The organism is Streptomyces sp. NPDC054786, assembly GCF_053611685.1.
Genome location: NZ_JBSHAW010000003.1, coordinates 1 through 56248 on the forward strand (window position 1 = coordinate 1; position 56248 = coordinate 56248).

Annotated in this window: 51 protein-coding genes and 1 pseudogene (1 of these 52 cut by a window edge); 22 read left to right on the forward strand and 30 right to left on the reverse strand. The window is 71.8% G+C overall.

The genetic code is table 11. The annotated features are described in order from the left end of the window. Window positions 1-86: 86 nt before the first annotated feature. From ACWGI6_RS03635 to ACWGI6_RS03680, 10 genes and pseudogenes are all read right to left on the reverse strand, one after another. Complete coding sequence (locus ACWGI6_RS03635) at window positions 87-377, reverse strand: hypothetical protein (protein WP_393904887.1); 291 nt, start codon at window positions 375-377, stop codon at window positions 87-89. A gap of 1239 nt (window positions 378-1616) precedes the next feature. Continuing rightward, a complete protein-coding gene (locus ACWGI6_RS03640) occupies window positions 1617-1802 on the reverse strand; it encodes a hypothetical protein (RefSeq protein ID WP_393904885.1) in 186 nt (61 codons plus the stop codon). Window positions 1803-2007: 205 nt separating this feature from the next. Next, entirely contained in the window at window positions 2008-2328 is a 321-nt protein-coding gene (locus ACWGI6_RS03645; protein ID WP_453265937.1) for a dihydrofolate reductase family protein, read from the reverse strand. 42 nt (window positions 2329-2370) lie between these two features. Beyond that, entirely contained in the window at window positions 2371-3495 is a 1125-nt protein-coding gene (locus tag ACWGI6_RS03650) for a PP2C family protein-serine/threonine phosphatase (protein ID WP_453265938.1), read from the reverse strand. Window positions 3496-3660: 165 nt separating this feature from the next. Continuing rightward, entirely contained in the window at window positions 3661-6420 is a 2760-nt protein-coding gene (locus ACWGI6_RS03655) for a fumarate reductase/succinate dehydrogenase flavoprotein subunit (protein WP_453266124.1), read from the reverse strand. A gap of 125 nt (window positions 6421-6545) precedes the next feature. Then, complete coding sequence (locus ACWGI6_RS03660; protein ID WP_453265939.1) at window positions 6546-7328, reverse strand: ABC transporter ATP-binding protein; 783 nt, start codon at window positions 7326-7328, stop codon at window positions 6546-6548. Then, window positions 7325-8217: pseudogene (locus ACWGI6_RS03665) on the reverse strand (ABC transporter permease). Before ACWGI6_RS03665 ends, ACWGI6_RS03660 begins: the two are co-directional and overlap by 4 nt. Next, window positions 8214-9659, reverse strand: coding sequence for an ABC transporter substrate-binding protein (locus ACWGI6_RS03670; RefSeq protein WP_453265940.1), 1446 nt, complete (start codon window positions 9657-9659; stop codon window positions 8214-8216). Before ACWGI6_RS03670 ends, ACWGI6_RS03665 begins: the two are co-directional and overlap by 4 nt. A gap of 13 nt (window positions 9660-9672) precedes the next feature. Beyond that, window positions 9673-9900 (reverse strand): 4Fe-4S dicluster domain-containing protein, encoded by a 228-nt coding sequence (locus tag ACWGI6_RS03675; protein WP_393904879.1) that lies wholly within the window; start codon window positions 9898-9900, stop codon window positions 9673-9675. Between the two features lie 65 nt (window positions 9901-9965). Continuing rightward, window positions 9966-10736, reverse strand: a complete 771-nt coding sequence (locus tag ACWGI6_RS03680; protein WP_453265941.1) for a GntR family transcriptional regulator — start codon at window positions 10734-10736, stop codon at window positions 9966-9968. 357 nt (window positions 10737-11093) lie between these two features. On the opposite strand from ACWGI6_RS03680, the gene ACWGI6_RS03685 reads away from it, so the two are divergent. Next, window positions 11094-12020 carry a DMT family transporter gene (locus tag ACWGI6_RS03685; RefSeq protein WP_453265942.1) on the forward strand — a complete coding sequence of 309 codons (927 nt, stop codon included), beginning with the start codon at window positions 11094-11096 and terminating at the stop codon, window positions 12018-12020. 57 nt (window positions 12021-12077) lie between these two features. Here ACWGI6_RS03685 and ACWGI6_RS03690 read toward each other — a convergent pair whose 3' ends face one another. The 7 genes from ACWGI6_RS03690 to ACWGI6_RS03720 form a co-directional block, all read right to left on the reverse strand. Next, on the reverse strand, window positions 12078-13511 hold the full coding sequence (locus ACWGI6_RS03690; protein WP_453265943.1) for an aminobutyraldehyde dehydrogenase: 1434 nt from the start codon (window positions 13509-13511) through the stop codon (window positions 12078-12080). Beyond that, entirely contained in the window at window positions 13504-14817 is a 1314-nt protein-coding gene (locus ACWGI6_RS03695) for a flavin monoamine oxidase family protein (RefSeq protein WP_453265944.1), read from the reverse strand. Before ACWGI6_RS03695 ends, ACWGI6_RS03690 begins: the two co-directional genes overlap by 8 nt. A gap of 107 nt (window positions 14818-14924) precedes the next feature. After that, window positions 14925-16040, reverse strand: a complete 1116-nt coding sequence (locus ACWGI6_RS03700; RefSeq protein ID WP_453265945.1) for an ABC transporter ATP-binding protein — start codon at window positions 16038-16040, stop codon at window positions 14925-14927. A gap of 5 nt (window positions 16041-16045) precedes the next feature. After that, the gene (locus ACWGI6_RS03705; protein ID WP_453265946.1) at window positions 16046-16891 is read right to left on the reverse strand and encodes an ABC transporter permease; all 846 of its coding nucleotides are present in this window, start codon (window positions 16889-16891) and stop codon (window positions 16046-16048) included. After that, a complete protein-coding gene (locus ACWGI6_RS03710; RefSeq protein WP_393904872.1) occupies window positions 16888-17790 on the reverse strand; it encodes an ABC transporter permease in 903 nt (300 codons plus the stop codon). Before ACWGI6_RS03710 ends, ACWGI6_RS03705 begins: the two co-directional genes overlap by 4 nt. Before the next feature lies 1 nt (window position 17791). Further along, window positions 17792-18925 (reverse strand): polyamine ABC transporter substrate-binding protein, encoded by a 1134-nt coding sequence (locus ACWGI6_RS03715; RefSeq protein WP_453265947.1) that lies wholly within the window; start codon window positions 18923-18925, stop codon window positions 17792-17794. A 148-nt stretch (window positions 18926-19073) separates the two neighbouring features. Continuing rightward, window positions 19074-20225 (reverse strand): aromatic ring-hydroxylating oxygenase subunit alpha, encoded by a 1152-nt coding sequence (locus ACWGI6_RS03720; RefSeq protein WP_453265948.1) that lies wholly within the window; start codon window positions 20223-20225, stop codon window positions 19074-19076. A 353-nt stretch (window positions 20226-20578) separates the two neighbouring features. Between ACWGI6_RS03720 and ACWGI6_RS03725 the strand changes: the two genes are divergently transcribed. The 8 genes from ACWGI6_RS03725 to ACWGI6_RS03760 all read left to right on the forward strand — a co-directional run bounded on the left by ACWGI6_RS03725 (window position 20579) and on the right by ACWGI6_RS03760 (window position 28785). Then, entirely contained in the window at window positions 20579-20989 is a 411-nt protein-coding gene (locus tag ACWGI6_RS03725; protein WP_453265949.1) for a hypothetical protein, read from the forward strand. Continuing rightward, the gene (locus tag ACWGI6_RS03730; protein ID WP_453265950.1) at window positions 20986-22263 is read left to right on the forward strand and encodes an NADH-ubiquinone oxidoreductase-F iron-sulfur binding region domain-containing protein; all 1278 of its coding nucleotides are present in this window, start codon (window positions 20986-20988) and stop codon (window positions 22261-22263) included. The genes ACWGI6_RS03725 and ACWGI6_RS03730 overlap by 4 nt, the downstream gene beginning before the upstream one ends. 13 nt (window positions 22264-22276) lie before the next feature. Continuing rightward, window positions 22277-22468 carry a ferredoxin gene (locus ACWGI6_RS03735; protein ID WP_453265951.1) on the forward strand — a complete coding sequence of 64 codons (192 nt, stop codon included), beginning with the start codon at window positions 22277-22279 and terminating at the stop codon, window positions 22466-22468. Between the two features lie 2 nt (window positions 22469-22470). Next, window positions 22471-24558, forward strand: a complete 2088-nt coding sequence (locus tag ACWGI6_RS03740) for an acetate--CoA ligase family protein (protein ID WP_453265952.1) — start codon at window positions 22471-22473, stop codon at window positions 24556-24558. Between the two features lie 35 nt (window positions 24559-24593). Beyond that, window positions 24594-25766, forward strand: coding sequence for an acyl-CoA dehydrogenase family protein (locus ACWGI6_RS03745; protein WP_453265953.1), 1173 nt, complete (start codon window positions 24594-24596; stop codon window positions 25764-25766). Window positions 25767-25816: 50 nt separating this feature from the next. Further along, the gene (locus ACWGI6_RS03750) at window positions 25817-26989 is read left to right on the forward strand and encodes an acyl-CoA dehydrogenase family protein (RefSeq protein WP_453265954.1); all 1173 of its coding nucleotides are present in this window, start codon (window positions 25817-25819) and stop codon (window positions 26987-26989) included. A 201-nt stretch (window positions 26990-27190) separates the two neighbouring features. Beyond that, window positions 27191-28069: a 3-hydroxybutyryl-CoA dehydrogenase gene (locus ACWGI6_RS03755; RefSeq protein WP_453265955.1), complete on the forward strand. Its 879-nt coding sequence runs from the start codon at window positions 27191-27193 to the stop codon at window positions 28067-28069. A gap of 104 nt (window positions 28070-28173) precedes the next feature. Then, a complete protein-coding gene (locus ACWGI6_RS03760; protein ID WP_393904862.1) occupies window positions 28174-28785 on the forward strand; it encodes a TetR/AcrR family transcriptional regulator in 612 nt (203 codons plus the stop codon). A 76-nt stretch (window positions 28786-28861) separates the two neighbouring features. Here ACWGI6_RS03760 and ACWGI6_RS03765 read toward each other — a convergent pair whose 3' ends face one another. Both ACWGI6_RS03765 and ACWGI6_RS03770 read right to left on the reverse strand, forming a co-directional pair. Next, on the reverse strand, window positions 28862-29851 hold the full coding sequence (locus ACWGI6_RS03765) for a D-cysteine desulfhydrase family protein (RefSeq protein WP_453265956.1): 990 nt from the start codon (window positions 29849-29851) through the stop codon (window positions 28862-28864). Between the two features lie 82 nt (window positions 29852-29933). Next, on the reverse strand, window positions 29934-30710 hold the full coding sequence (locus ACWGI6_RS03770; RefSeq protein WP_453265957.1) for a FadR/GntR family transcriptional regulator: 777 nt from the start codon (window positions 30708-30710) through the stop codon (window positions 29934-29936). A 164-nt stretch (window positions 30711-30874) separates the two neighbouring features. Here ACWGI6_RS03770 and ACWGI6_RS03775 point away from each other — a divergent pair, with 164 nt between their 5' ends. From ACWGI6_RS03775 to ACWGI6_RS03790, 4 genes are all read left to right on the forward strand, one after another. Further along, window positions 30875-31774 carry a carbon-nitrogen hydrolase family protein gene (locus tag ACWGI6_RS03775; RefSeq protein WP_453265958.1) on the forward strand — a complete coding sequence of 300 codons (900 nt, stop codon included), beginning with the start codon at window positions 30875-30877 and terminating at the stop codon, window positions 31772-31774. Between the two features lie 50 nt (window positions 31775-31824). Beyond that, window positions 31825-33183: an APC family permease gene (locus ACWGI6_RS03780; RefSeq protein ID WP_453265959.1), complete on the forward strand. Its 1359-nt coding sequence runs from the start codon at window positions 31825-31827 to the stop codon at window positions 33181-33183. 138 nt (window positions 33184-33321) lie between these two features. After that, window positions 33322-33960 carry a hypothetical protein gene (locus ACWGI6_RS03785; protein WP_453265960.1) on the forward strand — a complete coding sequence of 213 codons (639 nt, stop codon included), beginning with the start codon at window positions 33322-33324 and terminating at the stop codon, window positions 33958-33960. Further along, the gene (locus ACWGI6_RS03790) at window positions 33957-35333 is read left to right on the forward strand and encodes a nucleotidyl transferase AbiEii/AbiGii toxin family protein (protein ID WP_453265961.1); all 1377 of its coding nucleotides are present in this window, start codon (window positions 33957-33959) and stop codon (window positions 35331-35333) included. Before ACWGI6_RS03785 ends, ACWGI6_RS03790 begins: the two co-directional genes overlap by 4 nt. Window positions 35334-35387: 54 nt before the next feature. Here ACWGI6_RS03790 and ACWGI6_RS03795 read toward each other — a convergent pair whose 3' ends face one another. Continuing rightward, complete coding sequence (locus ACWGI6_RS03795; protein WP_453265962.1) at window positions 35388-35780, reverse strand: PPOX class F420-dependent oxidoreductase; 393 nt, start codon at window positions 35778-35780, stop codon at window positions 35388-35390. A gap of 391 nt (window positions 35781-36171) precedes the next feature. Here ACWGI6_RS03795 and ACWGI6_RS03800 point away from each other — a divergent pair, with 391 nt between their 5' ends. From ACWGI6_RS03800 to ACWGI6_RS03810, 3 genes are all read left to right on the forward strand, one after another. Continuing rightward, window positions 36172-36723 carry a MarR family winged helix-turn-helix transcriptional regulator gene (locus ACWGI6_RS03800; RefSeq protein ID WP_453265963.1) on the forward strand — a complete coding sequence of 184 codons (552 nt, stop codon included), beginning with the start codon at window positions 36172-36174 and terminating at the stop codon, window positions 36721-36723. Continuing rightward, entirely contained in the window at window positions 36720-39338 is a 2619-nt protein-coding gene (locus ACWGI6_RS03805) for an MFS transporter (protein ID WP_453265964.1), read from the forward strand. The genes ACWGI6_RS03800 and ACWGI6_RS03805 overlap by 4 nt, the downstream gene beginning before the upstream one ends. 230 nt (window positions 39339-39568) lie before the next feature. Beyond that, the gene (locus ACWGI6_RS03810; RefSeq protein ID WP_453265965.1) at window positions 39569-41029 is read left to right on the forward strand and encodes an SDR family NAD(P)-dependent oxidoreductase; all 1461 of its coding nucleotides are present in this window, start codon (window positions 39569-39571) and stop codon (window positions 41027-41029) included. Here the strand turns inward: ACWGI6_RS03810 and ACWGI6_RS03815 are convergent. Beyond that, window positions 41008-42009: a LysR family transcriptional regulator gene (locus ACWGI6_RS03815; protein WP_453265966.1), complete on the reverse strand. Its 1002-nt coding sequence runs from the start codon at window positions 42007-42009 to the stop codon at window positions 41008-41010. The two genes, ACWGI6_RS03810 and ACWGI6_RS03815, sit on opposite strands and share 22 nt — an antisense overlap. 159 nt (window positions 42010-42168) lie before the next feature. Between ACWGI6_RS03815 and ACWGI6_RS03820 the strand changes: the two genes are divergently transcribed. Continuing rightward, window positions 42169-42786 (forward strand): maleylpyruvate isomerase family mycothiol-dependent enzyme, encoded by a 618-nt coding sequence (locus ACWGI6_RS03820; protein ID WP_453265967.1) that lies wholly within the window; start codon window positions 42169-42171, stop codon window positions 42784-42786. Window positions 42787-42886: 100 nt separating this feature from the next. On the opposite strand, the gene ACWGI6_RS03825 is transcribed toward ACWGI6_RS03820, so the two are convergent. After that, entirely contained in the window at window positions 42887-44917 is a 2031-nt protein-coding gene (locus tag ACWGI6_RS03825) for a M3 family metallopeptidase (RefSeq protein ID WP_453265968.1), read from the reverse strand. Window positions 44918-45178: 261 nt separating this feature from the next. Here ACWGI6_RS03825 and ACWGI6_RS03830 point away from each other — a divergent pair, with 261 nt between their 5' ends. Beyond that, a complete protein-coding gene (locus ACWGI6_RS03830; protein WP_453265969.1) occupies window positions 45179-45616 on the forward strand; it encodes a CBS domain-containing protein in 438 nt (145 codons plus the stop codon). Between the two features lie 177 nt (window positions 45617-45793). Here ACWGI6_RS03830 and ACWGI6_RS03835 read toward each other — a convergent pair whose 3' ends face one another. From ACWGI6_RS03835 to ACWGI6_RS03845, 3 genes are all read right to left on the reverse strand, one after another. Continuing rightward, complete coding sequence (locus tag ACWGI6_RS03835; RefSeq protein ID WP_453265970.1) at window positions 45794-46486, reverse strand: transglycosylase family protein; 693 nt, start codon at window positions 46484-46486, stop codon at window positions 45794-45796. A 682-nt stretch (window positions 46487-47168) separates the two neighbouring features. Then, on the reverse strand, window positions 47169-47471 hold the full coding sequence (locus ACWGI6_RS03840) for a hypothetical protein (protein ID WP_453265971.1): 303 nt from the start codon (window positions 47469-47471) through the stop codon (window positions 47169-47171). A 231-nt stretch (window positions 47472-47702) separates the two neighbouring features. After that, a complete protein-coding gene (locus ACWGI6_RS03845) occupies window positions 47703-48182 on the reverse strand; it encodes an EF-hand domain-containing protein (RefSeq protein ID WP_453265972.1) in 480 nt (159 codons plus the stop codon). Between the two features lie 330 nt (window positions 48183-48512). Between ACWGI6_RS03845 and ACWGI6_RS03850 the strand changes: the two genes are divergently transcribed. Next, on the forward strand, window positions 48513-49244 hold the full coding sequence (locus tag ACWGI6_RS03850) for a L,D-transpeptidase family protein (RefSeq protein WP_453265973.1): 732 nt from the start codon (window positions 48513-48515) through the stop codon (window positions 49242-49244). 112 nt (window positions 49245-49356) lie between these two features. Here ACWGI6_RS03850 and ACWGI6_RS03855 read toward each other — a convergent pair whose 3' ends face one another. Beyond that, window positions 49357-49752 (reverse strand): thiol-disulfide oxidoreductase DCC family protein, encoded by a 396-nt coding sequence (locus ACWGI6_RS03855; RefSeq protein WP_453265974.1) that lies wholly within the window; start codon window positions 49750-49752, stop codon window positions 49357-49359. Window positions 49753-49853: 101 nt separating this feature from the next. Between ACWGI6_RS03855 and ACWGI6_RS03860 the strand changes: the two genes are divergently transcribed. Then, on the forward strand, window positions 49854-50396 hold the full coding sequence (locus ACWGI6_RS03860; protein WP_453265975.1) for a GNAT family N-acetyltransferase: 543 nt from the start codon (window positions 49854-49856) through the stop codon (window positions 50394-50396). 177 nt (window positions 50397-50573) lie between these two features. On the opposite strand, the gene ACWGI6_RS03865 is transcribed toward ACWGI6_RS03860, so the two are convergent. Then, a complete protein-coding gene (locus ACWGI6_RS03865) occupies window positions 50574-51077 on the reverse strand; it encodes a hypothetical protein (protein ID WP_453265976.1) in 504 nt (167 codons plus the stop codon). A 213-nt stretch (window positions 51078-51290) separates the two neighbouring features. Between ACWGI6_RS03865 and ACWGI6_RS03870 the strand changes: the two genes are divergently transcribed. Further along, window positions 51291-52112, forward strand: a complete 822-nt coding sequence (locus tag ACWGI6_RS03870) for an SDR family oxidoreductase (RefSeq protein WP_453265977.1) — start codon at window positions 51291-51293, stop codon at window positions 52110-52112. Between the two features lie 62 nt (window positions 52113-52174). Continuing rightward, the gene (locus ACWGI6_RS03875; RefSeq protein ID WP_453265978.1) at window positions 52175-52678 is read left to right on the forward strand and encodes a metallophosphoesterase family protein; all 504 of its coding nucleotides are present in this window, start codon (window positions 52175-52177) and stop codon (window positions 52676-52678) included. 35 nt (window positions 52679-52713) lie between these two features. Here ACWGI6_RS03875 and ACWGI6_RS03880 read toward each other — a convergent pair whose 3' ends face one another. From ACWGI6_RS03880 to ACWGI6_RS03890, 3 genes are all read right to left on the reverse strand, one after another. After that, the gene (locus ACWGI6_RS03880; RefSeq protein ID WP_453265979.1) at window positions 52714-53220 is read right to left on the reverse strand and encodes a mycothiol transferase; all 507 of its coding nucleotides are present in this window, start codon (window positions 53218-53220) and stop codon (window positions 52714-52716) included. Window positions 53221-53637: 417 nt separating this feature from the next. Beyond that, the gene (locus tag ACWGI6_RS03885) at window positions 53638-54876 is read right to left on the reverse strand and encodes a cytochrome P450 (protein ID WP_453265980.1); all 1239 of its coding nucleotides are present in this window, start codon (window positions 54874-54876) and stop codon (window positions 53638-53640) included. A gap of 382 nt (window positions 54877-55258) precedes the next feature. Then, window positions 55259-56248, reverse strand: the end of a protein-coding gene (locus ACWGI6_RS03890; RefSeq protein WP_453265981.1) for a condensation domain-containing protein. 1866 nt of this gene lie beyond the right edge of the window; the window shows 990 of its 2856 coding nt (coding positions 1867-2856); its start codon lies off the right edge, out of view; its stop codon occupies window positions 55259-55261.

Consider the following 56248-nt stretch of genomic DNA (forward strand, 5'->3'; position numbering starts at 1 on the left):
TCGACGCGGAGCGTCGGCGAGTGACGACAACGCGGCGAGCGTGCGTGCCAGACCCCGCGAGCCCGCCATGATCCAAACGACACGCCCTAGGTGTGGAAGAGTTCTTCCAGGGAGGCTTCGGCCCGGTCTCCGCCGCGTGCGGCTTCGACGACGGCCTGGTGGAAGGAACGGCTGGCTTCTTCGGAATGGCACGGGACGGGGCTGCCGGCCATGGTGTACCAGTCCGTGGCTCCGGTGTACTGCACAGCTACATGAGCCAGGTCGTCCGACCAGGTCGTATGGATGGTCAGGTCGCCGTTGATCACGCCGATCTCCGCGGTGCGAACGGCGCCGGGTAGGGCGTGGATCCCGACAGTGGTCCAAGATGCCCAGGTCATGATGTTCCCCTCGGCGACAAGGGCCCCGGCCGGCGGCCGGGCGCGGTGACTCAAGTTTGGCACTTGAGGTGCGGGAGCGCACCGCATGCGGTGGCGCAGATTCCGCAAGGGGTGCGGTGGCCTGCGGCCCGGCCCCCGCAGCCGGCGGGTCGTGCGCGTCGGCGCCTGGCCCCGTCGGGCCGGTGTGGCGGCTTCTCGGGCCGCGGTGGCCGGCTCGTCCCCGGTGGGGCAGGCGTGCGGGGCGCCGTCCCGCTGAGGGCGTCGCCGTCGCTCGCTGGGCGAGCTCCGCCCGGCGTTGGGTGAGCCCCGTGCGCAGGGCGTCGCCGCTTCCGGAGTGGTGCAGGTTGCCGAGGACCGGCCGCACCCCGGGCGGCAGACAGCGGCTCTGCCGGAGCGTGTGGATCAGTCGCGCGTCCCGGACGTCGGTGGCGCCGTAGCTGCGGTACCGGGTCCTGCAGTGCCGCATCTCTGCGGTTGCTCTGGGCGCGCATCGGTCACCGTCCGTGCCCGGCCTGCGGGCAGGCCCGCCCTCGTACCGCGTGAGTGGCGCGTCCGAGGGCGGCATGTCCGAGGACGACGCGTCCGGGGCCGGCCCAGCTGCCCTGCCCGCACGGCGCCACCCCCGTCCCCGAGCGCATCGACGCCGCCCATCGTGAAAAGTGACGAGCAGCCGCTGATCAAGAAGACCTGCCCGGACGGCCGGGGTACGCGGGTGCAGCACGAGGGGCAGGCAGTCGTCGTCGCCGGTCTCACCACCGTCGTCGCCGCCCGTCTCCCACCTCCTGCCTCCCTCCCATCTCCCTCCTCCCGCTCGACGAATCGCCGCCTGGATCGACGGGCTCCAGGTGCAGCCAAGTGCGGTGTCCGCTCCGGGACTTGGGCAACCGCGGCCACGACATCGCGCAGCTCCTCGACACGACGGTGGACGAGGCGCCGGCCCTTTTTGAGGGGGTGCCAGCGGTGGCGACGCGGCTGCGGCGCATGGCCGACATCGGGCCCGGCCATCTGCGGCCGGGACAGCCGGCGGCGCCGCGGGTGGGAAGGGGATGGCCGAAAGCACGTCGAAGGACATTGCGCAGTCGGCCTACTCGCTCACCGGGGCGTTCCTGGACGCACCGCACCGGTAGGGGAGTGGTCCCGGTCCGCACAGGGGTGGCGGAGCGGACCGGGTCCGTACCGGCCGTCCATGCCTCGATGAGCCGCCGGGCCGGGCCGGGGGCGGAGTGCCCAAGCGGAATCTCAGTCGATGACCGTATGGAAGAAGGTGACGGCTGCGCCGAACGCGGCGCCGCCGACGAGGGTTGCGGAAGCCGGGGTGCCGCCGTTGAAGAAGGTGAGCACACCGGCGCCGATAGCGGTGAGGGCGCCAAGCAGAAAAATGACGGCGGCGCGCTGACTCAGCAGGGTTGATCTGTTGTGGGACACATCAACTCCCATCTGCGCGGGAGCGACGAATCGCTCGGTGCGGATGCTGATGCTCTGATTGATCTTCTCATCTCACCCCCCGGATTTTCGGCAGCACACGAGGAAATTCCGAAAGGGTCCCGGAAAGAATCAACGTGGCCGTCGGGGCCGAGTGATGGCGCGGATTTCCGGCGGGCGCCGAACTCCCCGTGGGAACCGGGTTTCGCTATGCGGTCCGATAGCGCAACAGGACGACGCCCGAGCTGAAGGGCCGGGTCTCGGCGAGGTGCAGACTCCGTACGCCGGTCGCGTCCGCGAACAGTCGACGGCCGGGCCCCAGGGCGACCGGGTGGACGAACAGCCGGTATGCGTCGACCAGTCCGGCGGTGATGAGGGCATGGACGGGTGTGATGCTGCCCGTCGTGACGATGTCGGTTCCCGGCGCGGATTTCAGTTTCCGCACCACATCTCCCAGGTCGCCCCGCAGGACCGTGGTGGGCTCCCATCCGGGATCGTCCAGCGTCGCGGACACCACGTACTTCGACACGCTGTTGAGGTGACGATCAGGTCCCGCATCCCGGCCTCCAAGTCAGCGTTCGACGCTGCTCTCACTATGGCTGAGCCTTCTGCGGCCCTCCGCCTGCCGGGTGACGGCGAGGACCGCCATATCGTCGTCGCGCGGCCCGCCGGTCCAGCGCTCGACGTCCCCCACCAGGCGGTCGATCACCTCCCGGGGCCCTCGGAACGGGCCGTGGCCTGCCAGTTGGGTCGCGGGGTCGTAGAAGGTTCCGGTACGGTCCCGGGCCTCCGTCACCCCGTCGGTGACCAGCAACAGGGTGCTGCCCGCCGGGAACGGCCAGTCGGTGGGCGCGGTCCGGGCCGTGCCCAGGGCACCCATCCCCAGGGGAAGGCCCGGATCGTCGACCTCCAGCGCGCGCACCTCGTCGTCGTGGCAGAGGTAAGGCGCGGGGTGGCCGCAGTTCAGCAGCCGAAGGCCCGCGGCCCGCGGGAGGATTTCGCAGATCAGGGCCGTGATGAAGCCTTCGAGCCGGTTTTCCTCGGAGGTGTGCTCGCTCTCCCGCAGCAGCGCGTGCTCCATCCGGCCGGCCAGCGCCGCCAGGTCGGGCTCCTGCTCGGAGGCCTCACGGAACGCGCCGAGCAGCACCGATACCGCGCTCACCGCCCCGAGTCCCTTGCCCCGCACATCGGCGATCATCAGCCGGACACCGAACGGGGTTCGCTGGACGGCATAGGCGTCCCCGCCGATCCGGGCCTCGCTCTGCGCGGCCTGGTAGCGGGCGGCGATGGTCAGCCGGCCGATACGTTCCGGCGGCGCGGGCAGCACGGCACGCTGGGCGGCCTCCGCCACCGAACGGACGACGTCCAGATGGCGTCCGTGACGGGCGATCACCCTATTGACCCCGATGCCCATGAACGCGGCGAAGAGGGTGTTGATGAGCTCCAGATGGCCCTCGAGGTGGTCGGCGGTGCCGTCCTTCACCGTCAGCGCGAAGACGCCCACGACGATGGCGGCGCCGATCGCCAGGGTGTGCCGCAGGGAGAGCAGTGCGCCGGCCGTCACGCTGGCCGCCGTCAGCATCGGGTCTCCCCAGTAGTCCGCCGGCGAGAACGCGTCCCAGACGAGCCCTCCGGCGACCAGGACGCTCGGGGCGAACTCGACGTATCGGGGCCATCGCGGGGAGAAAGAGGGCATAGGGGTTCCTGACCAGCCGTCCATGTCGGGTAGCAGGAATATGCCTGTTTCAGGGAGATTTATACAGTGGGCTTCGGTGGTCGGGCGATGCGGGCGGGTCGCCCGCAGGGCGTCCTCGGCCCGCAGCCCACGGCCGGCGGCATCCCCGGGCGGCCCGAAGGTGTGTCACTCCTTCGATGCGAGCCGGGCGTACGCGCGGACATCGGCGTCCGGGTCGTCGGCGACCGCGGCCCAGGCCTGGCGGGCATCCGCGCGGCCGGAGTGCGCGCGCAGCGCCAGGACCCCTGCCTTGCGCACATCCGCGTGCCCGTCGGCGAGCGCCGAGCGCAGCGCGGACACGGCGCGTTCGGGGTCGGCGGCCGCCAGGGCCGTGGCGGCACCGGCCCGGACCTGCCAGGCCGGGTCGTCGAGCGCCGCGACGGCCGCCGTGTCGTACGGCGGCGGGCAGCCGGTGGTGGCCAGCGCCGCGAGCGCCGCGGCCCGTACGAGGAGGTCCTCGTCGCGCAGCAGCACCGCCAGGTCGTCGGGGCCGCCGACCGTGCCGAGGCCGTGCGCGGCAGCCACCCTGACCTCGCGGGAGGGATCCGCGGTGGCATGTTGCAGGGCGTCGGGGGCGTCGACGGAGACCAGGGCGCGGACGGCCTGGACGCGTACCTCCACGGCGGGGTCGGTGAGTGCGGTGGCGAAGAGGGCCCGGTCACCGAGGCGGAGCGCGCGCAGCACCTCCACGGCCGCCGAGCGGACGACGGCGTCGGGTCCGTCAAGGGCGGCGGCCAGCGGCGTACGCAGGTCGGGTTCCGGTGTCAGGACCTCGATCAGCTCCCGCAGCGAGGCGCCGGCGGCGGCTCGTACGGCCGGGTCGGGGTCGGCGAGGGTGGCGGCGAGGGCCGGGCCCGTTCCGGGCGGGACGCTTTCGGTGAGCGCATCGACGGCGGCGCGACGGACGGCCGGGTCGGGGTCGGAGAGGTAGGGGCGCAGCGTGGGGAGGTCCGGCTGGTCCTCGGTGAGGGCGAGGAGTTCGAGGATGCGGGGGGAGGGGCCGGGCGCGGAAGCGGTCCCCGGCGGGGGCGTGGCCGGGGTGCCCGCGCCGGGCAACGCGTCGTTCGTCACCCCGGCACCTTCCCCTTCCGCCCCGCCCGCGGACCCTACCGGCGGCGTATCCGTCCGCCCCGCCGTGGCGACCTGCTCCGGGTGGACCTCGCCGAGGAACCGGGGGATGCCGCCCACGGGGGCGTACTCGTCGACCGGGACGAGATACGGCGCCACCGGGCGGGCCGTGAACTCCATCGCGCCGGTGGCTGATTTGCGCAGATCGAGATGGTGCAGCCAGTCGTCGTCATTGCTCTTCGGGTGGTCCGTGCGCTCGTGGTAGAGGCCCCAGCGGGACTCGGTGCGGGCCAGCGACGAGCGGGCGGCCATCTCGGCGCAGTCGCGGATGAAGCTGACCTCGGCGCAGCGCATCAGCTCGTGCGGGGTGCGGGCGCCCATGCCGGCGATATCGGCGTGCATCCGCTCGAAGTGCTCGACGGCCAGCGACAGGCGGGCGCCGCTCTTGGGCGGGGCGACATAGTCGTTGACGAAGCGGCGGAGCTTGTACTCGACCTGGGGCTGTGGCGGGCCGTCGGGGTTGCGCAGCGGACGGTAGACCAGTTCGTGGGCCGCACGCAGCTGGTCGGCGGGCAACTCGCCCTCGTACGCCCGGTACCGGGCCGCGTCCGCGCCCGCCAGGTCGCCGAAGACGAAGGCGCCGATCATGTAGTTGTGCGGGACACAGGCCAGGTCACCCGCCGCATACAGCCCCGGCACGGTGGTGCGGGCGTGGTCGTCGACGCGTACGCCCGACGCCGAGTGCCCGCCGCACAGGCCGATCTCGGAGATGTGCATCTCCACGTCGTGGGTGCGGTAGTCGTGGCCGCGCCCGGCGTGGAAGGTGCCGCGGGTGGGGCGCTCGGTGGTGTGCAGGATCGTCTCCAGCGCGGAGACGGACTCCTCCGGGAGGTGACTCAGTTTCAGATAGACCGGACCGCGTTCGGAGGCGACCTCGGCCGCGAACTCCGCCATCATCTGCCCCGACCAGTAGTCGGATTCCACGAACCGCTCGCCGTGCCGGTTGACCTGGTAGCCGCCGAAGGGGTTGGCGACATAGGCACAGGCCGGGCCGTTGTAATCCTTGATCAGCGGATTGATCTGGAAGCACTCGATGCCGGTCAGTTCGGCGCCCGCGTGATACGCCATGGCGTAACCGTCACCCGCGTTGGTGGGGTTCTCGTACGTGCCGTAGAGATAGCCGGAGGCGGGCAGGCCCAGGCGGCCGCAGGCGCCGGTGGCGAGGATCACCGCGCCGGCCCGGACCGTGACGAACTGCCCGGTGCGGGTGTGGAAGCCGGCCGCGCCGACCGCCCGGCCGCCGGATGTCAGCACCCGCACCGGCATGATCCGGTTCTCGATGCGGATCCGCTCCCGCATCTCCCGGCGGCGCAGCTGCCGGTAGAGGACCTTCTTGACGTCCTTGCCCTCCGGCATCGGCAGCACATACGAGCCGGAGCGGTGCACCTGGCGCACCGCGTACTCACCGTGCTCATCCTTCTCGAACTTCACGCCGTACGACTCCAGCCGCTGCACCATCGCAAAGCCGCGGGTCGCGGTCTGGCGGACGGTGGACTGGTCGACGATGCCGTCGTTGGCGCGGGTGATCTCGGCGACATAGTCGTCGGGTTCCGCGCGGCCCGGGACGACGGCGTTGTTGACCCCGTCCATGCCCATGGCGAGCGCACCGGAGTGACGGACGTGCGCCTTCTCCAACAGCAGGACGGAGGCGCCCTGTTCGGCAGCGGTGAGCGCCGCCATGGTCCCGGCGGTGCCGCCGCCGATCACGAGGACGTCGCAGGACAGCTCCTCGGCGGCGTCGAGGGAGGGGATCTCCATGGCTTCCGTGCCCTCCAGGGCGGTGCCGTGTGGCATGGCGGTGCCTTTCGGTCGCCGGGTCACGTCGTATGACGCGCCGGTCTCGTCGGTCAGATGTTTCGGGTCGTTCCGGTTGACCAGCCAGGTCAGGGGACGGGCCGGTCGCCCAGGGAGGCGAGGACCTCGCGGCGCAGTGCGACCGTCGCTGGCTCGGCGTGCGCCGCGCGGGTGCGAGGCCGGGGTACGTCCAGGACCCGGCCGGTGCCCAGCAGCGCGACCCGGTCGCCCAGGAACAGCGCCTCGTCCACGTCGTGGGTGACGAAGACGACGGTGGCGCCGGTGCCGCGCAGCGCCGTCACCAGCAACTGCTGCATCCCCGCCCGGGTCTGCGCGTCGAGCGCCCCGAACGGCTCGTCCATCAGGACCGCACGCGGCCGTCCGGCCAGCGCGCGGGCCAGCTGGGTGCGCTGCCGCTGGCCGCCGGAGACGTGGTGCGGCAGGTGTGCGGCATGCTCGGTCAGTCCGACCCGGGCCAGCCAGTCGTCCGCCCGCGTCCGGCGCTCCGCGCGTGCCACGCCCCGGATGGCCAGCGGGAGTTCCACGTTGGCCCGCAGGGTGCGCCAGGGCAGCAGCGCGTCCTCCTGGAAGATCAGCGCACGGTCGGCGGCGGGTCCGTCGACCGGCTCGCCGTCCTGGCTCAGCCGGCCGCCGAGCAGCGGCAGCAGACCTGCCAGGGTGCGCAGCAGGGTGGACTTGCCGCAGCCGGACGGTCCGACGACGGTGAGGATCTCACCCGGGGCGACATCGAGGTGCAGGCCGTCCAGAACGGGGGCGCCGGGCCGGCCCAGTGCGGCCTCGTCCAGGGTCAGCCGGAGGCCCGGGGCGGGTTGCTGTGCCGGGGCCGCCGCGGTGATCTCGGTACGGGTCATGAGGACTCCCCGATCGCCGCCCGGCCCGTCCGCCACCGGCCGCGGCCGGCCGTGGACGGAGGCGAGTCGTCCGCGGTCCGCGGCAGCCAACGGGTCAACCGCCGCCCCAGCAGTTCCACCGCCGTGGCGGTGAACCGGCCGAGCAGACCGATGGTGGCCATGCCGACGAACACCCCCGGGTAGTCGACGATGGTGTAGTCCTGCCAGGTCCGGTAGCCCACGCCGTACTCGCCGGAGATCATCTCGGCGGAGATCACACAGATCCACGAGACACCGATCCCCACCGACAGCCCGCCGAGGATGCCGGGCAACGCCCCCGGCAGTACGACCGACCGCAGTGCCCGCCACCGGCCCCCGCCCATGGTGCGCACCGCCTCCTCCCAGACGGGTGTCAGCGCCCGTACCGCGTGCCGGGTGGAGACCGTGACCGGGAAGAACGCCGCGGCGAAGGTGATGAAGACGATGCCCTGCTCATTACTGGGGAACAGCAGGATCGCCACCGGCACCAGCGCGATCGCCGGTATGGGCGCAGCACTTCGAGCAGCGGGCCGAGGAGATCGGAGGCGAGCGGGGAGCGGGCCACGGCGGTGCCGACGGCGACGCCGAGGATCGCCGCGAGGGCGAAGCCGCCGACGATCCGGGTCACGCTGTCGCAGACGTCCTGCCAGTAGGCGGCAGTGCCGAGCCGGCGGCCGAACTCCTGAGCCGTCTCGGTGACGGTCGGGAACTGGGAGAACCGCAGCCACAGGTTCACCCGGAACTGGGCGAGCAACTGCCATACCGCGAGGGCCGCGAGGACCGCTGCGGTGCGCCGGGCACGGCGGGTCCAGGTCCATCGGTGCGAGCCCGCCCGTCCCGTACGGGCCGCCGTGGCGGTGGGCGCGCTCACCGGGCCTGCTTCAGGGCGGCGGCGTAGCTGAGGGTGCGCGCACCGCGGTGGTGCCGCGTCCAGGCGTCGGCGGTGGCGCGGGTGGCGAAGGGCAGCAGCCGTGCGCCGTCGTGGACCCAGACCGACTTGTCGGCGAACCAGCGGGTGCCGGTCGTCGCATCGGCCACATACGCGGCCCGCACCGTGTCGTGATGGGTGGCGGCGAACCGCAGCAGGGCCTCCGGGCCGGTGAAGGAGTGGGTACGGTCCTCGCCGCGCAGCCACACCTCGTCGGGCGACGGGTGCGCGGTGCTGTTCCGGGCCTTGGCGTACCCGCTGCCGTAACTCTGCTTGACGTAACGGTCATTGACAAAGGAGTCAACATTGACCGGCCCGGTCAGCTTGGCCGCCCGCAGCACCGCCACATCCTTCTTCAGCGCGGCGATCAGCTGCGGCTTGAGGGTGGGGCCGAAGGTGGCGACGCCGCCGGAGCCGTTGTAGAGGTAGACCACCTCGGGCGGCAGCCCGGTGGCCTTGGCGACCTGCTGGGCGGCATCGACCGGGTGGGCCTGCAGATGGCGCGTCGCCTCCCGCTGTGCGGTGAGGAACGCCCGCACCACGGCGGGGCGCTGTGCGGCGAAGGCGTCCCGTACGGTCACCCCGTGAAAGGTGGGCAGGCCGAGCGCGCCCCCGTCATAGAGGGCCTGCGCCTTGCCCTGGAAGGCGAGCAGCCCCGGCCAGGCCACGAACTGGGAGAGGGCGTCCGCGCTGCCCGACTGGAGCGCCGAGGCACCCACGGCCGGCTGCTGGTTGAGCTTGTGGATGTCCTGTTCCGGGTCGATCCCGGCCCGCTGCAGGGCCCGTACGAGAGTGCCGTCGGAGGCCGAACCGACGCTGCTGGAGACCTTCTTGCCGCGCAGGTCCGCCAGCGCGCGCAGGGGGGAACCGGGCTTGGTGACAAGGGTGTTGAGCGCCCCGCGCAGGTTGTAGCCGGTGACCGACACCAGCCGGGTCGGGGCGTGCAGCTGGCTGCCGCGGGCGGCGTTGATCAGCAGCGGGAAGTCGCCCATCGAGCCGATGTCGACCTTCCCGGCGACCATCTGCGCGGTGATCGGCGCACCGGTCGCGTAGTCCTGCCACCGCACCTTGTACGTCTTGCCGTCGCGCCTGCCCTGGGCGCGCAGCGCACGTTCGAAGAAGCCCAGCGAGCGCAGCAGCGTACCGGCGGTGACGGTGTTGATGGTCTTGGACTGGTAGCCGACGGTCACGGTGACGGTCTTGCCGTCCGAGGCGTCCGCCGTGGTGCCGCAGCCACTGAGCGAGGCCGCCAGCACAGCGGCGGAGAGCGCCGCGACGAGCGCCCTGCGGCGCGCGGCCCGCGGTGCGGCGGAAGAAGGGGCCGGCGCGGGCCGGACGGGGGACGGGGACGGCACGAACGGGGAGCCCGTGAATCGGGAGCTCATGAGCGGGGGCCTCTCATCGCAACAAATAGGGCATGTTGACCGTGACCGCACCGGTGGGACAGCGTGCGGCGCACGGACCGCAGTACCAGCACTCGTCGACGTGCATGTACGCCTTGTTGCTCGCCGGGTCGATGGCGAGCGAGTCCAGCGGGCACATGTCGACGCACAGCGTGCAGCCGTCGATGCACTTGGACTCGTCGATGGTCACGGGCACGTCGGCGCGTTGGGACGCAAGAGGCATGGCGGTCTCCAGGGCATGGCGGGGCAGGGGGAGCGGTCGGGGAGGACAGGAGCGGGCGAGGGGACTCAGACGGTGCGGTGCAGCAGGCCCCGCATGGTGAGCCGGTCACCGCGGAAGCGGATGAACTCCAGGTCGACGGGGGTGCCGTCGGCAAGATGGGTGAGACGTTCGAGCATCAGCACGGCCGTGCCGCGCGGTGCCTCCAGTACAGCGGCCGAATGCGCATCGGCGTTGACGGCCTCCAGGGTGATCTCGGCGGTGCCCAGGGGCTGTCCGGCGGTTTCCTCGATCAGCCGGAACACGTCGTTGTTCTCCAGATCGGCGTCGAGCAGGGGCAGCCCGATGTCCATCGGGACATAGGTGAGGTCCAGGGACAGGGGCAGGCCGTCGAGTCGGCGCAGCCGTTCCACGTAGAGCACCTCGCTGCGCGGCGGGATCCGCAGCCGGTCCGCCACCGGGGCCGGTGCGGCGACCGGGCTGATGGTGCGGACCTCGTTGGTGACCCGGCCGTGCGAGTGCAGGGTCTCGGCGAGCCCCATCAGCCGGTCGAGCGCATGCGGGTACTTCTGGCCCACCACCACCGTGCCCACACCCGGCTGGCGCGCCACGAGCTGTTCGGCACGCAGCAGGTCGAGGGCCTGGCGGACGGTGTTGCGGGACACGCCGTAGTCCGCGCCGATCACCTCCTCGTGCGGCAGCACGCCCTCGGGGAAGCAGCCCCCGAGCACCTGGTGGCGCAGCAGGTCGGCGAGCTGCCGGGCGCGGTCCGCGCGGAGCCGGCGACGGCGCGCGGCCGCTACCGGAGTCGTGTGCTGGCGGGTGCGTTCGGCTGGCATGCGGTGGACCATACCGATGAGATCCGGCCAGTGGTGTTGCCGCAGTATTGCGCCACCTTCCGCCGCCCGGACCGCGGCCGTGACCTGCGGGTCCGGCACTGCCGCGGCAAGATCTGCCACCCAGGACGCCGCCACCCGCTACCCCTCGACGCAGCCCCGGCACCCCTGACGCAGCCGCCTCCGGCACCCCGGATGCGGCCGTCCGGCCCAGCGAATGCGGCCGTCCGGCGTCCGTGTCGCCGGGCCGTCCGCGCCGCCCTCCGGATAGCGTCGAAGCCCGGTACAGTCCCGCCCCGCCCGGCCACCGGCGGGCGGACCCCGCCCCGGTGCCCGGGTGGCCGACGAGGAGGTGGGTGCGTGGCCACGTGGCCGGCCGTACTGTTCGCGTTGCTCGCGGCAGCCAGCAACGCACTGGCCACGGTGCTGCAGCGACGCGCGGCCCGTACGGTCCCGCTGTCCGCCGGGCTGCGCCTCGGGCTGCTCGTCGATCTGCTGCACCGTGCCGTCTGGCTCGGCGGGATGCTCGCGGTCGTCGCCGCTGCCTGCTTCCAGGCGCTGGCGCTGTCGCAAGGAGCGCTGTCGGTGGTACAGCCCCTCTTCGTCCTCGAACTGCCCCTCGCCCTGCTCATCGGACGGGTCCTCCTCGGCGGACGGATCTCCTGCGGCGGATGGACCGGCGTGGTACTGCTCGTCGTCGGACTCGGCTGCGCCCTCGCGGCCGCCGCGCCCACCATCGGCACCGACCACGCCCCGTTCAGCCGCTGGGTGCTCGCCCTCGTGGTCTGCGCCGCGGTGATCGCCACGGCGGTCGGCGCCGCGCTCCGCCGGGGAGCGGGCGGCGTACGGGCGGCCTGCTTCGCCGGGGCGACGGCGGTCGCCTACGCACTCACCGCGGCGCTGATGAAGGACGCCACCCACGCCTGGCAGACCGGCGGCCCCGCCGCGTTCTTCACCGCGTGGCAGACCTATGGCTTCGCCGCCGTCGGAGTCATGGCCCTCTTCCTCCTGGAAAACGCCATGCAGTCGGGCCCGCTGACCGCCTCGCAGCCCGTCCTCACCCTCGGAGACGCGCTGGTCAGCCTGTCACTGGGGGTCACCCTCTACGACGAACGGGTACGGGCCGGCTGGTGGCTGGTTCCCGAATGCCTGGGCGTCGCGCTGGTCCTGTGGGGCGCCATGCTGCTCTCCCGCGTCGCACTGGCCCGGGATCTGACGGGTGCTCAGGAGGAGGCGCCCGCAGCCGCCCGCGACACCGGTACGGAGCCAGGACCGGCGGATACGTGAGCGCCGCGCGACGCGGCACCGCGCTCCCGGGCACGGCCGCGCCCGGGAGCCGCCGCCTCACAACATGACGTGCTTGACCTGGGTGTAGTCCAACAGGCCCGCGAGGGACAGATCGCTGCCGTAACCGGAGTGCTTGACGCCGCCGTGCGGCATCTCCGACACCGTGGTGCCATGGGTGTTCACCCAGACGATCCCGGTGTGCAGGGCGCGGGTGGCCCGCATGGCACGCTCGTGGTCGCCGGTCCACACGCTCGCCGCCAGACCGAACCGGACCCCGTTCGCCAGCCGGAGGGCCTCGGCCTCGTCGGTGAAGGACTGCACCGTGACGACCGGGCCGAAGATCTCCTCCTGCACGATCTCGTCGCTCTGGCGCACCCCCGCGACGACCGTGGGGGAGTGGAACCAGCCGGGCCGCGCCGGTGCCGTCCCTCCCGTCACCACCTCGGCATGGCGCGGCAGACGGCTCAACAAGGCCTGTACGGAGTCCAGTTGGGCCGCGCTGTTGAGGGGGCCGTAGTCGGCGGCCGGCTCGTCGGGCGGCCCGGTCCGCAGCCGGTGCGCGGCCGCAGCGAACGCGGCCACGAAGGCGTCGTAGCGGCGGTGGTGCACCAGAAACCGGGTGGGAGCGGTGCAGTCCTGGCCGGCGTTGTAGTACGCCACGGCCGCGAGTTCGGCCGCGGTGCTCTCGGCGTCCACGTCCTCATGGACGAGGACCGGGGCGTTCCCGCCCAGTTCCAGATGCACCCGCTTCAGGTCCGCCGCTGCGGTGGCGGCGATCTCCCGCCCGGCCCGGACGCTGCCGGTGACGGCGACGAGACGGGGCACCGGGTGCGCGGTCAGGGACCGCCCGGTGTCGCGGTCGCCGCAGATCACATTGAGCACGCCGGGCGGCAGATGCTCCGCGGCGATCCGGGCCAGCAGCACGGCGGAGGACGGGGTGGTGTCGGCGGGCTTGAGGACGGTGGTGTTGCCTGCCGCGAGCGCCGGGGCGACCTTCCATGCGGCCATCATCAGCGGGTAGTTCCAGGGGGTGATCTGGGCGCAGACCCCGACCGGTTCGCGGCGCAGCACCGATGTGCGGCCCTCGGTGTACTCGGCGGCCGCCGCCCCCGGCAGATTGCGTGCCGCCCCCGCGAAATAGCGGAAGGTGTCGACGACCGCGGGCAGTTCCTCGGTCCGGAACTGCTCCGGCGGCTTGCCGGTGTCCCCGACCTCGGCGGCCACCAGGGCGTCGGCGTGCTCCTCGATCGCGTCGGCGATCCGCAGCAGCGCCCGCTGCCGCTCGGCGGGAGTGGTCAGCGACCAGCGGGCGAGGGCGGCCTCCGCCGCGCTGCAGGCCGCATCCGTGTCGGACGGGCCGGAGCGCGGGGCACTGCGGTGCACCTCGCCGGTGGCGGGGTTGACCAGGTCCATCGTCGCGCCGGAGGCCGCCGGGCGGTCCGTCCCCGCGAGGTGGTTGCGGACCGGGGCGGAGGTGTCGTTCTCAGCCATGGCGGAGCACCTCCTGTGCCGCGCCGCGGCCGGTGCGCACCGCGCCCTCCATATAGCCGGCGACCCACTGGTCGGACCCGCAGACATAGAAGGGCGGTTCGTGGGAGCCGTGCAGCGGACCGACCGCCATGACATCGCCGGGGTTCCACTGCGTGACGTACCCCTGGGTCCAGGGGTCGGTGCCCCACAACCGCAGATACGACGTGAACGGCTGGAGGGCCTCTGCGCCGTAGAGCCGGGCCACGTCCGAGAGCAGCTCGTGGTCGCGGACCGCGGCGGGCATGCCCAGCAGGACGCCGTAGCGCTCGGGAGGGATCAGCGCGGAGAGGATGCCCTCGCTCTGCGGCCAGGTGCTGCCGAGCACGCCCTCACATTCGGAGAGGCCGTTGAGGTCCAGGCTGCGCCAGAAGGGTTTGTCGTAGGCGGCGGCGAACTTGGCCGCGACGGCCTGCCGTTGGCGGTGCAGCGAGGCGAGCCGGGCCTCGGAGACGCCGGTGAGGGCGACCGAGCGGAGCGGTCCGACCGGCAGGGCGCTGACCACGGCATTCGCCGTCAGAGTCGCCCCGTCTGCCAGCCGCACCCGGCAGCCTCCCGGCCGCACCGCCACCTCCTCGACGGCCGCTTCGAGCCGGATGCGCCGGCCGAGTTCCGCGGCCATGCGCAGCGCCACGGTCGCCGAGCCCTCGGCCACCCGCAGGCCCTCCCAGTCCTCGTAGGCGTAGGGGTCGTCACCGGGGACCGCGGCGTGCTTGCGCAGTGAGGCGAGCAGGGAGGTGCGTTCGTAGGAACCGCTGGCCAGGGCGAGTTGGCCGATCTCCCAGAGCCGCACGACGGCCGGGCTCGCGCCTTCGCCGCGCAGCCAGGCGCCGACCGACAGGCGGTCCAGAGTCGCCGCGTGCGGATGGGACCACGGGTCCTGCGGGTCCACGGTCCGTGCCAGCGCGACGAAGGAGTCGGTGACCTTCCGGTGGCAGGCCTCGTCACCGGGGCCGAACCAGTGCGGCGGGTCGCCGGCCGAGACCCCTTCCGCGGTGGCCCGCGCCATCCGTCCGGGCTCGGCGACATAGCTGGGAATGAGGGTCAGGCCGAGCTCAGCGGCCAGGGCGAGATAGGCGGTGTGGGCCCGGCCGACCACCTCGCCGCCGAGCTGGACCAGCCGGCCGTCGGGCAGCACGGCCTGCTCGACGCGTCCGCCGACCCGGTCGCGGGCTTCGAGGACGAGGACGTCGGCGCCGGCCGCGTTCAGGTCCCGTGCCGCGGCGAGCCCGGCGAGGCCGGCACCGAGCACGATGACATCGTGGTTCATGGGGGCGTTCCTTCGTTGTCGATGGGCGGCTGAGGGCGTGCGCACCAGGCCTGGCCGGCGAGGCGGGGGCCGGTGCGGCCCCGCCTCAGGGCTGATCCATCGGACCCCTAGGGCGTGTCCAGGACCAGGCAGTGCTCGGGCTGCCAGCCGATCTCCACGCTCTCGCCGCCGCTCCAGCGGTCCTCCATGCGCGAGCGGTCGGTGTTCTGCTCCAGAACGGACACGGTGACGCCGGGGGCGAGTTCGATGAGATAGGTGGTGGTGGGGCCGGAGTAGACGGTCTCCCGGACCACGCCCTGCACCATCGCCATGCCCGGTTCGAAGTCGGAGAGCCAGATCTTCTCGGGTCGTATCGACAGACTGACGCTGCTGCCGTCCGCGACGCCGCTGCGGTTGCCGACCGGCAGAGCGGGGCCGCAGTAGAGCACGACCTGCCCGTCGCGGTAGGTGCCGGGGACCAGGTTGGAGGTCCCCATGAAGGACGCCACGAAGCGGCTCGCTGGGCGTTCGTAGACGTCCTCCGGTGTGCCGCACTGCTCCACGTGGCCCTCGTTCATCACCGCCACCCGGTCCGACATGGTCAGCGCCTCGTCCTGGTCATGGGTGACGAAGACGAAGGTGATACCGACCTCGCGCTGGATCTGCTTGAGTTCGACCTGCATCCGCCGCCGGAGCTTGAGGTCGAGCGCGGCCAGCGGCTCGTCGAGCAGCAGCACCTGCGGCCGGTTGACCAGGGCGCGGGCCAGGGCCACCCGCTGGCGCTGCCCGCCGGAGAGCGTGCCGGGCTTGCGGCCGCCGAGACCGCCGAGTTGCACCCGGTCGAGCATGGCGCCGACCCGCTCGCGGATCTCGGTCCGGGCGACGCCCTTGCGCTTGAGGCCGAAGGCCACATTGTCGGCCACCGAGAGGTGGTCGAAGAGGGCGTAACTCTGGAAGACGGTATTGACGTTGCGCTTGTCCGGCGGGAGCGCGGTCACGTCCTCCCCGCTGAGAAGGATGGTGCCCGCGGTGGGGTCGGTGAAGCCGCCGATCATCCGCAGCGAGGTGGTCTTGCCGCAGCCGGACGGGCCCAGCAGGGAGAAGAACTCGCCGGGAGCGATGTCCAGGCTGAGATCCTGCACCGCGTAGGACCCGCCGTAGTTCTTGCTGATGTTGTCGAGCCGGACGGCGGGCGCGGCGCCGGCCGGGGCCGCACCGGCGGAGGGGGCGTCGGAGGAGGTCATGGGTGTCACTTCCCGGAGAGCAGATCGAGGCCACCGCGGCGGCCGAACAGACGCGGGATGGCCAGGGCGAGACCGATGAGGCCGATGGAACCGACGAGCATCAGCGTGCCGACCGCGTTGATGGTGGGCTGCACGCCGAACCGGATCGCCGAGTAGATGCGTACGGAGAGCGGCTGTGGGTCCACGCCGGTGGTGAAGTAGGCCAGCACGAAGTCGTCGAAGACGAGAGCGAAGACGAGGACCGCCGAGGCCAGGATGCTGGGCAGCAGAGCGGGCAGGGTGACCAGCCGCAAGGCCTGCCAGCGGGTGGCGCCCAGGTCCATCGCTGCCTCCTCGACCTCCGGGTTGAGGGCGGCGATCCGCGAGCGCAGGATCACCGTCACATAGGAGATGGAGAAGGTGATCTCCGCGAGCATCACGGTGCCGGAGGAGAGGGTGACGTCCATGCCCTTGAAGAGCAGCATCGCGGCGACACCGGTGACGATCTCCGGGGTGATCAGCGGGACCAGCATGATCAGGCCGGCCAGCGAGCCGAGCCGGGTACGGCAGCGCACCAGGCCCAGGGCCAGCGCCACTCCCAGGATCACCGAGCCCGCCATGGCCACCAGGGAGACCCGCAGGCTCATGCCGAGCGACTCGATCAGCACGTTGTCGTGGAAGAAGGCGGAGTACCAGCGGAGGCTGAAGCCCTTGAAGACGGTGAGGGACTTCTGGCCGTTGAAGGAGAAGAGGACCACCACGCCGATGGGGAGGTAGAGCAGGAGGAAGAAGAGCGTGGTGACCGTGAGGGCGAGCCGTGGTCTGCGGTCGGTGCCGCGGCGGTGCCGGCGGTGCGGGCTACGGAGCATCATCGGGCGGCCTCCGCCTCGTCCTTGCGGGTGCGCCGCAGATAGCCGAGCATCCCGATGAAGAGCACCGCCATCATCAGCATGGTGAGGGCGGAGCCGAGCGGCCAGTTCTGGCCCTGGAAGAACTTGTCCTGGATCAGGTTGCCGATCATGATCTGGTCCGGGCCGCCCATCAGCTGGGCACTGACGAAGTCGCCCATGGCGGGCAGGAAGACCAGGACGGCGCCCGCTGCGGCGCCCTGGCGGGTCGCCGGGAGGGTGACGAAGAAGAAGGTCCGCAAGGGCCCTCCGTACAGGTCGCGCCCCGCCTCGATCAGCGAGAGGTCCATCCGCTCCAGCGCCGCGTACAGCGGGATGATCATGAATACGATGAAGCCGTAGACGAGCCCGGCGATGACGCCGACCCCACTCTGCAGGATCTTGGTATGCGCATCGGCGAGTCCGACCGCGCGCAGCGCCTTCAGCACCGGGCCGCCGTCGGACAGCACCACCGACCAGCCGTACATCCGCACCAGGTAGTTGGCGAAGAACGGCACGACGATCGCGGCGATCAGCAGATTCTTGAACCGCCCGCCGTGCAGGGCGATGGTGTAGGCGACCGGATAGGCCACGATCAGGCAGACGACGCAGGCGATCAGCGCGAAGCCCAGCGAGCGCAGCAGCACGATGCGATACGCCGGGTCGGCCATCGCCGCGATGTTGTCGAAGTTGAACCCGAACCGCGGGTTGCCGAGGGGGTCGGTGGTGCCCAGGGCCAGGGTGGCCACGAGGATCAGGGAGGCGATGAGGAACCCGGTCATCCACAAGGTGCCGGGGAGCATGAGCCAGGTCCACAGCCGGGTGCCGGACGCGGAGCGCCCGCGCCGGTCCCGGAGTGCCCCGGAGGGGGTGCGTTGTGCCATGTCAGCCGGCTTTCACGTGGGTCCAGGCGGTATCGCGGGCCTGCTCGCCCCTCGAGGACGCATTACGGAAGAAGAAATGGGCCTTGAGGTCGTCGGGGGCGACCAGGCACTGGGGGAACGGCTTCACGATCGAGGCGTAGACGTCCTCGCTGCCGCCGACCGGCATGGGGTAGCCGATGTACTGGATGTTCTTCCGTACGTTCTCGGGTCTGAGCATGTAGTCGATGAAGAGCATCGCCGTGCCGGGATGGCGGGCGTTGGAGGGGATCGCGTAGCAGTCCGAGTTGATCGGCGCGCCTTCCCGGGCGACTTCGAAGCCGAGCACGGACGGGTCCTTGGCCTGTCCGAGCATGGCGGCCATGTCCCCGCTCCAGGCCTGGGTCATCACCGCGTTGCCGTTGAGCAGGTTGTTGTAGCTGTCGCTGGAGAAACCGCGCAGCCGGGGACGGAGGCTCTGCAGCGTGGTGGTGATACGGGCGAGGTCGTGCTCGTCGGAGGTGTCGATGTCCAGGCCGAGTTTGAGCGCGGCCATGCCGAGCACCTCGTCGCGGTCGTCGAGCACGAAGACCTGTCCCTTGGCCCGGGCGTTCCACAGGTCGTCCCAGGAGCCGGCCAGGTCGTCGCCTATCCGGTCCTTCCGCCAGCCGATGCCCGTCTTGTACATGGTGAACGGGACGGTATGCGCGGAGCGGCGGTCGTACCAGGGGTCGGCGAAGTAGCGGTACCGGCCGAACACCGCGTCGGCGTGGTGCAGCCGGGAGTGGTCGATACGGCGCAGCCGCCGGCCGTCGGCCAGCCGCTGTGCCCATTTCGCCGTGGGAAAGATGATGTCGTAGCGGTTCCCGGCGTTGAGCTTGGCGGCCATGCCCTCCATCGAGTCGAAGTTCGACTGGATGACCTTGACGCCGTACTCCTTCTCGAATCCGTCGAAGACGGCCGGGGCGACGAAGTCCGCCCAGTTGAAATACACCAGGTCGCCGTCCACCTTGACGTCGATCGGCTGGTCCGGGTCTCCGAAGGCGTTACGGTCCTCCGGCAGAAAGCCGCACCCGGCCAGGGTGAGACCGAGCGCCGCGGCGGCGCCCGAGCGCAGGAACGCGCGCCGGGACGGAGGTGGGGGTTCCTCGGGGGACATGGGGTCCTCTCCGTAGGGGATGAGCGCTGCTTCAGGGAGCGGTCACGGATGCACGGAAGCCCTGTCCTCCGTGCGGGACCTGTCAGCCGTGGCGCGGGGCGTCGCGCGCCGAGGGGGACGGCTCGTGGCGCTGTCTCACCGGTGGGTGTCAGCGCATGGTGCCACCGAGGTCGGTGCGTACCCGGTCGGCGAACCAGCCGACCGCGGCTTCCCGGCGGGACAGGGGGCCCGGCTCGAAGCCCGGGGTGCCGAGGCCTTTCTGTACCCGGGACACCAATTCGACGTCTTCGTCATTGGTGATCCAGCCGATGTGGATGTTGAGCCGGCGCGCGAGCCGGGTCCGTGGACTCGTCCCGCGGCGCGTGTAGAAAGCGCCGGGGACGGCTACCCGGTCGACCGCCGTCGGTATGGCGGTCCAGGCAAGCACATGGTCGGGGTAGAAGTCGATGAGTGTGTTGGGGTAGATCACCGCGTACCGCCAGATCCGCCGGTCGGCCTCGTTCAGACCCGGCATCGGGGACGCGAGGCGCTGGTAGAGCCGCTCGGCCCAGTTCGAGGACGGCTTGTCGCGCAGCGGCGAGGCGAAGAGCACGTAGGACTCGTCGATCTCGCTGGTGTAGCCCTGGTAGTCGAGCAGGCGCATCAGCCCGGGGTGGGCGACCGGGACGTGATAGCCCTCCAGGTAGTTGTCGACCGCGACCTTCCAGTTGGCTTCCTGTACGTCCGCGCCGGCCAGATCGTAAATGCGGCTGCGTCCGACCGGCACCAGATCGGCCCCCGCGTAGTGGCCGACGGCCTCCGCCAGTCCGGCGCACTGCTCCGCCAGCGGCACGGCATCCGGATCGAGGTTGGCGAAGACGAACCCCAGGAACGATTCGACCCGGACCGGGAAGAGGCCGAGCGCGGGCTTGTCCAGGCAGGGGATCTGCCGTGCTTCGGGCGCACCGACCAGCCGTCCGTCGAGCTTGTACGTCCAGCCGTGATACGGGCAGCGGATGGCCTTGCCGGAGGCTTCGGGGGCCGCGACCAGCCGTGTGCCGCGGTGCCGGCACACATTGAGATGCCCGGCCAGGGTGCCGTCCTCGGTGCGGACGACCAGTACCTCGCGGTCGGCGACGGTGGCGGCGAGCCGGGCGCCGGGGCCGGGGAGATCGGACTCATGGCACACGAGCTGCCAGGACTTGGCGAAGATGTGCCGCGTCTCGGCGGCGGCCGTGGCCGGGTCGGTGTAGTAGCGGGCGGCCAGTGCCGGCCCGGGGACATCCTGTTTCGGCGGTTTCGTGGTGGCTTCGGGGTGCATCGGGTCACTCCTCCATGCCGCACGGGTGCTGGGGGCCGGGGCGGCAGGGCGGGGTGGAAAGGCCCTGAACCGGCGCACCGGATCCGTGCTGACTAATTGGTCAGTCAGATTGCTGGCGGGTTTCAACGAAGTCAAGACTTGTGTCCTGACTAATTGATTAGTTAGCGTAGTCGTATCGCTGCTCCGGCGCTCCGCCGCACGGATCCCGGAAGCGAGCGGGTGCGTTGCGCCCCGACCCGTCGGCCGAACCCCCGCAACGGCACCTCACCCCGGCACCGAGCCACGGCAAGGCCCACACCCAGCTGCCCTGACCCGACCCGTGCCGGCACCCACTCCTCTCCCCGGAGGCACGCATGAGCGGTCGTCGGAACCTGATCTGGCTCGGGCTCACCCCCGAACCCGAACGGGAACTGCCCGCCACCGTCGCGGCCCTGCGCACCGCGGCGCGGCGGATGACGGACGCCCCCGCGGAGGCGACCGAGGCCGAACGGCGCCGCGTCGAGCGCCTGATCCTGCACGGCACCCAGCACGGCTGGCTCCGCTATCTCGCGGAGGTGACGGACCTGGTGACCGCGGTCGCCGGCCGTACCCGCCCCGGCGACCGCCGGGCCGCACTCCGGGCCGGAGAGGTCGTGCTCGACCACCACCGCATGCTGATCGGCCTCCCCGGACCGGGGTACGACCGCACGGCCGCGGACCGCAGCGCCCTGGAAAGCGCGGTGCGCAGCCTGCGCACCACCTCACCGGACGGAGACCGAGGATGACCGGGATCGACTCCCTGACACCGCAGGGGACCCCCTCCGTGCTCGGCTCGGCGCCAGGCGTGACCGAGGACGCCGGGGCCTATGCGGCCACCGGCGGTTACCGCAAGGCGATCGGAGCGGCGGAGCTCCTCGACCGGATCGCCGACGGCCTGCGCGGACGAGGCGGCGCCGGCTACCCCACCGCCGCGAAACTGCGCGCCGTCCGCGACGCCGGGCCCCGCCCCGTCGTCGTGGCCAACGGTGAGGAAGGCGAGCCCGGCTCCGTCAAGGACCGCTGGCTGCTGCGGGCCCGCCCGCACCTGGTCCTGGACGGGCTGGCGCGGGCCGCGGAGATCACCGGTGCGGAACGCGGCTATGTCTACGTCTCCGACACCGTGGCGGGCGAACGGATCCGCCGTGCGCTCGCCGAACGGGCACCTCAGCTGCCGTGCGACGTCGTCGAGACCCCGCACACCTACGTCGCGGGGGAGGAGACCGCCGTGGTCCGCCGGATCAACGGCGGCCCCGCCCTCCCCACCGCCAAACCGCCCCGCCCCTACCAACAGGGCGTCGGCGGCGCACCGACCTTCGTCGCCAACGTCGAGACCCTGGCCCGTATCGCGCTCATCGCCGCACGGCCGGACCGCCGGCACCGCACGGCCCGCGCCACCCTGGTGACGCTCGCGGGCAGCGGCGCGGAACCCCTGCTCGCCGAGGTGCCCTACGGCTGCACCCTGCGGACCCTGGCGCGGGCCCAGGGCACCCCCGAGCCGGCCGGCGCTCTCATGGGCGGCCTCTTCGGGGGGCTGATCGGCCCCGGCCAACTCGACCTCGCACTGGACCCCGACACCCTCGCGGCCGCGGGCACGGCACTGGGCTGCGGGGCGATCCGCTTCCTCGCCCCGGACGAGTGCCCGGTGTCCCTCGCCTCCGCCGTCCTCGCCCATCTCGCCGCCGAGAGCGCACGGCAGTGCGGCATCTGCGTCGCGGGCACCGGCTCCCTCCACGACGCCGTCGGTGCCCTGACCACCGGCACGGCCGACCCCGACCTCCTCACCCGGATGCACCGCTGGTCGACGGCACTGCCCGGCCGCGGCGCCTGCGGACTGCTCGACGCCGCGGCGGGCACGGCCGGCAGTCTCCTGCGCGCCTTTCCCGACCTGGTCCGCTCGCACCTCGACGCCGCCTGCCCGGGCTGTGCCGCGCCCGCCGACGCCGGCCGGCTCACCGTGCCCGTCCCGCACGTCGCCCACCCCGCCGTGCCCCGCCCGCGCACCGCCCCCTCCTCCCGCTGAAAGGACGACCACCGTGAAACTCCGTCTCGACACCACCCGCTGCCAGGGCTACGGCCTGTGCCAGGAACCCGCACCGGACCTCATCGACCTCGACGAATGGGGCTACGCCGCCGTCGTCGCCGACCCCGCGCCGGGCGCCTCCGAGGAGGCCGCCCGCGCCGCCGCCGAGGCCTGCCCCAACTCCGCGCTCCGGTGGGAGAGGTGACCATGGGACGTGATCTGTCGGCCCTGTTCGACCCGAAGTCGGTCGCGGTGGTCGGTGCCAGTGACGACCCGGCGAAGTACGGCCATGCGGTCGCCGCCCAGGCGCTGCGGGCACCCGACCGCCGCCCCGTCCACCTCGTCAACCGCCGGGGCGGCACGGTCCTCGGGCGCACCACGGCCACCTCGCTCGCCTCGATCGGCGAACCGGTCGAACTCGTGGTGATCTCCGTACCGGGCCCCGGCTTCGAGGCCGCCGTCGACGACGCGCTGGCCTGCGGCGCCCGCGCCATCGTCGGCATCACCGCCGGCTTCGCCGAGACCGGCCCCCTCGGGCTGGCGCGCCAACAGGCGATCGCCGACCGGGTACGCGCCGCCGGCGCCGTCCTCGTCGGCCCGAACTGCCTCGGCATCGCCGACAACACCACCGAGCTCTATCTCGCCTCGGACCGCTTCGCGCCCGGCGGCATCGCCCTGCTGAGCCAGAGCGGCAACCTCGCGCTCGAACTCCAACTCCGCTGCGCCCCGCACGGTTTGGGATTCTCCCGCTTCGTCTCGCTGGGCAACCAGGCCGACGTCACCCTCGTCGACCTCGTCGAGGACGCCGCCCGGCACGACGCCACCCGGGCCATCGCCGTCTACGCGGAGGACTTCGGCAACGGCCGGGCCTTCGCCGAGGCGGCCGCCGCCGCGGGCAAACCGGTGGTCCTGCTCACCGCCGGGCGGGGCGCCGCCTCCGCGCGCAGCGCGCAGTCGCACACCGGCGCCCTGACCACCTCCGCCGATGTCGTGGCCGCCGCCTGTCGCGACGCGGGCGTCGAACTGGTCGCCACCCCCCACGAGATGACCGTGGTCCTCGCCGCGCTGAACGGGGGGCGGCGCGCCACCGGACACCGCACCGCGGTCTGTACGGACGGCGGCGGCCACGGAGCCATCGCCGCCGACGCCGCCGAAGCCGCCGGGCTGGCCGTGCCCGAACTCGGGGCCGCCGCACAGCAACGGCTCAGGACGCTGCTGTGGGAACAGTCCGCGGTGGGCAACCCCGTCGACCTGGCCGGGATGGGGGAGCAGAACCCGCACTCCTACGGCGACACCGTCGGTGCCCTGCTCGCCCTGGACGAGGTCGACTCCGTCGTGTTGACCGGGTACTTCGGCGGTTACTCGGCGGCGACCGGCGGCCTGGGCGGGCCGTCGGCCGAGAGCGGCACCGCGGGCGGCGGGAGCGCGCTCGCCGCGGGCGAGCTGGAGACCGCACAGCAGATGACCGTCCACGCGGCGCGCACCGCCAAACCCCTGGTGGTCCAGTCGATGTTCCCGCAAGCCCCCAGCTGCCGGACGCTGGTCGAGGCGGGCATACCGGTGTTCGCGTCCACCGAGGACGCGGCCCGCGCACTGGCGGCCATGACCGCGGCCGAGGCCGCCGGCCCGCCCGGCGTCCGCCGGCTGCCACCGGCCGCGCCGCCGCTGCGCGACCCCGGCTACCACGGCGTCCGCACCCTGCTGACCGCCGCCGGAGTGCCGTTCCCCGAGGCCCGTGAGATCACCGATAAAGCCCAGTTGTGCGCCGCCGCCGACGCGTTCCCGGGGCCCTACGTCCTCAAGGCCCTCCACCTCCTGCACAAGTCGGACGCCGGCGGTGTCGCCCTGGGGCTGCCGGACCGGCCGGCGCTCGTCACCGCCTTCCGGGAGATGCACGCCCGGCTCGGCGCCGCTTCCTACTCGGTCGAGGCGATGGCCGATCTGACGGACGGCGTCGAACTGATCGTGGGGGTGAACCGCGACCCGCGGTTCGGTCCGATCGCCATGGTCGGCCTCGGCGGGGTGCTCACCGAGGCACTGCACGACGTCGCCTTCGCCCTGGCACCCGTCCCGGCGGCCCGCGCCGAACAGCTGTTGGCCGGGCTGCGGACCGCCGCGCTCCTCAAGGGAGTCCGAGGCCGGCCGGCGGTCGACCTCGCAGCCGCGGCAGCCGTCATCGAGCGCCTCACCACGCTCGCCGCCGCCCACCCCGAGGTCACCGAGATCGAGGTCAATCCGCTGCTCGTCCGCCCGGACGGCGCCCTCGCCCTCGACGCCCGCGCCGTACTGACCTGACGCCCCGCCCCACGCCCGCCGTCCCGGAGGACACCATGGACTTCCGCTACACCGCCCGACAGGCCGATCTGAAGGCTCGCGCCGCCGCCTACACCGAGCTGCTGCTCCCGTACGAGGAGCAGGCCGAGGAGGCCGGGGGACCGCTGCCCGCCGAAACCGTCCGCGAGCTGACCCGGGCCGCGATCGACGCCGGTGTCTACGCCATCAACATGCCCGAGAAGTGGGGCGGTCCCGGACTCTCGCTGCTCGACCAGGTCATCGTCGAGGAGGAATTCGGCAAGGTCACCAACTGCCTGTGGGACATCCCCTGGCGGCCGGCCAACGTGCTGGCGTACAGCACCGAGGCCCAGCGGGAGAAGTATCTGCTCCCCGTCATCCGGGGTGAGCGCTTCGACGCGTTCGCGGTGACCGAACCCGGCGCGGGATCGGACCCCTCCTCGGGCACCAGCACCGCCACCCGTACCGAGGGCGGCTGGCTGCTGAACGGCGAGAAGTGGTTTGTGACCTGCGGTGACATCGCCGACTTCCTGCTGGTGCAGGCCGACGCGGGCCCGGAGCGGGCCGCGACCCTCTTCTTCGTCGACAAGCAGGCACCGGGCGTACGGATGACCCGGGTGCCGCGCTTCATGCACTCCGCCGTGAACGGGCACCCCGAGTTCACCTTCACCGATGTCTTCGTGCCCGACGACGACGTGCTCGGCGGCGTCGGCAACGGCTATGAACTCACCAAGGAATGGTTCACCGACGAACGGCTGATGATCGCGGCCCGCACCACGGGCGCCGCCGAGCGGGCCCTGCAACTGGCCCGGGACTGGGCGGTGGAGCGCAAGCAGTTCGGTTCGGCGATCGCGGACTTCCAGTTGGTGCAGGGGATGCTGGCGGACTGCGCGGTCGATATCGCGGTCAACCGCGCCTACACCCACCAGGTCGCCTGGGAGGCCGACCAGCCGGGCGCCGACCCCAAGGCGCTGCACGCCAAGGCCTCGACGGCCAAGCTCGCGGCGAGCGAGGCGGCGGGCCGGGTCATCGACCGCTGTGTGCAGATCTTCGGTGGCCGGGGTTACGACCGGTCCTATCCCGTTGAGCGGCTCTACCGCGAGCTGCGGGTGGACCGGATCTGGGAGGGCACCTCCGAGATCCAGCGCCTGATCATCGCCAACGAGCTCATCAAGCGCGGTACCCGCGCCCTCGACCTGCCCCTGCCCTGACCCGCCGCCCGCCACCGGACCCCGGCCCACCACGATCTTCGAGGACTGACATGGACTTCCGTCTCACCCCCCGCCAGGCGGACCTCAAGCGCACCGCGCGCGAGCTCACCGAGACCCTCACCGCCTACGAAACCGACTGCGAGGAAAACAACGGCCTCCCGGCGCAGGCCCACGCCGACATCCGCGACGCCGTCCTCGACAGCGGGCTGCAGGCCGTCAACATGCCGCGGGAGTGGGGCGGCGCCGGGCTGACCATCCTGGAGCAGGCGATCGTCCAGGAGGAACTGGGGCAGCTCACCGGCGCCCTGTGGGACACCGTGTGGCGCCCCGCCAACGCCCTGCGCTTCTGCACCCCCGCCCAGCGTGCGCGCTACCTCGAACCGGTCATCCGCGGTGAGCGCCGCGACTGCTACGCGGTGACCGAACCCGGGGCCGGCTCCGACCCGCAGAACCTGGCGACCACCGCGACGCGGACGGCCGACGGCTGGACACTGAACGGCGAGAAGTGGTTCGTGACCGTCGGCGACCACGCCGACTTCATGATCGTCCTCGCTGCGGCGGGTACGGACCGGGAGCCGACGCTCTTCCTCGTCGACAAGGACACCCCCGGCATCGAGATGACCCGGGTGCCGCGTTTCATGCACACCTTCGTCTACGAGCACCCCGAATTCACCTTCAGCGATGTGCACGTCCCCGAGGACGCCGTTCTCGGCGGCGTCGGCAAGGGCTACGACATCACCCGGTCCTGGTTCACGGAGGAACGGCTGATGATCGCGGCCCGTACGACGGGCGCCGCCGAGCGGGCGCTGCGGCTGGCCCGGGACTGGGCGGTGGAGCGCAAGCAGTTCGGGTCCCCGATAGCCGACTTCCAGCTGGTGCAGGGGATGCTGGCGGACTGCGCGGTCGATATCGCGGTCAACCGCGCCTACGCGCACCAGGTCGCCTGGGAGGTCGACGAGGGCACCGTCGACCGCAAGACCCTGCACGCCAAGGCGGCGATCGCCAAGCTCGCGGCGAGCGAGGCGGCGGGGCGGGTGATCGACCGCTGTGTGCAGATCTTCGGCGGCCGGGGTTACGACCGCTCCTACCCCGTCGAGCGGCTCTACCGCGAGCTGCGGGTGGACCGGATCTGGGAGGGCACCTCCGAGATCCAGCGCCTGATCATCGCCGGCGAACTGGTCAAGCGGGGCACCGGCGTGCTGCAGATGCCCACCGCCGGCTGACACCTTCCCGGCGTGCCCGGGCGGGGCACGGCAGGGGCCGGGGCACGCCGCCGCGACCGCTGCCACACCCCGCCCGGCACCGCGGGCCACCGTGTCCCGCCCGGCAGCACGGACCGACGGCCGACCGGTCCGCGTCCGCCCCCTGGCGCGCGACCGGCACTCCCCGATCCGTCCGTATACGTACACCACCAAGGAGGTCAGATGTCCGACGGCACTGGCACTGGCACTGTCGAACAGATCGGAGTCGTGGGCTGTGGCCTGATGGGCTCCGGAATCGCCGAGGTGTGCGCCCGGGCGGGCCGGGACGTGACCGTCGTCGAGACGACCTCCCAGGCGGCGGACGCCGGGCTCCGCCGGATCTCCGGCTCTCTCGCACGTGCCACGGCTGCCGGAAAGCTCTCGGTCCGGGACCGGGACGCCGCGCTCGCCAGGATCACGGTCACCGCGGACCTGTCCGCGCTGGCCGACCGTGATCTGGTCATCGAAGCCGTCGCCGAGGACGAGGCCGCCAAGCTGGCCGTCTTCGCGCGGCTGGACCGGACGGTACGACGACCCGACGCGATCCTGGCGACCAACACCTCGTCCCTTCCCGTCATCCGCCTGGCCGCCGCCACCGCACGCCCCCAGCAGGTCATCGGCCTGCACTTCTTCAACCCCGTTCCGGTGCTGCCGCTCGTCGAGCTGGTGCCGTCCCTGCTGACCGGCGAGGAGACCACCCGCAGGACACACACCTTCGCCGCCGACGTACTGGGCAAGGAGGTCGTGCACGCCGCGGACCGTGCCGGGTTCATCGTGAACGCCCTGCTCGTCCCCTATCTGCTGGACGCGGTGCGGATGGTCGAGTCCGGCGCGGCCTCGGCGGACGACGTCGACCGGGGGATGCGGCTGGGCTGCGCCCACCCGCTGGGGCCGCTCGCGCTGGCCGATCTGATCGGCCTCGACACGACGCAGGCGATCGCCGAGTCGCTGTACGAGGAGTTCCGTGAACCGCGCTACGCACCCCCGCCGCTGCTGGCGCGGATGGTCGATGCGGGCCTCCTCGGCCGCAAGTCGGGCCGGGGCTTCCACAGCTACCCATGAGCCCACCGGGCGACGGACGGTCGAAGACGGCGATGCGGGAAGATGGACGGGACGGGCCCGCCGAGCCCGCCGAGGACACCGACACCGATCCGGGGAGCACTCACGTGGCCAAGGCTGAACGCACTCTCGAAACGCGGGAACGGATCCTGTCCGCCGCGTGCGAAGTGATCGCCGAGGTCGGCTTCGAAAAAATCCGTATGCGCATGGTCGCGGAACACGCCGGAGTGTCCACCGCCCTGCTCCACTACCACTTCGAGAACCGTGAGCGGCTCTTCGCCGAGGCGATGACCCACTCCTTCGCGCAGACCGGCACGGAACTCGACCGGGATGCGGACACGGTGCCCGCCTCGGTGGTCCTGGCCCGCATTCTGCTCAACATGCTGCCCACGGACCCGGAGCTGCGGCAGGACTGGCGGCTGTGGCAGGAACTGTGGGTGCGGGCCCTGCGCGACGAGGCCGCCCAGCATTTCGCCGTGGACCTGTACGACCAGCTGGACACCTGGATCAGCCAGGCCATCCGGCGGGGCATCGAGTCGGGCGAGTTCACCGACTGCGATGTCAAGGCGACCAGCACGCTGCTGCTCGCCCTGAGCGACGGGTTCGGTATCCGGCTGATGCTGGGCGATCCCCATATCGACCTGCCCACCGCCCAAGCGGCCATCTGGCGGGCCGTCGCGGGGCCCCTCGGCATTCCCGAAGGATTCCCCGAGGTCTGAGGCGTGGGCCGGGCGGCGCGCGGGCCGTGTGAACCCGCGGCGCCGCCGTGGGCGGCAGTCCGGCGCCGGGGCGCCGCTACGGGGTGAAGACCGTGAGCGCCTCCTGGGACCGGGCGACGGCTGCGGCATGGCCGAACAGACCGGGCAGACCGCCGGAGTGCAGCAACACGGTGCGCTGTCCGGGCACCACGGTCCCGTCCCGGACCGCTGCCCGCAGACCGGCCAGCGCGCGCCCGGTGTAGACGGGGTCGAGCACGACGCCCTCCGTACGGCCCGCCAGCGTCAGCGCGTCCATCGAGGCGTCCGTCAAGGTGCTGTAGCCGGCGCCGACTTGGTCCCGCCGCAGGCGCAGTGACCCCGGAGCGAGGACCGCACCGGAGAGGCCGGCGACCAGCCCGGTCACCGCGCCCGCCGGGTCGCCCAGCGCGCCGCAGTCGACACCCAGCACGCGGGTGGGCCCGAGCACGTCCACCAGGCCGGCCATGGTGCCACCGGACCCGAGAGCGACGACGACGGTGTCCAGGTCCGGGGCCTGGCCGAGCAGTTCGCGCCCGCACTCGGCGTAGCCGTACGCGCCGAGCGGGCTGGAACCACCGAAGGGAATCAGGGCCGGTACGGCGCCCCTTCGCCGGAGCTGTCCGGCCACCCGCTCCGCCGCGGCGGCGAGTTCCTCGCCCCGCACCTCCCCGGCCCAGGCGACGGTGGCCCCGAAGAGGCCGTCGAGAGCGAGGTTGCCGGAGGCCGACGAGCCCGGGGAGCCGGCCAGTACGAGCACGACATCGAGCCCCAGCCGGGCACCGGCCGCCGCGGTCAGCCGGGCGTGGTTGCTCTGCGGGGCACCGGTCGTCACCAGGGTCGTGGCTCCCTCGGCGAGCGCCGCACCACAGATCCACTCCAGCTTGCGCACCTTGTTGCCGCCGCCACCGAGACCGGTGAGGTCGTCGCGCTTGATCCAGAGGTCCGCCGTCCCGAGGCCGAGCGCACGGGCCAGCCGCGGCGCCGGCTCCAGCGGGGTCGGCCAGGTCCCGAGTGCTGCCCGTCGCGGGGCGCCGCTGCCCAAGGTCATCGTCACTGTCCTTCCGTCCGCCCTGCCCTTGTCCGTCCGCCGGTCAGCGTGCCATGCCGGGCCGACGGCCGGCGGGTTCCGCTCATGCGCCGGCCGTCGGCCCGGCACCGTCCATCAGGCCCACGAACATCGTCCGGTGCAGCTGGGCGACGTGCCGCCGGGCGACCTCGGCCGCGCCCACCGGATCGCCGCGGCGCAGGGCGTCGACCAGGGCGCGGTGTTCGCAGTTGGACCGCCGGAGGGTGTCCAGCGGATACGGCAGGTAGTAGCGGTAGAGGTCCTGCAGCACCGCGCCGTACGGCGCGGCGGCGAAGGTGACGCCGGTGGCCTCCGACACCGCCAGGTGGAACCGCTCGTCGTGGCCGCGGAACTCGGTCCAGCTCTCGGCCGCGTCCATCTCGCCGACGAGCCGGTCGAGGGCGTCGAGGGCGGCTTCGCCGGCATGCAGGGCCGCCAGATGGGCGACACCGCATTCGAGGACGAGCCGGTGGTCGATCAGCCGGTGGACCTCGGCCGCTGCCGCGCGGTAGGCCGCGGCCTCGGTGACGGTTCCCTTGGCCGGCCGCTCGGCGACGAGGGTGCCGCCGGTCCGGCCGCGCCGGCGCTCCAGCACACCGTCGGCGTGCAGCGAGGCGAGCGCGCGGCGGACGGTGATGTCCCCGACGCCCAGTGCGGCGGCGATCTGGTCGGTCGGCGGGAGCCGCTCACCGGGGGCCAGCAGGCCGAGCTCGACGGCGAGGGCGATACGGGCGCGCACCGTATCCAGGGCGGAGAGCCGTTGAATGCCACCCAGTGGCGGGGCATTCAGGCCCCGCACCGCGGCCTCGGGCTCCGTGGCGTCGGGAAGGTGTCCGGGCATGACTCACCCTAACAAAGATCTCATTATGAGATCTCTTGAATAAGAGCTCATCTTGCTCTAATTTCATGCGGGTCCTGATGTCCCCCGGCGGCCCGTCGGGGGGCTCCCCCCGGCGGCCCGTCGGCCACAGCGCCGTCCGGCCAGTGAGAACGCAGGTGAGGCCCGTGTCCCGACCCCTGCCCGTAGCCCTCGTCCAGGCGCCGCCCCGCCCGGCCACGGCACCCTTGTCCGGCTTCGCCGAGGAGGTCGGGGAGCTGATCGCACGCTTCCCGCAGACCCGGCTCGTCGTGTACCCCGAGCTGCATCTGTGTGGGGTGACCGGCTCCGCCGACGCGTCCGAGGACCAGCTGCGGGCGGCGGCCGAACCGCTGGACGGCCCCCGAGCGCGGCAACTCGCCGAGCTCGCCGGGGACCTGGGCATCTGGCTCGTACCCGGCAGCGTCTGTGAGCGGGGGCCGGACGGCGAACTGTTCAACACGGCGCTGGCCTTCTCGCCCGAGGGCCGGCCGGCCGCCTCCTATCGCAAGATCTTCCCGTGGCGGCCGCACGAGCCCTACGTCCCCGGGGACCGCTTCGTCGTCCTCGACCTGCCGGGGACCGGCCGGGTCGGCTTCTCGATCTGCTACGACGCCTGGTTTCCCGAAGTAGCCCGCCACCTCGCCTGGATGGGCGCCGAAGTGATCATCAATCCCGTCATGACCACCACCTCTGACCGCGCCCAGGAGCTGGTGCTCGCCCGCGCCAATGCCATCGTCAACCAGGTGTTCGTGCTCAGCGTCAACACCGCGGGCCCCACCGGTACCGGCCGCAGTCTCGTCGTCGACCCCGAAGGCCGGGTGCGCACCGAGGCTTTCGGCCAAGGCCCCGCCGTCCTCACCGATGTGCTCGACCTCGACGACGTCACCCGGGTACGGGAGTTCGGCACCGCCGGTCTGAACCGTATGTGGGACCAGTTCACCGACACCGACGCTCCGCTGGAACTCCCGCTCTACGACGGACGTATCGACCCGCGCCGCTGGCGGCCCGCCGGCCCCGCCCCGTTCCCTCCCCGCACGGGCGACTGACCCCCGACCCGCCTCCTTCCCCGTACCGCGGCACATCCCCGGAGCCACCCATGGACCCCTCCGAGCACACGCTCGCCCGCACCCTCACCCTCAAGTCCGTCGTCCTGTTCGGACTCGCGTACATGACGCCGCTGATCGTCCTGGGGACCTTCGGCGTCGTGGCCGACACCACCGGGGGCGCCGTGCCCACGGCCTATCTCCTCGCCCTGTGCGCCATGCTGTTCACCGCGCACAGCTACGGGAAAATGGCGGCCGCCTACCCGGTCGCCGGATCGGCGTACACCTACGTCAGGGAGGCCATCGACGGACGCGTCGGCTTCCTCGTCGGCTGGGCGACGCTGCTGGACTACTTCTTCCTGCCCATGGTCATCTGGCTCATCGGCGGTGCCTATCTGCAGGCGGAGTTCCCCGGCGTCCCGTTCTGGGTGTGGATCCTCGGCTTCATCGTGCTGACCACGGCGCTGAACGTCCGGGGCATCAAGACCGCGGAACGCGTCAACGACCTGCTGATGGTCTTCCAGTTCCTGGTGATCGCGTTCTTTGTGCTGCTGTCCCTGCGGCACGTGGTCCAGCTCGGCGGAGCGGGCGCAATCGCCGATGCCACGCCCTTCGCCAACCACGCCACCACCCTGGCCGGCATCTCGGCGGGCGCCGCCATCGCGGCCTACTCCTTTCTCGGCTTCGACGCGGTCACCACACTCACCGAGGAGACCATCGACGCGAAACGGACCATGCCCCGCGCCATCCTCCTCGTCGCCCTCATCGGCGGCGGAATCTTCGTCGCGGTGGCCTACGCGACCCAACTGGTCCACCCGGGCAGCGCCTTCACCGACGCCGACTCCGCGGCCTTCGAGATCGCCCGGGTCATCGGCGGGGACGTGTTCGCCGCCCTCTTCCTCGCCGGGCTGGTCGTCGCCCAGTTCGCCTCCGGCATCTCCGCCCAGGCCAGTACCTCCCGGCTGCTGCTCGCCATGGGCCGCGACTCGGTCCTCCCGCGCAAGACCTTCGGGTGGATCCATCCCCGGCTGCGCACCCCCGTCTTCAACATCGTGCTCACCGGCGCCGTCGGCCTCATCGCCCTGCGCATGAACGTGGCCACCTCCACGTCCTTCATCAACTTCGGCGCGTTCACCGCCTTCACCTTCGTCAACCTCAGCGTCCTCGCCACGTACCTCCGCGGCCGCCGGGCTGGGGACCGCCCCCGCGTCCTGCCCTACGTGATCGCCCCGGTGATCGGCGCCGCCGTCGACATCTGGCTGTTGGCCCATCTCGACTTCAAGGCCCAACTCCTGGGCCTGATCTGGCTGGCGGTGGGCATCGCCTACCTCACCTTCCTCACGAAGGGCTTCCGAAGGCCCCCGCCGAAGATGGAACTCACCGAGGACTCCCGTACCGCCGCCATCACGTGAAGCGGCCCGGCGGACGGTGCCCGCCGCTGCCACCGGACGCTGTGTGATCATTTCGGGATGAGTGTGAGCGGCGGGGCAGTGGTTCCCGGGTACCGGACGGCAGCGGCCGGGCGCCCTGCTTTTGCGGGGGAGTTCGAGGTGCATCTCACCGTCCGGGACGACGGGGACCGCGAGGTGGCCGGGCAACTGGCCGAGTATGCGGCGGCACATCGCATCAAGTGCGTCCATATCCTGCTGGCACAGGGGGAGGTGCCCTCGCAGCCGATGCTGACGCTGCGGGGGACCGGGACGTACGAGGAGGTCCGGGCCGAGGCCGTCGCGAGGGCGGACGGGCTGCGGGCCGCGGGGTTCGAGGTGGTGCGGACGAAGATCGAGGCCACGCCCTGGAGCGCGGGCGTCCCCGGCACGGACGCGGAGGCCGCCGGGCTCGGTCCCGACTACTACTTCGAGCATCACCTCAAGCTGGTACTGGCGCGTCCCGCTCCCGTCGACTCCCTGCTCGCCCTCGCCGTCGGACACGGTGCGCACCTCTCGCGCAACGCACGGCGGGTACGGTCCGACGGCCGGGAGGAGCGGTTCGTGACCCAGCGGTGCCGGATGGTGGGCCTGGCGACCGCGGGGCAGCGGCTGGACGCCCTGTCGGGGCGGCTGCGGGCCGCGGGCCACCAAATAGCCGCCGTCGAGCGGGAGTTCGTGGTCCATGACGGGAATCCGGCGCTCGACGCGGGCTGGCTGGACGGGGAGTGCGCAGCGACGGGGGAGAGGATCGGCTCATGACGGGGACCGACGAGACGGACGCGGGGGCGCAGTGGCGGGCGTTCCGGTACGGGCCGTGGGAGGGCACGGCGGTCGTGCCACGGGCCCGGCCGGACGAGGCGACGCGGGCGGAGATGGATCTGCCGGCCACCTTGCTTCCCGTACCGGATGACGGGGTGGTGCAGCGCCCGGTGTTCGACCCCGCGGCACTCCATCATGTCTTCGGGATGCGCCTGGGCGAGCCGAGCTTCGCGGAGGCGGCGGTCGGTGAGCGCTGGTACGAGGCGCGGCGCCATGCGCTGCATCACGTACTGGCGGCGCTCGCACAGTCCCCGTGGGCCGGTCATCTGGTCCTCCGCGGCAGCATGCTGCTCGCGTCGTGGTTCGGGGAAGCGGCACGCGAGCCGGGTGATCTCGACTTCGTCGTGGTGCCGGATACCTGGCAGCCGGCGGACGACCGTACGGACCGGATGCTCGACGGCATCGCCGCCGCGGCCGAGGCGCTGTCCCACCGCGGCGGCCCGGTACGCCTGGACGCGCATGCCGCGGTCGGCGACGAGATCTGGTCGTACGACCGGGTGCCGGGCCGGCGGCTCGTCATCCCGTGGACCGCCGAAGCCGACGGTGTACCGGCGGGCAGCGTGCAGCTCGACTTCGTCTTCCACGAGCGGCTGCCCGCGCCCGCGGAGCCCACCGAGATCCGCGGACCGCAGGGCACCGCACCGGTGGTGGTCCGTGCGGCGACCCCCGCGCTGTCGCTCGCCTGGAAGGTGCTCTGGCTGGTGAGCGACCTGCATCCGGAGGGCAAGGATCTCTACGATGCCGTCCTGCTCGCCGAGTGCACCGAGTTGCCGTTCGCCCTGCTGCGCGAGGTGTTCCGGGGCGTGGACGGCGGCAGCTTCGACCGGCATCCGGTGCTGCTGCAGACCCTCTCCGAGATCGCGGGCGACTGGTCCGAGCTCCGCAAGGAGTATCCGGACCGGACCGGGTTCGCGGCCGCGGCCCCGTGCGTCGAGTACGAGTACGTCGATCGTCTCGTGACGGCTCTGGAGCCCACCTTCGCCAGGGACGACGGCAGCGGCGATACCGCCGCGTACCGGCAGCGGGCCGCCTGGTTCGCCTCGCTCACCGCGGAATGCGCTGAGGTCCTTGCCGGGCGGGGCATGGACGCGGTGCAGGCCCTGCTGCTCGAACGGAACGTGACGTTCGACAACACGGTCGTCATCACACGGGAGCTGTCCGGTCGCGACGGAGCTGCCCTGCGGGATGCGGCCGCCGTGGTGGCGGAGTTCCGCAGGGACCATCCGGCGGTCGGCCGGCGGACGTGGCTGCTCGCCGACCCTGATGAGGTGGTGCGGCAGCTGAGCGGAGATGCGGGCGGCGCATCGGGCTGAACCGGGGCCGGCCGCCGGCGGCCCGTACACCCGGTACACCCCGTACCGTCCCCGCTAACCCGTGCCGCTGATGCTCTCCGGCTCGATGACGAAGAGCACGCGCTCCTGGTCGCGGCCCCCGTACCAGGGATAGGGCCGGCCGAGGTACTTCTGGGCGAGCTGCTCGATGTGCTCGACCGCGCCCTCGGTCGTCGTCTCGACCACCCGGCCGCGTACCTGGAAGTAGCGCGAGGGGTTGTCCGGGTCGGAGACGGTGACGGCCACGCGGGCGTCGCGCCCGATGTTCCGGGTCTTCACATGCGTCCGGACGCTGTTGATCAGCACATGCTCGCCGTCGGTGTCGACCCAGGTCTGGGTGAGCTGAGGTGAACCGTCCGGCATCGAGGTGGCCAGATAGCAGGTGCTCGGGCGGCGCAGCAGCGCGAGAAGTTCAGAGGGAAGGTGCACAACGGTCTCCCGGCCGGTCGCGGATGGGGCGGCGGTCCGTCCGGTCTCGTTCCGCCGCTGGGTGCAGGTGCGCTGCATGTGGTGGCCGTGGCGGAGCATATACGGGCCGGTCCGTGCCGCGATCTTCGGGCGGCGCGGACCGGGCGGGCCCGCAGAGGAGGGGCCGAGAGGAGATCCGGAGCCGGACCTCGCCGGCCGCGGTTTCGATTTCCGCCGTCCTCTCCCGTCAGGTGCGAGGGGCCGCTGCCTCCCTCTCCTCATCCCTCTCCTCATCCCCTCTCGCCCGAGGCGCTGTTGGGTGGTGCGAAGCAGTCGGTTCCAGCCGCTATGCTTGCTGGATACAAGCAATGGGTTCAGCGGACCGACGACATCACCGCGAAGGATCACGACGATGAGTAAGGGCACGGTCCATGACTGCGACCGGGCTGCTCCGCAGGTCACCGCCTCGTCGGGACTCGACGAGGCCGCCTCCGGGCTGGGGACGGAGATCGTCCGCTTCTCGCGGCTGATCGCGGCGTGGAAACAGCGCGCCAAGACCGACGGAGGCGCCGCGGACCGGGTGCTGCTGGCCAGACTGGTGGTCGGCGGGGACCAGCGGGCGACCGATCTGGCCGCCGATGCGTTCCTCGACCTGTCGACCGTCAGCCGTCAGGTGCGTTCGCTGGTCGAGCGGGGACTGGTGACCCGTCGCCCCGACCCGGAGGACCGCCGCGGGTCTTTGCTGGCGGCGACCGATGCGGGGCGTGCCGCTTTCACGCACTACCGCGCTCAGCGCGACGCCGAACTGGCCGCGCTCCTCGAACCGTGGTCGCCCGACGACCGGGCCGACCTGATCCGGCTGCTGGGCCGTCTCAACGAGGACATGGCAGAACGACAACACACACGGCTGGGCCCCGGGGGAGACCAGGGCGCCGCCGTGGAGCAGGGAGACATACGTACATGAGCACAGCCACCTCCCCGCCCCCGGCGGGAGCCGAGGCGATACCCCAACCGGGAACCCTGAGCCACCGTCAGATCCTCACCATCCTCAGCGGCTTGATGCTGGGGATGTTCCTGGCCGCGCTCGACCAGACCATCGTCAGCACGTCCATCCGGACCATCGCCGACGATCTGCACGGCCTCAGCGAGCAGGCCTGGGCGACCACCGCCTACCTGATCACCTCGACGATCGCCACACCGCTGTACGGCAAGCTGTCCGACCTGTACGGCCGCAAGCCGTACTACCTGGCCGCGATCACCATCTTCGTCGCGGGTTCGGTGCTGTGCACGTTCTCCACCTCGATGACCGAACTCGCCGCCTTCCGGGCGGTGCAGGGCCTGGGCGCCGGCGGTCTGATGTCGCTGGCGCTGGCGATCATCGGTGACATCGTTCCGCCCCGCGAACGCGCCCGGTACCAGGGCTACATGCTGGGCACCTTCGCCACCTCCAGCGTGGCCGGGCCGCTGATCGGCGGCGCGCTCGCCGGACAGGACCAGCTGCTGGGCATCACCGGATGGCGCTGGGTCTTCCTGGTCAACGTGCCGATCGGCATCGTCGCGCTGTTCGTCGTCGCGAGGGTGCTCAACATCCCGCACACCAGGCGCGATCACCGCATCGACTGGTGGGGAGCGCTCACCATCTCCGTCGGCGTCGTTCCGCTGCTGCTCGTCGCGGAGCAGGGCCGGGAGTGGGGCTGGGACTCGTCCCGGTCGATCGCCTGTTATGCCATCGGTGCGGTGGGCATCATCGCCTGGATCTTCGTCGAGCGGTGGATCGGCGACGATGCGCTGATCCCGATGCGGCTGTTCCGCAACGGCACCTTCAGCAAGACCAGCCTGCTGTCCGTGCTGATCGGTATGGGCATGTTCGGCGGGATGCTGATGATCCCGCAGTACCTCCAGATCGTGAAGGGCGCCAGCCCCACCAAGTCGGGCCTGGAAATGCTGCCGTTGATGGCGGGCATGTTCATCGCCTCCATCGCGTCGGGCCAGATCACCTCCAAGACCGGCCGCTACAAGATCTTCCCGATCATCGGCACCGCGCTGATGATCGCGGCGATGCTGCTCTTCCACTTCAGGGTCCAGTGGGACACCCCGCTGTGGCAGACCATGGTGTACATGCTGGTCTTCGGCCTGGGACTCGGCGGATGTATGCAGACCCTGGTGCTGGCCGTACAGAACGCGGTGCCGCCGCGGGACATGGGCGTGGCGACCGCCTCGTCCACGTTCTTCCGTCAGATGGGCGCCACCGCCGGTACCGCGATCTTCCTGTCGGTGCTGTTCAGCACGGTCGGCGACAAGATCTCCTCGGCGTTCAAGGACGCGGTGTCCACCGAGCGCTTCCAGGCCGCACTGCACGATCCCGCGGTGCTGCACGACCCCGCGAACAAGCCCGTGCTGGACATGCTCAAGCACCCCGGCAACGGCAACTCCTCCGGTGTGCTGAGCGATTCGTCGTTCATCCAGCACCTCGACCCGCGGTTGGCCGAGCCGTTCAAGCGCGGCTTCGCCGACTCGATGCACACCGTATTCCTCATGGGCGCGATCGTCGTCGCCCTGGCCTTCCTGCTGATGTGGTTCATCAAGGAGGTGCCGCTGCGGCAGTTCTCCGGTCTGCAGGCACGTGCGCAGGACGAGGCCGAGGCGGAGTCCGCCAAGGGCGCGGTCGACGGTGCGGTGAACGGTGCCGAGGGTGCGGTCGACGCCACCGGCGGCGCGGATCCGCACGAGCCGGCCGATGTTCCGGCCGCCGACGCCGTACCGGTCCTCGCCGCGGCCCCCTCGGGCTCAGCGGACGGCGGAGCCGGCACGACCGGACCGGTGATCCGGGGAACGGTGCGCGACGGCGGCGGCAGGCCGGTGGCGCAGGCCGCGGTCACCCTGATCAGTGTCGGCGGCCGGCAGCTCGGCCGTACGGCGACCGGGGCCGACGGCGGCTACGTCCTGCCCACGACGGGCGCCGGCACCTATGTACTGATCGGCTCCGCGGGAGCCCGCCGGCCGCAGGCCGTGACCGTGGCGGTGGGCGGCGAGCCGGTGTCGTTCGACCTGTCCCTCAGCGGCGCGGCCGGTCTCTCGGGCGAGGTCCGCGAGGAGAAGGGCGACGACCCGGTGCCCGGCGCACTCGTCGTGGCCACCGACGTACGCGGCGAGGTCGTGGCCTCGGGCGTGGCCGGCCAGGACGGCGGCTTCGCGTTCGCTGAACTGACCCCGGGCAGCTACACCCTGGCCGTCAGTGCCCAGCACCACCGTCCGTCCGCCCTCCAGGTGGAGGTCACCTCCGGCGACCGCAACTGGTACGAGGTGCGGCTGACGCTCGGTGCCCAGGTCCGCGGGACCGTCCGTACGCTACGCGGCGGCCCGGTGGACGATGCCCGGGTGACCCTGCTGGACCCGGCGGGCAACGTGGTGGCCACCGCCACCAGCGGGCAGGACGGTGAGTACGTCTTCACCGACCTCGACAGCGGCGAGTACACCGTGATCGCCGCCGGCTATCCGCCGGTCGCCGCCCCACTGAACCTGGGGGCCGACGGAAACAACGGGTTCGACCTCGAACTGAGCCACGACCCGGCGAGCTGACGAGCGGCGATCGATGCAGGTGAGGGGCTCGGCGGGGGAGCAGCGCCGGGCCCCTCGCTGATGAGCCGGCCAGGAACGGCAGGGGCCTGCTCAAGGGCGCCTGTCGCACCTCCGGCACCCCGCTCACCAGCAGAAGCGCCCCTGCCGGGTTTGGCGCTGCAGCCTCGGCCTACGTACAGTTCCGCCGAAGCTTGAATAGAACACACGATCCCAGGGAAGCGGCAGCGGCGATGACGGTGACCGAAACAGGCCGGGCCGATGGCACGGGTATCGACTCGGAGCGGATGGCGGTCTGCCTGAGCGTGCTGGAGGAGCTCGACGCGCTGCCCGTCGACCACCCGGACGCGATCGCCATACGGCGCGCCACCGCCGGCATCTATCGCAAGGTGAAGCAGCGCCGCCGGCAGGAACGCCGGGCGGCCAAGAGTGCCAACGACAGGGCCGTGACCGCGGCCACGGCCACCGGTGCGCCCGGCCGGATCGACGACGAGACACAGGGACTGGCCCTCACCAGCTCCGTGACCACGGAGATCGCCGGAATCCTGGAGCGGCCCAGGTCCTGCTACACCTGCAAGTCCCGCTACGTCGAGGTCGACGCCTTCTACCACCAGCTCTGTCCGCCCTGCGCCAAGGAGAACCGGTTCCGCCGCGACGCCCGCACGGACCTCAGCGGCAGGCGCGCACTGCTCACCGGCGGCCGGGCCAAGATCGGCATGTATATCGCCCTCCGTCTGCTGCGCGACGGCGCCCACACGACCATCACCACCCGCTTCCCGAGCGACGCCGTCCGTCGCTTCAAGGCGATGCCGGACAGCGCGGAGTGGCTGCACCGGCTGAAGATCGTCGGAATCGATCTCCGTGATCCGGCCCAGGTCATCGCGCTCGCCCACTCGGTGAGCGCCGAGGGCCCCCTCGACATTCTGATCAACAATGCCGCCCAGACCGTCCGCCGGTCTCCCGAGGCGTACGGGCAGCTGATCGCCGCCGAGTCCGCCCCGCTGCCCGCCGGGGAACTGCCCGCCTCCGTCGTCCTCGGCCGATTCGGCAGCGGCGCTCCCGCCGCCCTCACCGCCGCATCCGCCACGCACAGCGCGCTGAGCGCCGAGGAACTCACCTCCCTCGCCCTCACCACCGGCTCCGCCTCGCCCGCGCGGATCGAGGCGGGCACCGCGATCGACGCCGGCGGCCTCGTACCGGATCTGCACGCGACCAACACCTGGATCCAGAAGGTGGACGAGGTCGACCCGGTCGAGCTCCTGGAAGTCCAGCTGTGCAATATGACCGCACCCTTCCTGCTGGTCAGCAGGCTGCGCCCGGCGATGGCGGCGGCCCCCGCACGCCGCAAGTACGTGGTCAACGTCTCGGCCATGGAAGGCCAGTTCAGCCGCGGCTACAAGGGCGCCGGGCATCCGCACACCAATATGGCCAAGGCGGCGCTGAACATGCTCACCCGGACCAGCGCCCGGGAGATGCTGGACACCGACGGCATCCTCATGACGGCCGTGGACACCGGCTGGATCACCGATGAGCGCCCGCACCCCGACAAGATGCGACTGGCCGACGAGGGCTTCCACGCTCCCCTCGACCTGGTCGACGGAGCGGCCCGGGTGTACGACCCGATCGTCCGCGGCGAGCTGGGTGAGGACCTGTTCGGCTGCTTCCTGAAGGACTACGCGCCCGCGGCCTGGTGATCCGGACCGCCTGCCGCCGCGGGCCGGGCGTTCCCGGTCAGCGGTCCGGCCGGTGGTTCCCGGCGGGTCCGCGGGACGGGAAGGCCGGCACGCAGCCGTCCCAGCAGGGCTCTGGCCGCGGGGCCGGCGGGCCCCTCCGTCCGCCAGGTCAGCGCGACCCGGCCACGCGGCCGCGGCGCGGTGATCTCCAGCGTCCGCAGCCCGGCGGCTGACGCCTCGTCCGCCGGCAGCGCCGGGACGACGGCGACGCCGAGGCCACGGGCCGCAAGCCGCGCCAGCACCTGCGGGGCGGCTGCCTCGAAGGCGACGCGGGGCCGGATTCCGGCCTCCGCGCAGGCGCGTTCCAGTACCCCGCGCAGACCGGTACCGCGCGGCAGACTGATCAACGGGCGATCGCGGAGGGCGGCCAGCGGGACGCTCGTACGGTCGGCGTGCCCCGCCAGGAGGGGGTCGCCCGGGGCGACGGCGGCGACCAGGGGCTCGTCGACCACGACCTGGCAGGAGAGGCCCGGCGGCGGTTCCTCGGCCGCGAGCCCGATCACGGCGATGTCGAGCGCACCGCCGTGCAGTGCGGCGAGCATCCGCTCCGAGGTGTCCTCGATGAGGGAGATCTCGACCTGCGGGTGCGCATCGTGGAAGTCGGCCAGCAGCGAAGCCAGATCGAATCTGCGGGTGCCGGCGCCCGAGACCAGGCCGACCCGTACCCGGCCGCGGAGCAGCCCGCTGAACTCGTCCACGGTCTGCCGTATCTCCTCGACGGCAGCGAGCGCGGCCCGCGCATACGCGAGGACGGTCTCGCCCACCTCCGTCGTGGTCACCGATCGGCCGGAGCGGTCCAGGAGCGGCTGCCCCAACTCCCTTTCGAGCTGCCGGATCTGGGCGCTCACCCCTGGCTGCGCCAGATGCAGCCGGGCGGCCGCACGGGTGAAGTTGGCCTCCTCCACCACAGCGACGAAGTACTGCAGCTGCCGAAGTTCCATAACTGCTGATTCTAGAGAGGAGAACAGCAAGCTCTTGGACTTATGACGAAGGTGCCAAGACCCTTGGGTGAGAGGCAGTTCGAGAGACGAATCCCGAGCGGGAACGCCGATGGCTGATTGCCGGAGGAGAACGTCTACGGGTTCGGGAGGAGTACACAGATGAGTATCGAAGCGGCGATCGCGGCCGAACGCCGGGAACTGGCCGACCTGTTGGACGGTCTGACGGCCGAGCAGTGGGAGGCGCCGACGCTCTGCGCGGGGTGGCGGGTACGGCATGTCGCGGCCCATATGTCGATGGGGTTCCGCTACTCGCTCTCCAAGACGGCCGTCGAACTCGTCAGAGCGGGCGGCAATCTCCACCGGATGACCGACCGGTGCGCCCGCAGGGACGCGGCCGCCGCATCGACGGGTGAGCTTGCCGACTTCCTCCGGGACAACGCGCATCACCCCTGGAAGCCACCGGTCGGCGGCCTCGCGTCGGCGCTGGCGCACGACGTGGTGCACGGCCTGGACATCACGGTCGCCCTCGGCCTCGACCGGCGCGTTCCCGAGGACCGGATACGCCTCCTCCTGGAGAAGGTCACCCTCCGGACCGCCAGATTCTTCGGCGCCGACCTCACCGGTACCGAGCTCCGCGCCGACGACCTCGACTGGTCCTTCGGCAGCGGCACGCCACTGTCCGGCGCCGCCCAGGACCTGCTGCTGGTCGCGTACGGCCGTAAGCTCCCGCCGGGCCGTCTCCAGGGGGAGCGGCACCACCGGTTCGCCGCCGGCTGAGCCCGGCCGAACGGTACGGCGGCCGCTCCCGCCCCACCACGGAGCAGCCGCCGGTCAGGCACCAGCGGGCCGCGGCGCCCTCATGCACGGTCTCCGGGGATCAGTCGTCCAGTCCGTGGCGCGCCAGCAGCGGCCCGAGCTCCGGGTCCCGCCCGACCACCGCGCGAAAGGCCCCGAGCGGGTCGACGCTGCCGCCCTTGCCGAGGAGTTCCCGGCGGAAGACCTCACCGCTCTCACGGATCGTCTTCCCGTTCTCGCGGAACCAGCGCACGGTGTCGGCATCCAGCACTTCGGCCCAGCGGTAGCCGTAGTACCCGGCCGCGTAGCCGCCGCTGAAGATATGGGCGAAGTAGCCGGTGCGATAGCGCGGCGGGATCGTGGACATCGCGAGCCCGTAGCGCTCCAGCGCGGCCGCCTCGAACGCCTCGGCCTCGTCGGCCCCCGGGGCGTCGCCATCGGCGGAAAGGGAGTGCCAGGCCCAGTCCAGCACCGCGGCGGCCTGGTGCTCCACCATCCGGAAGCCCGCGCCGAACGTCTCCGCCTCGCGCAGCCGGGCCGGCAGTTCGGCCGGCATCGGCTCGCCGGTGACGTGGTGCCGGGCGTAGTGGGCCAGCACTTCCGGCCAGTCCGCCCACATCTCGTTGACCTGGGAGGGGAACTCGACGAAATCGCGCGGCACTTGGGTCCCGGACAGCAGCGGGTAGCGCACGTCGGAGAACAGGCCGTGCAGCGCATGCCCGAATTCGTGGAACAGCGTGTTGACCTCGCTCCAGGTCAGCAGTACCGGCTCGCCTGCCGGGGGCTTGGCGACATTCAGGTTGTTGACCACCACCGGCCTGTGGCCGAGCAGATGGGACTGCGGTACCAGCGCGTCCATCCAGGCGCCGCCCCGCTTGGACTCGCGCGCGTGGAAGTCGCCGATGTACAGGCCGAGCGGGCTGCCGTCGGCGTCGTGCACCTCGTAGATGCGGGCGTCCCGGTGGTACGACACCAGGTCGGGGCGCCGGGTGAAAGTGATCCCGTAGACCAGCTCGGCGGCATGGAACACACCGTCGTGCAACACGGTCTCCAGCTCCAGATAGGGCCGCAGCACCGACGCGTCGAGCGCGAACCGCTCCTTGCGCACCCGCTCGGAGTAGTACTGCCAGTCCGCCGCGCGGATCTCCGCAACGCCGGCCGCCTCGGCCAGGGCCGCACCCTCCCGCTCGGCATTGGCGGTGGCGGGAGCGACCAGCCGGCCGAGCAGTTCCTCGACGGCGTCCGTGGTGCCGGCGGTCCGGTCCGCGACCTCCCAGGCGGCATGGCTGGGGTAGCCGAGCAGGGCGGCGCGCTCCGCACGCCGGGTGGCCAGGGCGACGGCGACCGGGCCGTTGCTGTCCATGCCACGCCCGAGGGAGGCGGCGAGCAGCCGCTCGCGCAGCGCAGGGTCGTCCAGAGCGGCGAGCTCGGTCTGGTGGGAGAAGTTCTTCAGGCTGAGCACGAACTTGCCCTGGTGCCCCAGTGCCTGGGCGTTCGCGGCGGCGGCCGCGATCTGGTCCGCGGGCAGACCGGCCAGCTCCTCGGCACGGTCCAGTACGAGGGCAGCATCCGAGGTGGCTGCCCGGAGGTTCTGCCCGAACTCGGTGCACCGGGCTGCGATCTCGGCATTCAGCTCGCGCAGGCGCTGCTGCTGCTCCGGGGCGAGCCGCGCGCCGGCCCGGACCCGGCTCGTGTGGTGCCGCTCCAGCAGCCGCAGCTGCTCCGGGTCCCGGCCGAGCCGCTCACGCCGGCCGAAGAGCGCGTCCAGCCGGGCGAACAGCGCGGAGTCGAGCAGCAGCGCATCGTCATGGGCGGCCAGCCGGGGAGCGATCTCGACCTCGATCGCCTGGATCTCCTCGTCGGTATCCGTCGCCGCCTTGTTGAAGAACACCCTGCGCACCCGGCCCAGGACCGCGCCGCTGCGCTCCAGCGCCTCCACGGTGTTCTCGAAGGTCGCCGGCTCGGCGTCGGCACCGATGGCCGCCACCTCGGCCAGCTGGTCGGCCATTCCGCGTGCGAAGGCAGGCAGAAAGTGTTCGTTCCTGATCTGCGCGAAGGGCGGCAAGGCGTAGGGCAGATCACTCGGCTCGAAGAAAGGATTCGATAGGGTCACAGAGGCTGACACTACGCCCGGGGTGAGGTCCGGTCCCGCAGTCGTCCCATGATGACGCTTGTGTGCGCGGGTAGTTGACACCCGGAACGTGCGGCGGCGGCCGCGAGGCGGATGCGGGTCCCCGTCGTCTTCCGTGCCCTCGCGCCGCCCCGGCTGACGAGCGATCCCGCCCCGCCGGGGCAGCATCGCCGGGGAGCGTCGTGGGGCCATTCGTGGTGTGATCGAAGCGAGGCAAGTACCACTCCTGCGACAGGAGGAATCATGGCCAGCAAGCTGCGAGCCCGCGACATCATGTCCAGCGGAGCGCACTGTGTGGGTGCACATGAGTCGCTGATGGATGCGGCGAAGATGATGCGGGACCTGTCCGTCGGCTGCGTACCCATCTGCGGTGACAACAACAGGCTCATGGGTATGATCACCGATCGCGACATCGTCGTCACCTGTTGTGCCGAAGGGATCGACCCGGCGACGGTGCAGGCCGGTTCCATGGGGGGCAAGCTGCACTGGATCGACGCGGATGCGGACGCCTCCGAGGTGCTGCGGACCATGGAGGACCACCACATCAAGCGCCTGCCGGTGATCGACGTCAAAGGCGGCCACCAGTTGGTGGGAATGATCACCGAGGCCAACCTCGCCAAGAACCTCAGCGACGCGGAGATCGCGGAGTTCGCGAACCGCGTGTACGCGACCGCCGACTGAGGCGCCGGTCCCCGCGACGGCACGCACCTACGGCGTCGGCACAGGCCACGTCGGCCCCACCACCGCGTCCCGCGGTGGCCCGTCCCCTCCGACGAGCCACCGCGGTGTGAAAGCGCGGAGCATCAGCGGAATTCCCCTGGCGGCGGGCCCGGGAATCCCCGCTATTCCGTTACGCGCTCAGTGGGCGGCGGAGTGTGGTAAAGCCAGCCGTGTACCGGGGAAAATCAGATGCGGATTCGCCCCGATCACCTTCCGGTTCAGCCGGTAGAATTCCTGCCAGCCGAGGCCGTGTGCATACGCGAGGCCGCTCACCGTGTCGCCGGCATTGACGACGACCGAGCCGCCGGTACTCCGATGGCGTCCCACTTTGAATCGCTTCTCATGGGACTGCGGATGGCGGGCCCGCGCCCGGGCCGACGGGTCTGCCTGCCGCTGCGGTGCCGGGCGCGCTGTGGTGCTCCGCGGAGTGCGGTGCGCGGTGGCCGAGTTGAGTCCCAGCGACGCGGAGCAGGCCGGCCAGGCGCCCCAGCCCTGACGGGCCAGTACCCTCTCCGCCACCTGGATCTGCTGGGACCGGGTCGCCCGCGCCGCTCGTGACGCGTAGGCACCGCCGCCGAAGGAGTGCCAGGTGGAGTGGGCGAACTGCAGCCCTCCGGAGAACCCGTTGCCCGTGTCGGTACGCCAGTTCCCTCCGCTCTCGCACCCGGCCAGGCGGTCCCAGGCCCCGCCTGACCGGGCCTCGGCGGACTGCCCGGACGCCAGGTTCAGCGTGCCGGCCGCGAGCAGGACTGCCGCTGCCGTGATGCCCCGGACGCCATAGCCCCGGAATTCACTCCGGGCAGGCGATGCCGATGCCTGCGGAAATTCCATGCCCTTACTCCCGTCGCTCGCCGCGCAGTTGCCTGGCGGTCATTCAGGATTCCTGGCGCTTTTCGGCGTTCGCGTTCGCATGGTGCTCGAACCGCGTTTCCGTGCGGCGCCATGAATTTGACGGGCAAGAGACAACCACGCCCCGAGTTCGCCCCGGCAGAGCGCGCGGTAGCGCCGCCACGGGTCGGCCTGCACCCTTGCCGTCGGAGCGCGGCCGTGCTTGTGCCGTGCGGACCTGTTCAGACGGGCAGGGGCGCACCCGTGATACCGCAGGCGCATCACCCCCCTGTATCCGGCGATCACCCGCCCGGCCCGGGGGTGTCCGCCGAGCGCAACCGGCGCACTCGATGCACGCGCTGCGCAGGTCCGCATGCACCGCGCACGGGCTGCCGGCAGTGCAACGGCCCGTTCTGCCCTGGCGCAACGGCGTATCGTGCACGGGTACGGCGGCGCGAACCGCGCCGCCGTACGGCCTTGCCGCCGGTCCCCGTTGCCGGCCCTGTCGTCCGGGAGGCCGGCCGGACCCGGCGGGCAGCACCAGCGGAAGAGCCGGACGCCCGCCGTATCGGCAGTCGTCCGGCTCTTCGGGCCGTGCGCTCACCGCCCGCCCCTCACCGTGCAGCCGGCCGGTCTGCTGGAGCTGAGGGAGCGAGGGAGCGAAAGCCCCTGGGAACGTGGGGAATTACAGGGGCCTGGCCCACAGGTCGTACTGGAGCCCCGAGCCGTCGCAGAACGGGTCGGCCCACTTGCCGCCGGCCACCAGGTCGGTACCTGCCGCCTGGCAATCGCTGAGCGTCCAGAACTTCTTGCCGGTCCAGACGGTTCCGGGAGGACCGTCCGTCGGCTTCTGCTGGTGCTGTGCGTGGGAAGCGGCAGGGGTGGCGCTCGCCGCCCCCGCAGCGGCACTGGCCTGGGTGGCGCCCAGTCCGACCACCGCCGGCGTGGCGGCAGCGAAGGCGCCGGTGAGAATTCGCCCGTTACGCATGTGATGTCCTTTCCCTGCAGCGTCAGAGCCCCTTGCGAGCCCCTCACTTCGGACACGAACGGGCCCCCGTGCCCGTATGACACCACTTCATGTGGCCTGCAACACAAGGGTGTTGGGGGAGTGGCGGCGGCCGACGGCACCCGTCGGCGACGGGCCGACCGTCCGGTGCGATGAACCGGCGCACCGCTCGTCCGGGAACGCGGCCCGTCGACGATGCTGACGCCTACACGCTCACGGCGCCTGCCACGCGTCGACCATCAGCCGCCCGTCGCCGTCATCGTCCAGCGCCGTGAAGGCCGCCTCCGCCTGGGCGGCCGAGTATCCTGCCGCGCGGTGCACGGCCGTGAAGTCCGCCAGGCTGACCACACCGTCCCCGTCGGCATCGGCCAGTGCGACGGTCGCGGCGACCGACGGCCCCACGACCCTGCCGAGCATCCCCGACTCGCCGGCCCGCGCGAACGCGGCGACGAACTGCTCCCGGTCCAGGCGGCCCGAACCGTCCACGTTCGCCAGGGCGGCGAGCTCATCGAAGGTGTGACGCATCCCCGCCCGCAATGCCTGCGCCTTGGCGGACTCCTCCGGTTCGCCCACCGCTTTCGTCAGTACGCGGGCCCGCTCGGTGAAGTCCTGTGCGGTCAGGTAGCCGTCGCCATCCGTGTCGTACGTGGCGAAGCGGTGCTCGTACTCGGTCCGCAGGGCATCGGTGATCATGTGTGGTCCCTTCTGGAGGTGGGCTCCCGGCGGAGCCCGGAGAGGCGACCGTGCGCGGGGTGCCGCGACCGCCCGCCATGAGCACAGTAAGTGGCGATCGGATAGCGGAGCGTCATCGACCGGGGTGTGTTCGGGTACGCGCCACTGGGGAGGCGGGCGGGATCCGGGCGGGGCGGTGCGGTAAACGCGGCCGTCACCCCCGGCGGAGGGCCGGACAATCTCCCGTCTGCCGGGGCGTGCCGCACCCTGTCGGGCCATGGCGTGACCTATCAGATATTTCGGGTCGGTCACGCCTGCAACCGACGGGTCGGGCAAACAGTCCTACGGGGCATGAAAAGACAACTGAACCTGCGGATACGGCGGGGCGGCGCCGGCCGCCGGGCAGTCGCGGCGGCCGCCCTCACGGCGCTGACCCTTCCGCTGACGGTGGCCTTCGGCTCCACGGCCCAGGCCGCCACCGCGTCGTCCTGCACCGCGAGCCGCGGCCCGTACCAGAAGCAGGCCGAGAAGTTCCTCGGGCGTCCGGTGGACGGCCGGCAGTCGGCAGCGGACTGCCGGGCGATCCGTGACTTCCAGACCAGCCATGGCATCACCCCGAACATCGGCTACGCAGGCCCCGTCACCTGGGGCGTGATGAGCCTCGTGGCGCAGCAGAAGGCGGCCGGGAACAACCCGAACAAGGCACATAAGTGCCCCACCGACAAGGGCCGGATCGCCTGCGTCGACCTGACCCGCCAGCTCAGCTGGATCCAGGACGGGTCAAAGCTGGTGTTCGGGCCGGTACCGGTCCGCAGTGGCCGCGACGGGTACGAGACCCGCACCGGCGCCAAGAAGATCTACTGGCGCAACCTGCACCACGTGTCGACGATCTACCACGTGGCCATGCCGTACAGCCAGTTCTTCGACGGCGGCCAGGCCTTCCACTCCATCAGCGGCAGCGTCTGGTCGGCCCCCGGCTCGCACGGCTGCGTCAATATGCGCAGCAACGACGCCAAGAAGTACTGGTCCCTGCTCAAGAACGGTGATGACGTCTACGTCTACGGCCGTAAGTCCGGAACCTGAGCCCGGACCGGGCAGGCCGGGCAGCGCTGCGGAGGGAAGAAGCGCCCGATGGCGAACGCCACCGGGCGCCGAGCCGTCCGCACGCCGGACCGGCTCCGTCCGGCCGGACGCGCTATGACCGGTTCCGGCCGTTCCGGGAGGACGGCAGCGCACAGGCCGCCGTACCGCCCGGCAGCCGCTGACGGTTGTTCGCGATGATCCGGTACGCGCCCTGGGCGGCCCACCGCACCGGCGGAAGCATGAGCAGTGCGCCCACCACCGGCCATCCGCCGCGTGCGCTCATCAGCAGCTTGGCGACAGCCTGGGCGCCACCGTGGACGGATCCGGCCGGGGTCACCCACAACACCTCGTGCTCGGCGCGTTGTTGAGTGATGCCGAGCCGTACGAGGTCGGTGAACTGCCAGGGCGTCGCGGCACAGCGCGGCCGCAGACGCCGCTCCGCGAACCGGACCGAGGATGTGCAGAAGGCGCAGTCGCCGTCATAGACAAGTACGGATTGCCGCTGCATCGTCCCGTAGCCTCCGCTCCGGTGTCCGGGCAGTCACAATGATAGGCGAGCCGCCACCACGAGGAGCTGCGGAGCGGTGCGTCGCCCGGGGGAGGAGCCGGATGCCGCTCGCCATGGAGACCGAGATCATCCACACCGGCCGGCTGACTCTTCTGCCGCTGCGGGTCGACCATGCCGAGGAACTGGCCGCGGTGCTGTCCGATCCTGACCTGCACACCTTCACCGGCGGCGCCCCGGCGACCCCGCAGGCGCTGCGCACCCGCCATGAACGGCTGGTTGCCGGCTCGCCCGACCCCGCTGTCACCTGGTGCAACTGGGTGATCCAGGTCCGCGATCAGGGCTGCCTGGCAGGCACGGTCCAGGCGACGGTCACCGCCGACGACCACGGAAATGTAGCGGAGGTCGCCTGGGTGGTGGGGACGGACCGGCAGCGTCGCGGCATCGCCACCGAAGCGGCCCGGGGGCTCGTCGGCTGGCTCCGCGAACAGCCCGTGCAGACCCTCGTCGCCCATATCCACCCGGACCACCGTGCCTCTGCCGCCGTCGCCGCCGCTGCCGGGTTCCGCCCCACCGGCCATGAGCGGGACGGCGAGACGAGATGGCAGCGGAGTGCAGCGGGCGGTGGGGCGGAGACCGGGTGGTGAACGAGGAAGCGGCCGCGAGCGGTACGGCACCACGCGGCGTCGCACGGAGGAGGGCGACGCGGGTGACGTACGGCCGTACTCCGTGACACGCCCGGCGGGGGCGTTGTTCCGTGCGTGCCGCCGGGCGCATTCGTGCCCGTACCCGGGTCCGTATACGGACGGTGCCGGGTGGTCGGGTCAGCGGGCCAGCAGGTGGTACAGGGCCATCGGCGTCACATAGCCGGGCCAGCGGCCGTCGGCGAACAGATGCACACCGGCGTCCTGATAGGACTGGTCGACGAGTTGGGAGCAGATCATGTGCCGGGTGCTGGCGACATAGCGGCGCAGCCCCGGAACGGGCAGGTGGAACCGGTGCGTGGCGATCGCCAGGTAGTCGAGGAAGCTGTAGGGCACCCCGGCATAGCGGGTGCCGGCCGCGCAGATGTCGGCGCGCTGCCGCTCGGTGAGCCGTTCCGGGCAGACGTAGACCACGTCCGCGTCGGCGTAGGTGGTGAGGGGCACGATGCGGGCGCCACCCGGCTCGGCCTCCAGTAGCCGGTTGTCGGGCAGGACGAGGAAGGCGTGTTCGTAGTCGGCGAAGCCGTCTCCGTTGATCCACTGTCCGAAGCGGATCAACTGGCCGGTGGCGCCGGATATTTGGGTGAGTCCGATGTCGCCGGGCAGGGGATGGGTGTGCTTCATGAGCAGCTCCCAGAGCCAAAGGGGGGTTCCCGTGGGTAATACCCGCTGTCCGGGCGGACGCACCGCGTCCGCGGGCGGGTGTCGGCGGAGGACGGAGCGCACATGCCAGATGGCGGAGGGGAGGGACGGCGGGCGCCGGGCGGGGTACGGGTCTGCGGAGCGGGATTCGGCCTCTGCGGGCCGAAGAGATCGAGCGGGAGGAGCAGGACGACGATGGGCAGCTCAGAGGCCGGGCATTCCATGACGGTGCGTCAGGACGGGGCCGGAGCAGGCGGCGGCGACCGGAAGGCGTTGTCGGGCAGTGTGGCGCTGGTGACCGGTGCCTCCAGCGGTATCGGCGCGGCCGCCTCCCTGGCGCTGGCCCGCGAGGGCTGCTCCCTCGCACTGGTCGCCCGTCGTACCGAGCGGCTGGAGCAGCTCACGGAGACGATCGGTGAACTGGGCGGTTCAGCCTTCGCCCTGACGGCCGATCTCACTGACACGACGCAGGCACGGCGGGCCGTCGAGGAGGCCGTCGACCACTTCGGACGGCTGGACGTCCTGCTGAACAACGCGGGCTTCGGTGTGCGCGGCTCGGTGGAGGACAGCGATCCCGAGAACTGGGAGCGGATGGTCGACCTCAACTTCACGGCGGTTCTGCGGATGTCGCACGCGGCACTCCCGCATCTGCTGCGCGCGGCGCACGAGGGGCCGCGGGGCGTGGCCGACCTGGTGACCGTCAGCTCGGTCGCGGGCCGGGTGCCCCGTAAGGACAACAGCGTCTACTCGGCCACCAAGCACGCGGTGTGCTCCTTCAGCGAGGCGCTGCGCCAGGAAGTGACCGGACGGCAGGTCCGGGTCGGACTCGTCGAGCCGGGCATGACCGGGACGGAGATGACACGTGGCGGCTCCCAGGCCGCATCGGCCCACGGGCTGCCGCCGGAGAGCTGGCTGCAGGCCCAGGACATCGCCCGCGTCATCACCTTCATGGTCACTCAGCCGCCGCATGTGGCGATCAACGAGATCGCGGTGCGGCCGACCGCCCAGGAACGCTGACCGTCCCGCCCTGACCCGCCCGCGTCCGCGAGCACAGCACGCGCAGCAGAGGAAAGGCCCCCGTGCGACTCCTGCTCATCTCCGACACCCATGTGCCCAAGCGCGCCAAGGCGCTGCCGTCACAGCTGCTCGACGAGGTGCCACGCGCCGATGTCGTCGTGCATGCCGGTGACTGGGTCGACACCGCCACGCTGGACCTGCTGCAGGCCCGTGCCCGGCGGCTGATCGGGGTGTACGGCAACAACGACGGCCCGGAGCTGCGGGCTCGGCTGCCGGAGGTGGCGCATGCGGAACTGGCGGGAGTCCGGCTCGGCGTGGTGCACGAGACGGGCTCGGCGCAGGGGCGGGAGCGCCGTTGCGCCGAACGGTTCCCCGAGCTCGATGTGCTGGTGTTCGGGCACAGCCACATCCCCTGGGACTCCACGGCGGACGGCCGGCTGCGCCTGCTGAATCCGGGTTCGCCGACCGACCGCCGCCGGCAGCCGTACTGCACGTACATGACGGCGGAGCTGGCGGCGGGCCGGCTCGCCGCGGTGGATCTGCACCGTCTGCCCCGCAGGGGGTGAGGCCGCGGTGACCGTTGCGGGGCCCGGACCGGTTCTCACAGACCGAGCAGGCCGCGGACGTAAGCGGCCTGTCCGGCGTGCTGCAGATCGTCTGCGAGCACGCTGACGAGGCGGACTCCCAGGGTGACGGGCGGTGTCCAGGCGCGGTCGACGACGCGCTTCATGTCCTTGTCGTCGATCCCGGCGAGGTACTGCACGGTGTTGTCGTGGACAGCGCCGTGATAGTCGGTCAGGAGCTGTGCGCTCAGGTCGCGTACGGCCGCCACGTCCTTGCTGGAGTGGGCGTAGCCGGTGTCGTCGGGCGCGAAGGGGAGTCCAAAGCGGTCGTACCAGCCGTCCGAGGTCCAGATCTGCTCGGTGTCCGCCACCCCGGCGACGTGATCGTCCTGGATCCTGGTGAGATGCCAGACCAGCCAGGCGATCGAATTGGCGTCGTCGGGGCGGGTGCTGAGCTCGTCGGGGTCGAGCCCGGTGACCGTGTCCTCGACGACCTCACGGATACGTCCGAAGGCGTCGACAAGCAGATCCGTGCTGGCGTTCATTCAGGGCTCCTTTGCGGCGACGGAGGTCTTCGCGCGGAAGTTCCGCGGATACCGGTACCGGTTGACCGATGTGTCGCGCTCCGGTGGCGGTCAGGCACCCGGAGGGCGTCAGCCCCGGCAGCTCGCCCATGGTCGCAAGCCGTCCGCAGGAATCGGTGCGGGGCAGGCCGAGAGACGGGATTTTCCCGGCCCGGCGAACTCGATCGGACGGGCGGCGTGCGCCCCGCCGGCGGCACGTTCCGGCACGGCCGCCCGCCCGCGGGCGCTCTGCGGCAGCCCGCCCTATGTGCAGGGGGCGTTCGGACAGCGCTGAGGGGCTGCGCCGTTGCCTGCTCCGGCACGTACGCAAGTGCCGGGAGGTGCGAGGTGCCGCCCACCGCCGCTGGGGAAGAGGCCGCCGGGAGGGCGGTCCTCGCGTCATCCGAGCGAGACGGGGAGCCTGCTCAGGCCGCGGAGGGTGATGTGGTCCTTCCACCGGGGCTCACCGGCGAGCCGGAGGTTCGGGGCGCGCCGCAGGAGCAGGGGCAGGACGATCTGGGTTTCGAGGCGGGCGAGCGGAGCGCCCAGGCAGAAGTGGACGCCATGGCCGAAGGACAGATGGCGCGGGGCGCGGCCCACGTCGAGGCGGTCGGGGTGGTCGTACGCGGCGGGGTCGCGGTTCGCGGCACCGGTCAGGAGCAGGAGTGTGGTGCCGCGCTCGACCGGCACCTCGGCGACCTCGGCATCCTGCAGGGCGAAGCGGGCGACGAGTTGGACCGGTGAGTCGTAGCGCAGTAGCTCCTCCACCGCGGGTGCGATGAGGCTCGGGTCGCTGCGCAGACGGTCGAGCTGGTCAGGGTGGCGCAGCAGGGCGAGGGTGCCGTTGCCGATGAGGTTGACGGTGGTCTCGTGGCCGGCGATCAGCAGCAGGGTGCAGGTGGCCAGCAGCTCGTTCTCGGTGAGCGCATCACCGTCGTCGTGCACGGCGACCAGCGCCGAGAGCAGGTCGTCGCCGGGCGAGCGGCGGCGTTCGGCGACGAGTCCGCGCAGGTGGTCGGTGAACTCGCGCCACGCCTGCGCCTCCTGCTCGGCGGCTCCGGGAGGCAGCAGGAAGTCGGGGACCAGGGCGCGGGCCACCGCGTGCGACCACTCCAGCATCCGCTGACGATCGGCTGCGGGGACACCGAGCAGTTCGCTGATCACCGCCACCGGCAGCGGAGTGGCCAGGTCCTCGATCAGGTCGACGGGCCCCTCGGCGGACTCCAGGGCGGTGAACAGCTCGGTGGCGAGCTCTTCGATGCGCGGCGTGAGACCTTCCACCCGGCGCCGGGTGAAGGCCTGGGAGACCAGGGAGCGCATCCGTGTGTGGTCGGGCGGATTCAGATTCAAGAAGCCCCGTACGGGCCGGCCGTCGTCGTCGACCAGCACCTTGGAAGCCGGCCGGGCCCGCTCGCCGGTGAACCGCGGATCGTCGGCCTCGGCGTGTCCGAACCGTGTGTCCCGCAGCACCGCGGCGCAGTCCTCGTACCGGCTGAGCACCATCAGCTGATCATCGATGCGCGCGACCGGCGCATGCGTCCGCCAACGGGAGTAGAGGGGGTAGGGGTCGGCCTGGTGCCGTGGGTCGAGCAGATCCTGGAGCGAGGGCAGCGGCGCCGTGGTGTCGATGTGGGTCATCGTTTCTCCTCGGGCGGATCGGCGGGTGCGGTGTCCTCCGCGGGTGCGCGACCGCGGTGTCCTGGGCGATCCGAGCGACTTCCCTGCGGATACGGTCTCGTGTGCGCCGATACGCTGCGGCGCAGGGGGCATCAGGCTTAACCATAGAGATCGTGATCGCCGGCCCGGGGGCACCGGGCCGACAATCTCGGCTGCTCCTCCCGCGCCACGGGGCAGCTGTCGTCTTCGGCGGGAAGCTCAAGGCGTACTGGACGCAGGACTTCGGCCACCGGTGGACCGCCGCTGACCGGCAGGGCCCGAGCGGGTCGCGGCAGGCGGGCGGAGGGAGGACACCCGGTGGCCGGGGGCCATCGGGTGTCCTCCCGTCGTCACGCCACGCCGCTCACTGCTCGGACGGGTCGACCATGGCGGCCAGTACGGAGCGCCAGTCCTCGTCCGGCCGTGCGCGCAGGGACGGGGCCAGCCGGTCGGCGTGGTAGTGCCAGCGGTGGTTCAGGTCCGGATGGACCTCGTCCGTCTCACGGATCTCGCTGCCGCTGCCGAGCAGTTCGGTCAGCCCGGTGGCGAGGTCCCGCCAGGAGAGGTGTCCGCTGATGGCGTTGGCGACACCGTGCACGGGGGAATCCAGACCGGAGACCACGGCCCGGGCCAGGGCCGCGGCATGCACCCAGGCCGCGCCGTACCACGCATTCCCCTGCGTACCCGGCCGCGGAAGGTCGATGGGCCGGCCCTCCCGCGCCGCCTGGTAGAGCACACCGGTCGCACCCCAGCGCAACTGGTCCCGCAGCCGGTGGTGCGGCCCCCAGACGAGCGGGGAACGGACGGCGCTCGCGCCGCCCCGGCCCTGGGCGCCGGCCGCCCGCAGCAGCAGCCCTTCGCAGTCGATCTTCGCCTGTCCGTACCCGCTCAGCGGCTGCCGCGGGGCGGACTCCTCGGCCACCCACTCGCCGTCCGGGTGTCCATAGGCGTCCACACTGCTGACGAAGACGAACGGGCCGCGCGACCAGGCGCCGACCATCGCGGCCATCGCCGTCACATCGACCTCGGGACGGGTGAAGGTACAGGCCGCGTGGATGACCGCATCGGCGCCGTCGACGGCCTTGCGCAGGCCGTCCAGGTCGGTGAGGTCGCCCTCGATGACGTCCACGCCCTCCGTGGCGACCAGATGCGCGGATTCCGGGCGGGCCAGCGCCAGTACCGGACGTCCCCGGGCCGCCAGTTCGCGCAGCACGAACGCGCCGACCCCGCCGGTGCCGCCGGTGACCAGGACCGTGCCCTCGCGTGAACGCCGCGGGCGGGAGGGGGCGGCCGAGGGCGCGGCGGCACGCTCCGCCGCACGTGCGTCCAACAGGGCGGTGACCGCGCGCGGGGT

Coding starts and splice junctions, on each gene's coding strand:
- ACWGI6_RS03865 (WP_453265976.1), bottom strand. CDS start 51,077: ATGAAGCACACCCATCCCCTGCCCGGCGACATCGGACTCACCCAAATA.
- ACWGI6_RS03830 (WP_453265969.1), top strand. CDS start 45,179: ATGGCCAGCAAGCTGCGAGCCCGCGACATCATGTCCAGCGGAGCGCAC.
- ACWGI6_RS03850 (WP_453265973.1), top strand. CDS start 48,513: ATGAAAAGACAACTGAACCTGCGGATACGGCGGGGCGGCGCCGGCCGC.
- ACWGI6_RS03880 (WP_453265979.1), bottom strand. CDS start 53,220: ATGAACGCCAGCACGGATCTGCTTGTCGACGCCTTCGGACGTATCCGT.
- ACWGI6_RS03745 (WP_453265953.1), top strand. CDS start 24,594: ATGGACTTCCGCTACACCGCCCGACAGGCCGATCTGAAGGCTCGCGCC.
- ACWGI6_RS03705 (WP_453265946.1), bottom strand. CDS start 16,891: ATGATGCTCCGTAGCCCGCACCGCCGGCACCGCCGCGGCACCGACCGC.
- ACWGI6_RS03690 (WP_453265943.1), bottom strand. CDS start 13,511: ATGGCTGAGAACGACACCTCCGCCCCGGTCCGCAACCACCTCGCGGGG.
- ACWGI6_RS03675 (WP_393904879.1), bottom strand. CDS start 9,900: ATGCCTCTTGCGTCCCAACGCGCCGACGTGCCCGTGACCATCGACGAG.
- ACWGI6_RS03870 (WP_453265977.1), top strand. CDS start 51,291: ATGGGCAGCTCAGAGGCCGGGCATTCCATGACGGTGCGTCAGGACGGG.
- ACWGI6_RS03780 (WP_453265959.1), top strand. CDS start 31,825: ATGGACCCCTCCGAGCACACGCTCGCCCGCACCCTCACCCTCAAGTCC.
- ACWGI6_RS03790 (WP_453265961.1), top strand. CDS start 33,957: ATGACGGGGACCGACGAGACGGACGCGGGGGCGCAGTGGCGGGCGTTC.
- ACWGI6_RS03660 (WP_453265939.1), bottom strand. CDS start 7,328: ATGACCCGTACCGAGATCACCGCGGCGGCCCCGGCACAGCAACCCGCC.
- ACWGI6_RS03695 (WP_453265944.1), bottom strand. CDS start 14,817: ATGAACCACGATGTCATCGTGCTCGGTGCCGGCCTCGCCGGGCTCGCC.
- ACWGI6_RS03840 (WP_453265971.1), bottom strand. CDS start 47,471: ATGCGTAACGGGCGAATTCTCACCGGCGCCTTCGCTGCCGCCACGCCG.
- ACWGI6_RS03700 (WP_453265945.1), bottom strand. CDS start 16,040: ATGACCTCCTCCGACGCCCCCTCCGCCGGTGCGGCCCCGGCCGGCGCC.
- ACWGI6_RS03635 (WP_393904887.1), bottom strand. CDS start 377: ATGACCTGGGCATCTTGGACCACTGTCGGGATCCACGCCCTACCCGGC.
- ACWGI6_RS03755 (WP_453265955.1), top strand. CDS start 27,191: ATGTCCGACGGCACTGGCACTGGCACTGTCGAACAGATCGGAGTCGTG.
- ACWGI6_RS03860 (WP_453265975.1), top strand. CDS start 49,854: ATGCCGCTCGCCATGGAGACCGAGATCATCCACACCGGCCGGCTGACT.
- ACWGI6_RS03730 (WP_453265950.1), top strand. CDS start 20,986: ATGACCGGGATCGACTCCCTGACACCGCAGGGGACCCCCTCCGTGCTC.
- ACWGI6_RS03800 (WP_453265963.1), top strand. CDS start 36,172: ATGAGTAAGGGCACGGTCCATGACTGCGACCGGGCTGCTCCGCAGGTC.
- ACWGI6_RS03835 (WP_453265970.1), bottom strand. CDS start 46,486: ATGGAATTTCCGCAGGCATCGGCATCGCCTGCCCGGAGTGAATTCCGG.
- ACWGI6_RS03725 (WP_453265949.1), top strand. CDS start 20,579: ATGAGCGGTCGTCGGAACCTGATCTGGCTCGGGCTCACCCCCGAACCC.
- ACWGI6_RS03765 (WP_453265956.1), bottom strand. CDS start 29,851: ATGACCTTGGGCAGCGGCGCCCCGCGACGGGCAGCACTCGGGACCTGG.
- ACWGI6_RS03845 (WP_453265972.1), bottom strand. CDS start 48,182: ATGATCACCGATGCCCTGCGGACCGAGTACGAGCACCGCTTCGCCACG.
- ACWGI6_RS03650 (WP_453265938.1), bottom strand. CDS start 3,495: ATGCCCTCTTTCTCCCCGCGATGGCCCCGATACGTCGAGTTCGCCCCG.
- ACWGI6_RS03750 (WP_453265954.1), top strand. CDS start 25,817: ATGGACTTCCGTCTCACCCCCCGCCAGGCGGACCTCAAGCGCACCGCG.
- ACWGI6_RS03720 (WP_453265948.1), bottom strand. CDS start 20,225: ATGCACCCCGAAGCCACCACGAAACCGCCGAAACAGGATGTCCCCGGG.
- ACWGI6_RS03680 (WP_453265941.1), bottom strand. CDS start 10,736: ATGCCAGCCGAACGCACCCGCCAGCACACGACTCCGGTAGCGGCCGCG.
- ACWGI6_RS03805 (WP_453265964.1), top strand. CDS start 36,720: ATGAGCACAGCCACCTCCCCGCCCCCGGCGGGAGCCGAGGCGATACCC.
- ACWGI6_RS03715 (WP_453265947.1), bottom strand. CDS start 18,925: ATGTCCCCCGAGGAACCCCCACCTCCGTCCCGGCGCGCGTTCCTGCGC.
- ACWGI6_RS03770 (WP_453265957.1), bottom strand. CDS start 30,710: ATGCCCGGACACCTTCCCGACGCCACGGAGCCCGAGGCCGCGGTGCGG.
- ACWGI6_RS03810 (WP_453265965.1), top strand. CDS start 39,569: ATGACGGTGACCGAAACAGGCCGGGCCGATGGCACGGGTATCGACTCG.
- ACWGI6_RS03670 (WP_453265940.1), bottom strand. CDS start 9,659: ATGAGCTCCCGATTCACGGGCTCCCCGTTCGTGCCGTCCCCGTCCCCC.
- ACWGI6_RS03710 (WP_393904872.1), bottom strand. CDS start 17,790: ATGGCACAACGCACCCCCTCCGGGGCACTCCGGGACCGGCGCGGGCGC.
- ACWGI6_RS03820 (WP_453265967.1), top strand. CDS start 42,169: ATGAGTATCGAAGCGGCGATCGCGGCCGAACGCCGGGAACTGGCCGAC.
- ACWGI6_RS03855 (WP_453265974.1), bottom strand. CDS start 49,752: ATGCAGCGGCAATCCGTACTTGTCTATGACGGCGACTGCGCCTTCTGC.
- ACWGI6_RS03655 (WP_453266124.1), bottom strand. CDS start 6,420: ATGGAGATCCCCTCCCTCGACGCCGCCGAGGAGCTGTCCTGCGACGTC.
- ACWGI6_RS03885 (WP_453265980.1), bottom strand. CDS start 54,876: ATGACCCACATCGACACCACGGCGCCGCTGCCCTCGCTCCAGGATCTG.
- ACWGI6_RS03815 (WP_453265966.1), bottom strand. CDS start 42,009: ATGGAACTTCGGCAGCTGCAGTACTTCGTCGCTGTGGTGGAGGAGGCC.
- ACWGI6_RS03740 (WP_453265952.1), top strand. CDS start 22,471: ATGGGACGTGATCTGTCGGCCCTGTTCGACCCGAAGTCGGTCGCGGTG.